Raw genomic sequence first — 57,671 nt, 5'->3', positions numbered from 1 at the left:
GCGAGTTGTAAACATTTCCCATCCCTAAATTATTATTTTCATAATCTATTACGATGAATACTTTGTAAAGTTTAAACAATTAAATTCCCTTTGTCTATATATTTGAATAATATTATTATAAAATTTACAAATGCAAAAAAAGCCAAAGGGAACCACCCTTTGGCTTTTCATATTTTTTTATGCTGTTTAGAAATCTTTTTCCACTTATCACGCTCTGCTCTCGCAAGAATAGCATCTTGTTTTCTCATAAAATACGCCAGTTCTCTTTGTAATTTTTTATAGCTTTGCAAACGATTTATCGTAATAATTCCGTTATCAATTGCATTATGCACTGCGCACCCTGGCTCATTTTCATGTTTACAATCCCTAAAACGGCACGTTTTTGCTAGTTCTTCAATATCAGAAAATGTTGTTTGAATTGCATCGTTTCCTTCCCAAAGCTGTAGCTCCCTCATACCAGGAGTATCAATAACTAAACTACCACTCGGTAATCGGAACAATTCACGATGGGTTGTCGTATGTCTTCCTTTACTATCTTCCTCACGAATATCACCCGTTTTTGCTACTTCAATACCTATCAGTGCATTTAACAAAGTGGATTTTCCAACCCCAGATGATCCGACTAGAGCAATTGTTTTTCCTGAAGAAACAAATTGCTGCAACGATTCGATACCATTATGTTCTAAACTATCAACGACGAAGATCGGAACACCAATTGCCACAGCTTCCGTTTCAACAATTTTCTGTTCCACATCTTCACATAAGCTACTCTTTGTTAAAACAATAACAGGCATCGCACCACTTTCATACGCTAATAGTAAATAGCGCTCCATTCTTCTTACGTTAAAATCATGGTTAAGTGCATTCACTAAAAATAGATAATCTACATTTGCTGCTATTACTTGTTCTTCCGTTCGAGTACCAGCCTCTTGTCTAGAAAAAGAACTTCTTCTTGGAAAAATACGATGAATAATTGCTTTCTTTTCATTCTCTATTTTCTTTATATACACCCAATCACCTACAGCTGGATAATCTCCCTTCGTTACCGCTTCATGTCGAAACTTTCCAGACAGCTCTGCCATATATTCACCATCATTACAAATAATTCGATATATATGCTTATGCTCAAGTAAAATACGCCCTACTTCAAAGTTCTCTACAGCTTGTTCCTCAAAAAAAGAATCCCAGCCGAACGATTCTAAAATATTTTGATTCAAATTGATATCCTCCCTAGTTTAAGCTAAGCGGAAGGATCGTGCGCTAACTTATACAGTCTCGCCCTTTCCATCCACCTTTGTATTTGGTTTATTAATATAAGTTATTTTCGCCATAATACATCACCCCGTTCTCATTTTAATTACTCTCATTATATGGAATATTCATTTAAAAAGCTACCTTATTTAACGTAATTTTCAAATAATTTATTTTTCATCATTCTAATTTGTCCACGGTGATTAATCTCATCTTCTAGCACATGAAACCACAGATAGTGCTGGTTATACGCTACATCGTTAGGCCACTTTCTTTCTGACATAAGCCATTCATCATCTTGTTCACTCAAATACTTCAACGATTCTTCTCGAACACTTTGTAGAAGTTGTTCATAATACTGTATGTCATGACCACGGATTGTTCTCCCCGCTTCCCCTAAATACAGTGCGTCTTCCCATATTTTTAATTCTTCTTTTGTAAAGTCACGATCTTGAAATGAAATAAGTTGATGAGCTTTTTCTATAGCTGCTATATGCTTTAGTAACGCTCCGATGGAATTTCCTCCACTCGGCATAATGAAATCTAATTGCTCAACTGATAGATCTTGTATTTCCTGTAATGTTACAGACCTCGTATGCTCCAGCATGCTTACTAATTCCCCTATATTTTTTGTATAACCATCCACACTTCTTATTCGATAATCTATATTCATATCACACACCCTTTCTACATTCATATTAAGGAATAACCTCTTCATATAATAGACTGAAATATATCAGATTTTTCTGTTATAATTAATTTGAATACAGTAAAAAACCAAACAAACTTTCTCAATATGCTTCTATGAAATATTAAAAGGAATCAATATAAAATAATCGAATCTTATTCACTAAAAGGAGTGGATTCGATGGAAATGTATCAATGGCTAACTGCAGTTCTTGTTGGTGGCATTACTGGCTTCGTTTCCCATCTAATCAATAACCAAGGTAAGTTATTGCTTCCACGCCGTTTGAAAACTTTTTTTCACTTTGGATTTTTGACTGATATTTTTACTGGTAGTCTAGCTGCACTTCTTGGACTCGTTCTATTCGATGTCACCTTAATAAAAGAAATTATTAAAGTATCCATTGTGACTGCCATTTCCGGTCAGACTTTCTTACTGCACCAAGCGCTTGGTGGTGAACAGGCTAAAAATACACAAATTGGGAAAGCTGATGAGAAGATTCAAGAAATTGACAAATTATTACGACGTTAGTCTATACTTTTTTTAAAAATTATTGCTATAATAAACAATAAATATTTTCTATTGCGTCGTTTGTCAGAAGAAAGGGTGTTTCGTATGACAAAAAAGAAAATAGAAGATTTCTTAACAAACACTGAAAAAGAGGAACTGCTAGAAAACTATAAATGTTTACGAGAAGCCCGCACAAAAAGCGAAGCTAATTATTTTGGAGAAGCAGTCAACCATCTATTAAATACAGCAAAACAACGAATTATTAAAGATGCAGGCATACATGATGAAAATGCAGCAACTGTTCAATCAAAAAGAAAAGCACTGTTTTAGTTACATTAGCTAAAACAGTGCTTTTTATTTAGAATTTTTTCTTCTTGCCATGCTATATTCTCTCTGCCTTTATTCTTCCCATTTTTACAGTTTCAAAAGTCAAATAGGCCTAGAGATCAACTTAATAATATTAGCCCGTGCACACCATTTTAATAATAGGTTTATTAAATCGCTTCTTTTAAATCTGAATGCGGATTTGGTCCGTATTGATTGTCATTTTCTTCACTTTCAATGATAAAAAATACAAGTAAAACAACGCTACCAAACGGTACGAAATTTAATAGTTGCCACCATCCTGTTTTCCCAATATCATGCAATCGTCGTGCACCAACCGAAAAACTTGGTATAATCATTACTAACATAAATAGCAACGCAATAATAGCAACTAACACCTCTGAAAATGATGATAAAAATAACAGTAACCAAAAAATTACGATATTCGATAAACTAAAAGTCCAGTACTCTTTTCGCGTAGCTCTACCACTAAAATTCCCATAATTCTTTAGAGCTTTCAAATACCATTGCATTTAAATCCCTCCCTTTTATCCCCAATAAAATTAAAACATGTAATTATTAACAGATAAGTAGAAATATAACACAGCATTTATGTAAAATCCATATCCTAATCTAAATTATCCTCTATTTAAATAGTTTTTTCTTTCAGCATTTTTCACATTACTTTCACATCTATTTCACAAATATAAGTAGTCCTATATGTTAAACTACATATATCCTTTTCCAAGGAACTATATGCCGATATATAAATCCCTATCTTTGTAGGGATTTTTTATTTTTGAATTCCTCATAACTTTGTTACAATACATTTCTACTACTATTTCTATACTTTTAGTAACCACTGTAATTAATAGCACATTCATGTATTCACACTCTTATTAATTCTGATTTGCAAAATATTTATACAGACTTTATGATGCAATTCCTGTTTCACTATCTTCATTAAGCTTTTCACTTTTTCTAAACAAAAATAAAGCTCCTATATATAGTAACGCAGTAAAACTACCTATGAGTATAAAATTGTGAGATGCTGCAAATAGCAGTCCTGCTATTGCAGCTCCAATCATTTGACCAATATACATAGAAGCATTAGCAAGCGCGGCTCCTGTTCCTCTTGCTACACTAGATATGTTTTGTAAGTGCCTCATCATTAATACAAACAAAATTCCTGTCACAAAAAACAAAACAAAGAACAATAACTCCATCAATACGATGTTCTTTACATGAGGAAGTAATACATATAGCACTGCTGTAAATATAATTCCACCATAGAAAGAAAGGTTATAACCAATTTTATTTACGATTCTAGGGCCAAAAATATTACCAGTTAAATTTCCTAGTCCTAATACGAGCATAGCTGTACCTACTTCATGAACTTGTAAGCCAAATTGAATGGAAAGCCATACACCCAAAAATGAAAATGCAGCAAAATTACCAGTTTGAAAAACAAAATATGCAAAATAAGAAATTGAAACCTTTGAATCTGTAAGTAATTGTTTATAGCGCTTTAAGATGTTTGTTTTACTTCCACCTATATGAACCGGTTTTATTTCTGGTAATACTACATAGATAAGAATTACAAGTAGTGCTGATAATATACCAATGATGAAGAATGGTGTTGTATAGTGTATCATTGCCAAATACGATCCAACTGGCAACCCTAAAATTTGAGAGATTGCTAACCCTGCTGTTGCAATTCCAATTGCCTTTACAATTCCCTCCTTCTCTATAAGGAGCGGAATAGATGCCCACACTTGTGGAGATACAAAAGCTGCACTTACACCTGCTAAAAATCTAAATGCTAGCATCCATAGAAAACTCGGTGCCATTCCACATAAAAACGTACTTAACGCAAAAAAACTCATTCCTATTACCATTACTTTTTTTCTGTTTAAGCCATCTGATATAGGACCAGCAATAAGCGCAAATCCAGCGTATCCTAAAGCATATGAGCTCACCATCCACCCTGACAGCTCAGTTGAAACATGATACACCTGTTGTAATATCGGTAAAAGTGGTGAAATTAAGAAAGTATCCGTACCGATCATAAACATGGTTGTAAAGAATACAGCTAGTACTCTTTTCATCTAAACCTTCTCCTTTTATATAAAGTGAAACTTTAATCAGTGGGGGTTTTGTTCATCGCCCACTGATTATCAGCCCTCACCAATCGGGCTTTTACGGGCAGTTGATTCCCCACCTAACTTCTTTGCTCCCGCTAAATTTTGAGGTGGGGGCCTTACTGCACGTTAATGCGGGATAAAAAGAGGGAACACCCCTCTTCTCAATTAAGCTTCTAAAATAGCTTCAATCTCTTTCATCACCTTCTCATTCAATGAAACTTCCACAGCTCTTACACTTTCTCTTATTTGCTCCGCTCGTTTCCCACCAGGAATAACAGTATCAATTCCTTTTTTATTTAATAGCCATGCTAAAGCTAAATGTGATACTTCAAGATTCATTTCTTTAGCTAAACCTTTTAACTTCTCAACTTTTTTAAAGTTACTCTTATATGTATTTTCTTCAAATAGATTTACACTTTGACGCCAATCGCCTTCGTTTAATTTAAAATCTTCTGTATATTTTCCACCTAGTATCCCAAAAGCAAGAGGCCCGTATGGTATAAATGAAATACCTGATTCTATACAATACGGCAAAAGTTCTTCTCCAGCAGTACGATCCAACATATTATACGGTGATTGTACAACATCTATCTGTCCATGCTGATTCGCTTCTTTTAATTGCTCTACGTTAATGTTTGATATTCCTATTGAACGAATTCTCCCTTCTTCTTTTAGACGAGCAAGCTCACCAATTGAATCTATGTAACTTATTTCTGGATTTGTAAAATGTAAATAATATAAATCAATATAATCAGTTTGTAATCTTCTTAAGCTATTTTCCACAGCATTTCTTAAATAGCTTCGTTCATTATTAATATAAACCTCTCCATTTAATAATGGTTGTATGCCACCTTTTGTAGCAAGTACAACTTCTTGGCGTTTTCTTTTCAATACTTCTCCTACCAATTCCTCTGATCTACCGAAACCGTATGAATCTGCTGTATCAAAAAATGTAATCCCTTGCTGGATAGCTTCTTCTATTAATCGTTTTCCTTCTTCCTCATTCACATCAGCATATAAATTATGCCCCCCTACAGCGTTTGTTCCTAACCCCAACTTTGAAATATGTAGTCCTGCCTTTTGTAATTTTGTATACTTCATTTTTTCTCCCCCTATATTTCTATTGTTCGAATATATTCGAACGATAGAAATATACCACTTTATATGTTATAGTGCAAACTATATTAACTGATACAAGTAGGTGAAAAAAATGCGTACTCTTTATCATCCAAACCGTGAAGAAATTCAATTCTCTTCAGTCTTATACGCACTTAGCGATCAAATTCGTTTACAAATTGTAACAATGCTACTAGAAAAACATGAACAATCTTGTGGTGCGTTAAACATTCCCATTGCGAAATCAACTTTATCTCACCATTTCAAGGTTTTACGTGAATCCGGTGTTATGTATACACGCCTTGAAGGAACACAGCGTTTCATTTCAATTCGTGAAGATGACTTGCATGCTAGATTCCCCGGTTTATTAGACGTCGTATTACATGCAACAGAACCATACTAAAAAACATCTCATATTCTTATGAGATGTTTTTTATTTTTGCTATTCTTTTAGCAACTTGAATCAATCGGGAATTTGTTCATCACACACTAAGAAGATATGCGTGTCATTCTTTCTTACTTTATTTTTGTAATGGATCCTTTGGACACTTTAATTATTTGATTACATTTTATACACATCATTAATATAGGGCCGCCTATCTGTTTCAATTCCTGTAGTTGCTTATGCTCACACTTCCCCATCTAATTACCTCCCCTATCATATAATTAGGTCATTTTGTAATCAATAACACTACTAAGTCCATTCCTAATGTAAGGTCTGAATAAAACGTTTAAACGCCGATATCCCTTCGTCATCTCGTTTAAAAACGCCAGCATCTTCAAGCGCCTGTATAAATTTCTTTCCTAATTCTGCTCTTACTATCTCCTGTACATTTTGTTCATGTATCCGATTGTCATATTTGATTTTTAATTGTTCTGCCCATCGTATATGAAGCGTTGGAATATCACTTGGAATGTTAAGTAAGAATTTTTCCACTTCCTGAAGTTCTGTTTTTAAACGCGCCGGAAGTACAGCTAACCCCATTACTTCAATTAGACCGATATTTTCCTTTTTAATATGTTGTATTTCCGCATGAGGGTGGAAAATACCTAGCGGATGTTCTTCACTTGTACGATTGTTTCGCAAAACAAGGTCCAATTCATACATACCATTCCGGTAACGGGCAATCGGCGTAATCGTATTATGTGGAACAACATTCGTAAATGCAAATATATTAACAGACGGATCACTATATTCCTTCCACCTATCTAATATGTACTCCCCTGCATTTACTATTTGTTCTATGTCTTTACTTCTTAAGCGAATAACTGACATAGGCCATTTAATAATAGAACATTGCATTTCTGGAAAGTTAGTTAGTTCAAAAATTAGGTCGTTTGATGCATTTGCCATAGCAAATTCATAGTTTCCACCTTGATAGTGGTCATGTGTTAGAATAGACCCTCCTACAATTGGCAAATCTGCATTGGACCCAAGGAAATAATGTGGGAATTTTCCTACAAATTTTAACAAACGTAAAAATGTTTGACGGTCAATTTTCATATCTCGATGTTCTGAGGACAATACAATGCAGTGTTCATTGAAGTATATATACGGAGAATACTGTAGAAACCAGCTTTCATCTGTAAGATTCATCCGGATCATACGATGATTCGATCGTGCTGGATGTCCAGTTCTGCCTCTATATCCTTCATTCTCAATACAAAGTAAACATTTTGGATAATTTGTACTTTCCAGTACTCTCTCTCTAGCAATTTGTTTCGGGTCTTTTTCCGGTTTTGATAAATTAATTGTTATATCAATGGCACCATATTCCGTATTTACTTTATAATTTATATTTTTGGCAATTTGCTTCATTTGTATATAGTTGCTGTTTTTACTTAATTCATAGAAGTAATTTGTCGCAGCCTTCGGATTTTGTTCGAATTTTTTATAAAATAGAGTATTAATAACAGTCGGTTTGGACATAAAAACATCCATAATTGCACTTGCTAAGATTTCCCTCTCGTCCATTACTGACTCAATGACTTTATGCATACAAGCATATTCAATTAACTCTTCCAATAACTCTGAAATTGCTTTCTTTGCAGGTGCGGGCGCTGACGCTTCCACTATAAAGTCATCTAAACGAAGTAAGGAAAGGATTTGATTCCTTGTATATATTTCATCTTCTTTTTCAATTAATTGAACTTCAATAGCACGATCAATTAACTGCTGAATAGCTTGATATATCATCAGTATATACCTCCTCTAACCTTATAGCGGTTTACGTTGTTACGATGCAAGTTCTATGTACCTTTTATCATTTTATGAACAGACGTATAGGATAACCACCATTCTAATTTACGTTTTGCTTTCTCCGAAGAAACTATTAGCATACTTGAATCGCCCGTTTAGTAAGCTATTTTGTTACATTATACGTATGTAAAAACACTTCTACAATCAACATCTTGTCGTATTTTTTATACATCTTGCTTTTCACTTTTAACATCTCACTAAAAACATAAAAAGGTACATTTTTTGAAGAACAATTTCTGACGATTTAATAAACGCAATAATACACAGAATATAAAACTACCTTTATCTTAAACCCTAATCTGTATCTCTGTGTCCCTCTCCTGAATGTAGCTTTTCAATAATAAACGCATCTGCTCCAGTATCGCCGCCGTTTAATTTTTAATGAGCTTCTCAAATAAAATAATCCTATCTTTATAAGCCAGAATTATTTTTTATTTATCTTATTTTCAACATTACAAAAAACAATATTTCTAAAAAACAGAGCAATATCTCTCTTGTGTAAGCGCTTCACAAAAAGTAATCTATGGGTACAGATAGATACTAGAAACTACTTCTGGTTTTAATAGATTCTCAACTACTATACAAGCTTTACATTCTATCAAAATATTAAGTTTAAAAGGCCAAAAAGTGATCTATACCTGTGAAGAACCATCAATATCAAAAGTGCCAAAATCGAAAACGAGGGGGTACATATGAAAAAATCAAAAAAGAAATTCAGGAGGACGATCGCAACACTTGTATCGGGTTGTGTCGTAGGTTCTACTTGTTTTACAAATGGTTACCTAATCCAAGCTGAGAGCACCACGGATACTATACAAGCTGAAAATCAAATTATTTCTCAAAGTCCAAATGCGGTTATTTCATCTAATCAAATGAACGTTCTTGTTGATGTGAATTTTCCAAGAGTCATTCAATACGATTTAAAATCTGGAAATGATGCAGGAAAGACTTTTTACGGACAGACTGAGGCATTAGATACAATCCTTATTAATGACGTAGCAGTAAAACCAAAAGTCAAAGCAAAAGTTTTATCAGATAAAGTTGTATATGAAATGACGGTAATAGACACTAATAACAATATTTCTGCGGTTATTACTGCTGAGTTCGTTGTTAAAGAAAATATATTAGAATTCAATATTACAAAGATCGTCGACAACAAAATTGTAAAAACTATTGAAATTCCAAATCATAATTTAATTTCTGTAAATAACAGTCAAAAAGATGCAGTGCTAGACGGTGTACAGATGTCAACAAATACACATATCAATGGTGACAGACAAGTAAAGGTTGATGAAAATTTAAATACGAAAGATGAAGAGCAAGAAGGATATATGTATACTTTTCTTTCTACTGATGAATTGAGTGCAAGTATATGGTCTAATACGGAGAATAGTTTAGTAAAAAAATTAGCTCCAGATTCTTATGCTGCAAAGACTGATGCTCAAAGAATTACGGCAAATGCTACGACTAATAGTGCAGGAAAAAAAACAATTGGTCTAAGTAGTACATTCTGGACGTATCAAAAGTCAGAAGAACATCGTAAAGAAGATGGCACTCTAGAGCTAAAGAACGGGACAGTTAATAAGGTAGATGAAATGCCGTCTGTGAAGGTTATCATTACTGCTGACGCTAATGATGATAAAAAAATAAACTGGCAAGACGGAGCAATTGCTTATAGGAAAATTATGAACGAACCTCTAGGAGCAGAAAAAGTTCCAGACCTAGTTGGTTACCGTGTGAACATGAACTTTGGCAGTCAAGCCCAAAACCCTTTCTTAATGGCTTTAGACGGAGTGAAAAAATTTCACCTAAATACTGATGGACTAGGGCAATCTATTCTACTAAAAGGTTATGGTAGTGAAGGGCATGATTCTGGTCATTTAAATTATGCTGACATTGGAACCCGAATTGGCGGTGCAAAGGACATGAAAACATTGCTAACGAGGGGTAAAGAATATGGGGCAACTTTTGGTGTTCATGTGAATGCAAGTGAAACGTATCCAGAGTCAAAATACTTCCAAGAAGATCGTTTATTAAAAAATCCAGATGGAACTTATAAGTATGGTTGGAACTGGATCGATCAAGGAATAAACATTAATGCTGATTATGATTTAAGAAATGGCCGAGCACAACGATTCAAAGATTTATATGATGCTCTTGGTGGCAAGAAGAATGAATTAGATTTTATTTATGTAGACGTTTGGGGTAATGGACAGTCAGGTGATAATAGTACATGGCCGAGCCGTCAATTAAGTAAAGAAATAAACAGTTTAGGTTGGCGCTTAGGCAGTGAGTGGGGATATGCGAACGAGTACGATTCCACATTCCAACACTGGGCAGCCGATTTGACTTACGGCGGGTATACCTTAAAAGGTATCAATAGTACTATCACTCGTTTCATTAAAAACCATCAAAAAGATGCATGGATTGGTAACTATCCTAAGTATGGAGGCGACGCAGATGCTCCATTATTAGGTGGATACAGTATGAAAGACTTTGAAGGTTGGCAAGGTAGAAGTGACTACAAAGCGTATATTGATAACTTATTTGCGGTGAATGTTCCAAGCAAATTCATTCAACATTATAAAGTAACACAGTGGGAAAATGGAAAAGCAGTTGAAATGATAGATGATAAACAACAAACTTACAACTGGGTACCAGGTATGAAGACAGTATTAAAAGACGAATCTAGTGAAAATACACTTACAATTGAAAGAAAATCAAATGATTTTGCAAATGATAAAGATGGCTATCGAACGAGAACTATGACATTAAATGGCAAGCAAATATTTGAAGGTAAACCTGGTGACGAAAAGTATTTATTCCCATGGTCTTGGGATCAAAATGGTAAAAAATTATCAGCAGATAATGAAAAATTATATCATTGGAACACAAACGGTGGAAAAACAACGTGGACTGTCCCTACTGGTTGGCAAGGTACCGTTAAAGTGTATGAGTTAACAGAATTAGGTAAAGAGAAAATGAAAAATGTTAAAATTGAAAATGGAAAAATCACATTAGATGCAAAAAAATCTACTGCATATGTAATTTATAAAGGGCCAAAATCCAATAAAGATGTTAAATGGAGTGAAGGAATGCATCTTATAGATACTGGCTTTAACAGTAATTCCCTAAAAGATTGGAAAATCAAAGGAGACTCAAAAGCAGTTCAGATTACGAAGAGTGAAGGTAATAATAATATGCTAACAATCTCCAACAATAAAAAGAAAGTAAATGTTACCCAAAAATTAACAGACCTAAAACCTAATACAAAGTATGCTGCATATGTTGGTATAGACAACCGAAGTGAAGCACAAGCAAGCATCACAATTACTTCTAACAACAAACAGTATACGAATAGTACTGGTAAATCTATCGCTAAAAACTATGTAAGAGCATACGCACATAATACATTAGGCTCAGAGCAAGCAAAAGCTGATGGTCAAATGACTTCAACTGTGGATGGAACAAGTTACTTCCAAAACATGTATGTATTTTTTGAAACTGGTAAAAAAACATCCGATGTAACAATTGATTTATCTAGAGATGCTGGAAATGGTGCAAGTTACTTTGATGATATTCGCATCGTGGAAAGTAATGCTGAAAACCAAGTAAGCAATAATAAATTCGTACAAGACTTTGAAAATGTTGTACAAGGCATCTATCCGTTTGTAATTGGTAATATTGAAGGCGTAGAAGATAATAGAACCCACCTGTCTGAATTACATGCACCGTATACGCAAAGAGGTTGGAATCAAAAAATAGTAAATGATGTTATCGCAGGTAAATGGTCACTTAAAACGAATGGATTAACGGAAGGTGATGCTCTTGTGTACCAAACTATCCCTCAGAACTTCACATTTAAACCAGGAGTAACGTATAAAATTACTTTTGATTATGAGGTAGGTAGTGATGGAACGTATGCAGTTGTGACAGGTAATGCTCCATTTGAAGAAAAAGGAGTATTAACTAAGGAGGAATTAAAATCAACCGCAAGTAGTGATAAGAATGCAAAAGCTGGCACATATTCCTTTACTTTAACAGGAGATGGATCGGGGCAAAGCTGGTTTGGGATTTATTCCACTAATAAAGCAGCTAATACTAACGGTGTGAAAGGCTCACAAGCTAACTTTAACGGTTATAAAGATATTATGCTTGATAATCTAGTTATTGAAGTAGTTTCAAATAAATAGAATCCGTTGCTTTATATTGAAAGAAGTTGTCCCAAAAGGTCCTTAAAAATGATCTTTTGGAGACAACTTCTTTTTTTATACTCTATAAATATAAGAGGATTGTTCCTTTCTGTCCGTAATTTGGTTGTGGTGACATACTTATATCAAAAAGAGGTTAACCCATATAGCTACTCAGCTACTTTTAGGTTACCCTCTTTTCATTCGCAATATTACTCGAACGATAAAACTACTTTTAACTTAATAGAGATTTTTACCTCTCTGTCCCTCCCCCTGAAATCACCTTTTCAATACGTAAATTATCTAAAATAAACGTACCTGCTCCGGTATCCCCGTTTAAATTCGTTCCATCACTGAAAATCCCAACATAAGTTTGACCGTTCTCAGAACCTGTCACAGTAAACTCTGCTGTTTTTGTGTCAGTAGATGCAGTAAGAGTGTTATTCACACTCAATCCCTTTGCACTCGCAATGTCTCGAACATCAATTTCTTGATCCCCTGAAATAAAGCGGAATGCATTTGCTGTCGTTTGATAGTCAAATAATACTTTATAAGTTACGCCAGGTTCGAAACGATAATTTTGAGGAATAGTACGGTACAGCAAACCTTTGTTTCCAGTGTTCACTTTAACAGACCAATTCCCACCTAATACATCATCGACTAATTTTTTGCCTGCCCATCCTTTTTGCGTATATGGAGCATGCAATTCAGACAAATGAATTCTGTTGTCTTCTACCCCTTCTGTGTTACCAATAACGAATGGGTAAATTCCTTGTACCACCGTTTCAAAATCTTGTTTAAATTCTGTCGGTGAGACATAATTTTTTAAGGACTTTTGAACGATCCGAATATCATCAAATTTTGTGTCTCCTTTTCCAGAATCACGGCTGAGAGTTAATTTAGCTTTATTCGTTACAGCTGTAAAGCTCACTTGCATGATTTGCATTTTGCTATTGTATCCATCATTTGAGGCATGTGAATCTGCCTTAACATAGTTCTTTTGCAGGCTTCGAAGTGTGTAATTGTTAACGTCTTCTTTCCCACCTGTTACTGTAATTCCGGCCTTTACATCACTATTGTTTTCAACATATACCTCTGCTACATAATCTTTACCTGGTTCCAAACCAGTAAGGACACGGGAAACAGTTGTATCTTTTGACGGACTATCAATATTCAAGTAGTAATCTCCACTACTTACATTGCGGTTGCTTCCAGTTTGATTCGTTCTAACGGCGCTTATAGCTTTGTTATCCCCCTCAATAGTTGTATATGCACTTACTTTTCCTGTATTGAATCCCGCGTCATATATATGAGCACCCTTGCTCCAATCATAATCAAGAATTTCCAAACCTTTATCTCTTTTTGGTACAACAACATAAGGTGTTGCCGCACTAACTGTCAAAGTTACCTTATTATTTACGACCTTGACTTCTTTCATATCTGCTCTACCACGATCTGTCAGTTTGTATACATATACACTAGATGCATCTTTATATTCATCTGGAAGTGTCCAAGTAGTTGTACCACCTTCCAAATTCCAATGATATAGTTTTTCAGAATTAGAAGTTGGATTTTTAAAGTCTTGTTTCACCCAAGGAATTAAATAAGTGTGTCCATCAAGTACAACGTTTCCATTCAGTGTAATCACACGTTCCCTAGAATTGTCTTTTCTAGTTACATCGACAACATCCCCATTACTTGGGTCTTTCAATTTTATTTCCTTTTCTAAGTTTGTCTTGCTTTTATCCCCTTCTACAGCTGTCCAATTCGTTACATAATATTTTTGTAAGAATTTAGTAGGTAGATTCGTATCAAATGTCATGCGAATAAAATTATCAAAATTCTTATCAGATTGCCACCCTTCGAAACCAGCTAATTCAAATCCACCAAGCAATGGATGATCAGCGGTTCCTCCTACTTCAGGCCAATTCAACACCCAAGAATCTCTTTGGTGATTGCTAATAAAGCGTAGTACTTCTGAGTTGATACCTTTGCTTTCCGGTCCACCGTAGTTTTTATCGGTAGCCCAGTGTTGCCACGTTGAATAATTGGCCATAGAACCACCAAATTCCGTTGTTAGTCTCCAGCCCCTATCTTTAAATTGATCTGCTATTCTATTTGATTCCCATTGATTTTGATACCATACATCTAAATAAATAAAGTCAAGATCTGAAACAGCAGCTTTCAATTCATCTAGTCTTTTCGCACGAGCTCCAGTATACAAATCTTTTAATTTATTAATTGTATAAGATTGATCTAGCCATCCCCATCCTAAAGAATTTGGACGATCAATAAAATCATTTTTGAAAGCTTTCGCTTCAGGATAAACTTCCTGCGCATTGATATGGACACCAAATTGGGTATTATACTTATGCCCCTCTTTAATAAGCGTATCCAAATCTTTCACGCCACCCATACGCTCACCTACATTACCATAATCCGGATGACCACTGTCATGTCCTTCGTTTGCATATCCTTTTAATAAAACAGCTTGCCCCAATTCATCTGTAGCAAGAGCAACCTTTTTAATATTATCTGCTGTTTTTAAGAATGGTTGTTGTGCTTGTGATCCGAAATTCATTGCAATACGCATTCCAACATTATTGTTTACATCTTGATATCCTTTAATGTCTTGCATAATATCACGGTATGCAATCGCCGCATCTTGCCAATCTGTCTTATTATCAGTATTCAAATCTTTAGCTATAGCTATTTTAATAGTTGGTTTATTTTTTTGTGGTTCTGGCATAAAATCTCTTTGGTAATAGAGTGCACTAGAACCTATCCCCATTGCCTTAGAACCATTCTTATTTACATATCGATTTGCAACTAAGTTTTTATAACCATCCACTTCTGAACTGGACCATACACCCGCACTCAATTCGTCAGTTGACAAAAATGCAGTATAATTTTTAGTAGATGTACCTATTTCTCCCATGGAAGAATCTATGCTTACATCCACATCTCCTGATTTCCTAACATCAGTACTAATATTCGTTAATTTAGCTTTTGCACCTTTTTGCTCCGAATTTACTGAGATAACGTTCATATCTGCAAACTCAACTGTTTCAATTTTTGCACTACCATTATTTTTAATTTCATCGAAACTATAAATAACTTTATTATCATTTACTTTCAAAGATACTTTAAATACAGCATCAAGGTTTTTCATTTCATCCACAACTTTTAATGTATATAGCACTTCACTATCGCTTAACTTTTCAAAGCTTACTTTAGGATAGTATAAGGAACCATTTACTTTCAATCCGTACACAGGTGATTCTTGCCCATTCATTACTTTATTGCCAACTTTGTATTTCACAACCCGTGGAAATACTTGATCAATTGTAACATCCATATACTTTGACTTTAATGTATCTTCTACTGGTGGAGTATCTGGAGGTTTTGGCGCACTATATTCTTTGATTTTGATATTAGAAATCGTAATATCAGCAGCACCTCGGCTTTTTTCAAACCCTAGTCCCCCCGCTTGATCTACACCACCAGTTAAAGTCCAAGAGTCTACCTTTTTATCATCAATGTATAACGTCGCAACATCGTCCATGAATACTAAACGTAAATGGTATGTTTGTTTTGCTTTTAACGGCACGTTTGAAGTCATCGACGTCCAATTGTTTATAGGTCCAAATGTTTCACCAAAATACTGGTCGTTCGTATCCCCTGTTCCCACATAAGTGTATGCAGATGCATTTTGAACACGATAAATGAATCCAAAGCGATTCATCTTATCAGTATTAGTAGTAACATCCGCTTCAAAAACACCATTTTTAATTCCTTTCATTTGGTTGTAGACAATTCGATTTTTTTGGGTAGATGTAACACCAAAAGTTGCTGAACCATCTGCATTATAAGTAACTTTTCCGTCGCCAGAGATAATTTTCAAGTCGCCTTCTTCTAGTTTATTATCCGTAATGTCGACAAGTTTTTCATCTCCTGGATTCGTGCCTCCATCCTCAGGTGCATCTCCTAATTCAATGAGGACTTGACTTTTTTTATCTCCAAAAGCACCAAGTTTAACTGCTTCCTTACCTGTAAGGAGGTTCTTTACATCATTAGGCAACGTAACCGGTCCAAATAAATCTTTTCCATCTAATGTAATATTCAAAGTGGTTGCGTTATAATCAATTTTTATGGAATGTGAGGTCCCAGCCTCTGGAAGTGAAACATTCGGTCTCGTTTTTAACCAATCACCTTTTCCTTGATATTTGTATTCATAGAACCATCCAAGTGAGTCGTAGCCTACAAAAACGAAGTTATTATTGTCAATATAGTGAGGATAGAAACCGAATCTAGTATCTTCTCCACTGGTTTCTGGAGTAAAGGTATACGCCATCGTTCCCGATTCTTTAGCGATTTTATTTTGTTCTTGAAAAATTGCAGCTTTAGCCCCATTATCATTTCCGGCACCTGCTCCAAGCCTTACATAGGACTTCCCATTTTGTTCTATTATTGCATTGATTTCGTTTCCTCCAGATGAAATTGTAACCCATGGATTAGACACATTTGCTCCTACATGTAATGGCACCATCATGCTCACTAAAAATGTCGGCACAATTAGCACAAGTGCAAGAAGGATATTAAAAACTCTCTTGAAATGCTTACTCTCCAATTCTTCTCCCCCTTTGAAATTTAAATTTCAGTTAAAAACAATACCTGCACATTCATTTTTAAAAATATACCAAAACCTGAAAGGTACCGCTTTCACTTATGTTTAGAATAGTTTTTTTCAAGCGCCCACTCAATAAAGATATTGTTTCTTTTTTTAGTTATATTGTCTTTTTAAAACGCTTACAAAATAAGGATATTATCACCTTTTCAAGGATGTTTTTATTAAATTTCATACGATAATTAACAATCTTTCGTTTATTCACATGTAAAGGTTACTCTCCCTTTTTTAGTCATGATCACAACTCACTTAACTGTTCTGCGCTTTCATCTTAGCATTTGTGGCCATACTGGACGCAACTAGAAAATGAGCAGACGAATGTCTACTCATTTTTCTTCATTCCATTTAAACATGGAAGAAAAGATATTGTACTAACTTTGCAGCTCAGCTGTTACTTTCACTTTAGCAAACCATGAATTAGCCGTCTCTTTCAACACGAGATTCAATTCTTCAATATTCCTTTTACCAATATCTTTTAACCAATGACGACCTGCTTGTTCACCGCCTATAGCAAACGGCATGACACCGTCTTTCCAAGTTGCCCGACCACATAATACTCCATTAAAGGTAGAACCGGATTCTTTAGCAAATTTTAATGTTTCTTGAAATAATTTTGCGCTTACTCCTGCACTAAGGAAAATAAATGGAAGCTTCGTTGCTTCACTTTGTTCTTTGAAATAAGAAGCTGCTTTTTCTTTACTGTAAACAAATTCACCTTCTGTATATCCTTCCACATAGTTCATATCTACTGGAACTTCTACTTTTAATACATCTACTTTATATTGCGGCTTTGAGAACTCCTTCATGGACTCAATCACTTTATAAGGTTTTATTTTTGCGTATGCTTTATTTTTCACATTATCACTTTCAGCATCATAAGTAACGATCTCTAAGAAAAATGGTATGTCTTCAGCTGCACATTCAGATCCGATACGTTCCATATAAACATGTTTATAGTTATTAATTTTTTCATCTTCATCGATATCATAGTAGAGTAAGAATTTAATTGCATCGGCACCTGCATCTTTTAATCGTTTCACTGACCATTCTGTTAATAAATCTGGTAGCCGTCCTACTTCTGACGCATCGTATCCAGTTTTTTCATACGCTACGATTAAGCCTGATTCTTTATCTCGGACTTTAGCCGCTGGCAAACCGTATTCCGGGTCCAAAAGAATCGCTGTTGTAAATGGTGTTAATTCCTCAGAAACTACTTCTTTAAAACGGGTAATGCCCTCATCTCCAACTTGACTCACACCGCCAGACGCAATCATTTTTTTCAATGATCCACGCTGGTCAATAGCCAATGCACCAATTATTCCATTTTCTGCAGATAAACGTTTTAGAGCTTCCAATTTATTTTTGGTTAGTTCTAACATCAACATTCTCCTCTATCAATCTATTTGTTCAACTTTAACGAGATCAAAATATTGTTTAAACTTATTCACATTAATATAACCAGTTTCAGCTTCCATCGTATTTAACATTCCTGTAGTCATCGCCGTTTTAAGAACAGTCTCCACTGTTTGATGTTGATGTAGTGCAACAGCTAATCCTGCAACTGTTGCATCACCAGCCCCTACAGGATTGACCACTTCTATTTTTGGGACCATAACTCTATAATAGTCCTTGCTATGTTTAACAAATGCACCTTCACTACCCATCGATACGATAATCCACTCAATTCCAGTAAATAATTCATTGTTTAATGCTTGCTTTAGTTCTATGATTCCCGCCTCCATGTCAATGCCCAACAGTTGTGATAATTCCGCTTTATTCGGTTTGATGGCGAATGGTTTTTCTTTATGAAGCATCGCTTGTTTCAAAGATTCCCCTGACGAATCCATAATTACTGGAATTCCATTTTCATGACAGATTTCTAACATTTGATAATAGTAGTTAGTCGGTAATCCTTTCGGTAAACTGCCCGAAATTGTCACAAGTGAAGCTGTTGTAAGTAGATATTCGAATTTTTTTAGAAAATCAGTTCCCTCTTCTTTAGATAATGTCGGCCCAGATTCTAAAATCTCTGTTTGCATCCCTTCATGAAGAATAGCAATACAATTTCTTGATTCTTTTTTGATTTTTAAAAATTCATTTGGAATATTGACATTATTCAATTCTTGAATAATGTATTCACCAATCGTACCACCAAGCACACCTGTCGCTAGAACAACTTCATCCATTTGAGCAATTACTCGTGCAACATTCAAACCTTTTCCACCAGCAGTTTTATGAACGGCTTCCACACGGTTAACAGCATCTAACTTTAATTCATGAATCGGATAGGAAATGTCGACCGATGGATTCATGGTGACAGATAGTATCATTGGTAATCCCTCTTTCAGAAATTTGTTTAAGCTTGAAAACGGCATACACCGTCAAGATAGGTAGCAGTTACATCCATCTCCGGTGTCATCACAATAAAGTCAGCAGCATATCCCTCAGCAATCTTCCCGCATTCGCCATCGAGCTGCATACTTTTTGCTGGTGCAGTACTCGCCATGTAAATTGCTTCCTCAGGTGTAGCAATTCCCCACTCGACGACATTTTTGACAGCATCTTTTAATTGCAAAATGCTCCCGGCTAAACTTCCGCTTTCCAAACGAGCCATCCCATCTTTTACTTTCACCGGAAACTCTCCTAGTTGATAAATCCCTTCAGGCATACCTCCAGCCATCATACAATCAGACACCATTACAACCCTTTCTCTGCCGCGGATATTCATTAAAATATTTGATGCAACGGGATGTACATGATGTCCATCACATATGATTTCGGCAAAAACATCTTTTAGATTCATGGCCGCTCCGACCATCCCCGGCTCACGATGATGCAATGGACTCATTCCATTGAAAGTATGAATAAAAATGGAAGCTCCTTTTTCAACCGCTTGCTTTGCTTCTTCATAAGTTGCGTCACTGTGAGCCAACGCCACTGCAATCCCTTCTCCTACAGCATATTCAATACATTCCGCCGCCCCTTTCCTTTCAGGTGCAATCGCAATTTTTTTAATAGCATTATTTGATAATTCCTGCCAAACTTTCAACATTTCAACTGATGGGTCACAAAAATATTTCGTGTTCTGTGCTCCTTTATGCTTTTCAGTAAAAAATGGTCCTTCTAAAAAGATACCTTTAATTTTTGCACCTTGTACTCTCTTGTAATTGGCACCAATCATTTCAACGACGTTATTTAACGATTCTTTTGAGGATGTTAAAGTTGTCGGTAAAAAAGATGTAACGCCGCATGACAGGAGTCCTATCGAAATTTGGTTCAATCCTTCAAAACTATTGTCCATAATGTCGTGATTTCTAAATCCATGAATATGTGTATCTACTAGACCAGGAGCGATCCAATGTCCTCTATACTCAATAATTTTTGCCGTTTCCTTCGGCCTATCCTCTAAGAAAACACCGAATTTTCCGTCTTTTACCTCTAAAAATCCAGGCCCTATGACCATCTCTTCAAGAAAAAACTTATCTGCAAAAATAAAAATAGTCATGTATATTTCCCCAATCCTAGTTACTCATATTCGTAGATAGTAACACCTTTAACGACTCGGTTCACTGTTCCTGTCGGTGAAGGGGTATCCGGTGTATTGCCTACTTTTACTGAAGCTAACAGAGAGACTGTTTGCCCAATGATGACAAAAGGTAACGCTAAGTAAGCATCTGGTATAGACTGAGCCTCTCTGCTGAATACAAACCTATTGCCAGTATAATTAGTTTCTCCATCAACCTCGATGGCACAAATATAACTGGCAATGTTGTCCTGCTGCATTTCTTTTAACATATCTAAATCATATTGACGTGTATACGGATGGTTAGAAACAAACACAAAAACCAATGATTTTTCGTTTAGAAATGATTTTGGACCGTGTCGGAAGCCAAGCGGTGAATCAAATGCGGTTACAATTTTCCCAGCTGTCAGTTCTAATATTTTTAATTGCGATTCTTTTGCTAAACCTTCTAAACTACCAGAACCTAAGTAAATAATTCGGTCAAAATCAAAATCTACTATCTTTTGGATAATGTCTTCTCTTTGAATGACACTTTCACCCATTTGATGGATTTTTTTCACTATCTTCGATTTTTCTTCTGTTGATATAGAATCAAAAACGAGTAATGCCGTTAACGCCATGCAAGTATAACTCCCTGTCATTGCAAATCCTTGATCATTTGATTTTTCAGGCATCAATAGCAATAAATTTTTTTCATTATTCACGGCCCGTTTGGCTAATTTACCGTTTTTCGCACAAGTAATCGTCATTTGATACAAATCCGTTACTATTTGCTCAGCTAATTGTACAGCAGCAACACTTTCCGGACTGTTTCCGCTTCTAGCAAATGAAACGAGTAAAGTCGGAAAATCCTTTTTGAAAAATTGGTAAGGATTTGAAACTAACGTAGTTGTCGGAATGCTTAGTACTTCCCACTGTTGTTCATCGACTTTTTCTATTAAATAAGGAGTGACTGTATCACCGACATAGGCAGACGTTCCAGCGCCTGTAAAAATAACTCGAACCCGGTTGTGTTTCGTTACAATTTTTTGAAAAAACTCTTCAATCCCCTCGCTTTTCTTCATATACAGAGCAAAGGTTTCAGCCCATAAATCAGGCTGCCGTCTTATTTCCGCTGTTGTTATCGATGCACCTAACGAAACTAATTTGTCTTGACTTAATGTAAACATATTCGTCCACTCCTCTACCTATTTGCCATCATTCTCTCCATAAAAGAAGACCGGCGCCGCCTCATTACATACCTTCAAATACTCGTAAGCCTGCACCAGTAACTCCATTATTTTGCGCCAATGTACTGATACTCATCTGCTCCAAAAGATGTTGTTGCTCAGGAAGCTGATACATTTTCAGCTTCGCTTTAATCAACTCCAGTAGAAATGGATTTTTCACAATGACACTGCCACCAAAAACCATTCTGTGTGGATCTAATAAGGAGGAAATCGTATAAATACCTTGAGCTACATAATCAGTTACCTCATTGATGATGGACTGATATTCTGGTACCCCATTTATATAACGAGCAAAAACATCCTTTGTTGAAATCGTATCTACCTGTAAGTCCCTTTCTGCTATTCTCTGAATCCCTGGCCCAGCAGCAATTTTTTCTAATCGTTCATTGCCCCCTCTCGTGAGGACAGGAATCAAACCCAGTTCTCCAGCAAATCCCGCCCCCCTAAAAAATGAGCCTTTATGAATGATAGAACAAGATATTCCCGTACTTATAGTCACGTAGACAAAGGTTTCATCCTCTTTTACATGTGCTGCTCTCCATTCGGCATAAGCAGCCATATAGACATCATTGTCAATCGTGACCCGCTGAATACCAAATTGCTCTTGCAAACGGACTGAAATAGGAAACTGCCTCCAAGGTAAATTGTTTTGAAAAACGGCAATTCCCTTCTCGAAATCCACTTTTCCTGGTATCCCAACGCCAATACCCTCAATATCAGCGTTGGAAATCGATGATTTTCTGAGAACTTGTTCCACAGCTTCTACAACTTTACCAAACATTTTTTCCCGGTCTGAAGGATCACTTTTTATTTCCGAACGTTCAAGCAGTTCGCCTGTATCCGAAATGACTCCCGCTGCAATCTTCGTTCCCCCAATATCAATGCCGACTGCCTTTTTCATTTGTCCGCACCCCTAGGTTTATATTTGATATTTTGAATATTTTTCTATAATTGTTATCGTTGAACATATATGTGCGATTCCTTGATCGATTCACTTGTCCTGGTTGATTTATACGTATTTCCGATTGTAGTCATAAAGTAGCCCTAAGAGACCAGCTAATCCAATCAACATCATACCTAATTCGAATTTACCAGCTGTCTTTTGGTAGATGATAATTAAAGACAGGCATACGATAAACACAACAATTTTAATAATGAATAAAATATTAGTCTTCATTCGGAAAATCCTCCCATCTGATTTCACTAGGTGCCAATGTCACTTCTTTTCTGTTTCCTTGTCCATCGTATACAACTGTCTTTTGTTCGATCATTGAATTGTTAACAATCGCCATTTTTTGAATGGATGGATATGCATGGACTTCACAATAAATGTTGCTCGCATGATATTTTTGAAATTCTCCTTCTTTATTGGCAGCATAGTATAACGCGCGCATCAGTAGACGTGTATTTTCTTCGCTATATGGCAGCCCTGCTATATACACAGCTCTACCTTCTCCAAACGGATGACTAGAAAGATGGACTTCACCATTTGAATATTCAATTATTTCGGTTTTATCTGATAACGCATAAATGTTTTTCATTCCTTCACCAAAATCAAATTTGGTGCTGTCAGCAGAAATAAAATGATGTTCGACAGGATTAATAAAATATTTATCTGTGGATAAGCTAAATCCTAGTTCTTTGTCAACACCTAAGACGTTTGCCAATTGAAAATAATGTCCTTCATGCTGATAGGCTGTCGGTTCGCCAATACCTATGAAGCCTCCGCCATTATACATCCAGGCCCTGATTGTAGTGACTAACTTTTCATTAATCCAATTAGCCCCTCCTGAAAAAGCTGTGCCTACATCGCCAGCATTAATGATAACGTCAATATCCGCTGGTATCCCATCGTTAATGACATCATCAAAACTAATGAACGAAACTTCCACGGCTGCCCCACTCAAGGATTCTAAAACACCTAAATAAGAATAAATTTGTTTATACCATAGAGCATGAGCAACCATATGTGTTTGCCAAGTTCTCAACTTGCCCCAAGAGTTCAAAATTGCAACTTTAAGACCGCTATATGGTTGAACGCCTTTGATCGTGTCATGAATTTCACGAAACTCCTCCGTAACTTTTTCAATATAAGAGATAAATTCTGGGAATTGATAAGCTAGACTTAAATAACCGCCATAGCCGATACGATCAACAGGGTTCCGTAGTAAAGCTCTTCGCGCCGTTAACCAGTTTTCATTCGCTTCAATCGTCGGGTTATTACCTTCGTAAAAAGTATCTGGGAAGAAATAAGGTAAGAATCGCCCTTCTGTGTAACGAACATGTGGTATATCTGCAATCATACGTAACGTGGCTCCACCGCCCACACTGCCTACAACTGCGTCCAATCCGATATTTTCAAAGTATTTCCCATATGGTTCTGTACCAATCCAGTTATCACCAAGGAACATCATTGCTTCTTTTCCACTTTCATGGACAATATCCACAAGTTTCTTTGCTTCTTCAGCAACGAACTTGTGAACAAAATCTATATAATCTAAAAAAGCAGGAGTTGGAATTCGAAATGCAGTATTATAATAGCCTTGATCAACAATGTCCTCTGGCCTTAAGCGATAGCCCTTTTCTTTTTGAAAAGCATCCAAAGCAGCAACTGAAACACTAGCACCATAACCGAACCAATCGACAAATTTCTCTTTGCCAAGATTATTAAACACAAGGGTAAAATGATAGAAAAACGTTGTAAACCTAACCACATCTGTATCTGGATTTTCTGTCAGCCATTGTTTTAAATAGGTTTTCATAAATTCATTGGAATGTGGCTGCCTGACATCAAAAGGAATATCATGCGGCTTATCTCCCCAATTATTAGTAATATGATTGTACATTTGGGTTGGATCCCAAATCGCATAGACTAGGAATGAAACCGTATATTCATGCCAAGGAATCGCCTTCGTAATCAAAACACGATTTTGCTCTTCATTTACTTCCCAATCATTCACATCAACAACTTCTCCGGTTGTCCGGTCAATAACCTCCCAGTATTTTTTAGGGTTGTGAACGTAATCCGGCTTTAACTGTTCCTCAAAGTAGCCTTTCATAAAATCAATTTCAAGGGTGTCAGTAAGCGCAGTATTGAATAAGCTCATTAAATAAAGTTGCTGGCATTCATCCATGTGCTTCTCTGCGAACTCATTGTGAGCTCGAGCAACAAAATAAGTCGTATAAATTTTTGCATCCAATTGCTTAATATCATCATCTAGTTTCGTTCCATCACTATCGCGAATCGCATCCGCACCCCATCGTTCCATCAATTCTTTTGTTTCCTTAAGAAAATTTTCTTCACTCGGTAAAGTAACACGGCCTTTTTTCTTTTTCATGTAAATCCTCCTTTAATCCTTTAAACCACCAAGGGACATTCCTTGTGTTAATTTTTTTTGAACAATGATGTATAAAATCAAAGTTGGCAGCATGACAAGAACCATGCCTGCATACATTTGACCATAGTTCGCAGCAGATTTCTGAGCTGCCATCAAGTTCATTAACCCAACAGGTAACGTTTTATTCGGTCCTGGGATTAATGTTAAGGCAATAATGTATTCGTTCCAAAAGGCAAGAAAATTAAATAAAATGACGGCAATAATACTTGGACGAGCTATCGGAATCATGACTGAAATCATTGTTTTAAAATATCCGGCACCATCGACCAACGCCGCTTCCTCATACGTGGATGGAAGTGATTGAAAAAAACTAGTCAGCAAGTAAATGGTAAATGGTAACGCCGTCGCCGCATATACCACAGCTAAAATAAATAAATTGTCTAGTAAAAATCCATCACCTAGTTGGCCTCGCAAAAAGGTATCTCCGTCCAATAACATTAAGAAAATTGGAACAACAATGTAGTTCACATTGATGAATAATCCAGCTTTAAAAAAAGTATTTATTAATTTACTTCCTCTAAAGGTATATCTTGCCAACACATAGGCTGCTGGTAAGGCCACAATCAATAAAATAAGCAGAGCCAACGCAGTTACCATGACTGAATTCAACATGTAGGTACCCATGTTTGCTTTTTGGAAAGCATCGATAAAGTTTTGAAAATACAAGCTTTTCGGCATGGCCCAAGGACTTCCGTAAAATTCTGAATTTTTCTTTATTGAGGCTAAGAAAACCCATGCAACAGGAATAATAATAGAAATTGCTAACGTAATCAGTGCTACATATATAAAACAACGATATATTGCTTCTGTAGTCATACCTTTTTGGGGCTTAACTTTTTTTGGGGCTTTATAAGCTGCTTCTACAATCATTTCTTTTTCGGTTTCCATCATTTTTGGATCTCGATAAGCTGTTTCTGTTGTCATTCGTTTTTGTGTTTCCATCGTTTTGGACCTCCTTAATACTCCAACACTTCCCTTTTAGTGACACCGCTTATAATTGCAGATAATGCGAATGAGAATAGGAAAATGACCACCCCAATAGCCATACCGTAACCGTAAGAAGAATTCGTGTAAGCCTGCTTATACATGTAGCTTAAAAACACTTCCGTCGATCCGTCAGGTCCCCCACCAGTCATCGCTTGAACGAGTAGAAAACTTAAATTAATCGTACTAATAACGAAGAAAGTTAACGTCGTCCGAATGTTATTCCAAATTAACGGTAACGTAATACTGAAAAATTGTCTGACCCGTCCAGCACCTTCCAAAGCAGATGCTTCATAAAAACTTTCCGGAATGCTTGCCATTGCCGCCATATACATGACCATATAATAACCAATCGCTTGCCAAATGAGTGCCCCGCCAATGCTGTATATGGCAATCTTTTGATTGCCGAGCCACATCTTTTGAAGATTTTCAAGGTTAAATAAAGCAAGTATATTATTTAACAATCCTGTAGTCGGATCATAAACTGCAGAAAATATTCCCGCGATAACTACAACGGATAAAATATTAGGGAGATAAAAAATAATTTGAAAGAAACTTTTACCTTTTATTTTTTCTCTCGTTAACAAAGTGGCAAACAAGATCGCCATCACCATCGTGATAAGTGTAACAATAACAATTAATACGATACTGTTTTGGAGAGATCGAAAGAAATTCATATCATTCCATAAAATCTTGAAGTTTTCTAATCCAACAAATACCTTATTATTAGAAAATCCTCCCCACTTATATAAGGACATCCTGAATACCTCAATTGTAGGAACAATCATAAAAATGGCTAACAGTAGTAGTGCCGGTGCAGTGCAAACAAAAATAAAAATTCTTTTTTCTGTTGTCTTATTCATGCCATCACCTCAGTTAATAAGTACAATGGTGAGACTAGCTGCTCACCATTGTACATAGTGAAAACTAATTTATTTTAATGCAGACCGTAATTGGTCACTCACTTTTTCAACAGAGCTTTGCCAATCTTTCACCTTTTTATCACCAGAAATAACACTGTCAATCGTTCTAAATAATGTATCTGGCATACTTACGCCTTCAACGGCTTTCGTTGCAGCAAATCCACCTATTCCCACTTTCACTCCATTATCATAGATACTATAGAATGATTTATTTTCACCTGTCAGTTTACTAGAAAGACCTTTGATAGGCTGAATCGCACTCGATTCAGCAAAAATTCCAGCTGCCTTATCCGAATAAACAAACGTCATGAAATCTTTAGCAAGTTGTTTATTTTTAGCTGCTGAAGGAATCCACATTTGTTCAAAGAAAGTAAATGCATAACGGTCGCTATTGGCATCAATTGTTGGTAAAGGCATCATGCCCCATTCAAACCCTTTAGATCGAGGAGCTTCTTTCATTTCACCAACTACCCATGTACCATTTGGCATAAACAAAGCTTTGTTATCGAGAACCAATTGTTGATTTTTCTTGTAGTCTTTATCATTTGCATTCGCAACAGTAGTTGGTTCTGTATATTTTCCTAATTTTCCGATAATTTCAAACGATTTCGTTGCTTCAGAACTTTCCCAAACACCATCTGTATATTTCATAGCTTTATTAAATAACTCAGGTCCACCCACCCCTAGTAATAAAGAGTAGAAGAATGTATCAAAGTAGCCTGTTGTAGGATAAGTAAATAATGAAATTCCTTCTGCTTTCGCTTTATCTCCCAAAGCCCACATCTCATCCCAAGTCTTCGGCACTTCCCAACCTTTTTCTTTTAATAAGCTAGCATTATAGAATAATCCAGTTGGACTATAGAACATCGGTGCCATATAAATTTTACCGTCATTATAAGGATTAGTCGCAGGTGTACCAGTAAGCCCTGGTACTAACTTATCTTTGACTTTAACATCTTCACCATAAACATTTTTATCAAAAACATCAGTAATGTCTTCTAATGCTTTATCTTTAATTAAAGTTTCTGTTAGTGCCTGTTTTCTCCCAGTTGCCAACAACACAACATCCGGATACTTTCCTGCTTTCATATTTGAGCCTATGACATCCTCAAGATTTTTGTCCACTGTCAATTTCACATCAACTTTTGGATTAGCAGATTCATATGCGTCAATTACTTTGCTCCACATCTCTTTACCATAAGCCGATTCAAGTGTTGCCACATGAAGGGTTTGTTTTTCACTGGAGCCTTTACCATCCTTAGAGTTATCAACTTTTGAAGTATTACCTTGGCAAGCTATTAAACTAAAAGATAACAAAGCTGTCATCCCAGACAACAATAACTTTTTTTTCATCTTTATTTACCCCCATCTCCTAATCTTCCTTTCATAATTAAAGAATACAAAATAGATAACGCTTTCACAATAAACATCTTGTTCTGTTTTTTAGATATCTTGCTTTTTACTGCATATCCCACTAAAATCTTTATAACATAGATAAAAAATCTATGAAGGAGGGATTCATTTGTCCAATGAAGTATATGAGATTCCACAAATTCAACGAAACCATCTTCCAGTAAAACTTCTTTATATAACAAAATCAAAATACGATAAAGATTGGCATAGTACCATTCATGCGCATCACTTTACAGAGCTATTATATATTACCAAGGGCAAAGGAACTTTTATCTTTTACAAAGAAGAAATCCCAGTCCAAGAGCACAACTTGATTATCATCAATCCAAATATCGAGCACACAGAAAAATCTGATACGAATCATCCACTCGAATACATCGCACTTGGTATTCAAGGTTTGTCCTTTTCATCCATAGAAAATCCTAGTCAAGTAACTATTCACAACTATAAACAGGATCAAAAGAACTTCCTCTTTTACCTTCAGCAATTGATCGAGGAAGTGGAAAACCATCAAGAAGATTACGATTTAATTATACAAAATATTCTGGAAATTTTACTACTTAAAATGATGAGAAAAAAATCCTTTAATGTAGAAAAAACATCTACTCAAAAAATCAATAAAGATATTGAATTTATTAAAAACTATATTAAGCAGCATTTTCACGAAAATATTAGCCTGGATACATTAGCTCGAATTAGTCATATAAACAAATATTACCTATCCCATTCTTTCAGGAAGTTCGTCGGCGTTTCGCCTATTGAATACTTAATTCAAACTCGTATTAGAGAAAGTAAAATATTATTAGAAACTACCAATTATTCGATTTCTAACATTTCAACTATTACCGGGTTTTCTTCCCAATCATTCTTTGCACAATCATTTAAACGAGAAACGAATCTATCTCCCTCACAATACAGAAACGCTATCAATTCTAGCAAAAACATACCAGATTCTAGTGCAAAAATTTAAAGATAATTGCACTGAATCTATACTTATTTACAATATTGTTACTATTATTTTTGAAGGGGGAGTGTTCCTATGATTCAACAATTAAAAACATATTATGGTGAGGATATAAAAATCAATGAAGCTGTGTTGTCAGAAGATTATAGCTGGTTTTTAGTTGAAGGAAACAAAGTCGGGATTCGAAAAATCCGATTACATCAAAGGGAGCATCAATTGCTTTCATCCATCTTAACGCCCATTCATACTGATACATTTTATAAAACAGAAAAAGAAAAATCATGGTATGAAGCATTATACAAAAATAATAACATTTCTATACTATCAGTTCGTTTTTTACACTTTTTCACAACACAACCCATAATAGAGAGAGAAGAATTTCAAGATGCTTTACAGTCCATGTTTTCTTTTACTACTACAATGATATGGGAAACTTCGCAAGCTGGTGTCCTCATATTAGAAGAAAATGTACCTGAGTCTATATTGCGAGCAGCCCTTGATACACTAGAAACAGATTTTTTTATATCCCTATCCTTCTTTATTGGCAGACGCTATACGCAAACAACTGAATTTGCTTATCTGTATGAATGGGAGCGAAAATTATTTTCTGTTCTTTCTCCCTATTTATCCAAAAAAATTACACACATTGAACAACTGCTCCCTTATCAATTAATGATCTCATTATCAAAAGAAGAAAGAAAAAAGTACACGAATCAATTATTGGCACACATTTCGAATGACAAAGAACTTATAGATAGCGTTAAAGTATTCTTCCAATGTAACTTAAATGTATCTCTTGCAGCGAAACAATTATATTTACATCGTAATACTTTGCAGTATCGAATTGATAAATTCATTGAAAAAACAGGAATTAATATAAAAACTTTTGAAGGTGCAGTAGCAGTTTATATGGCATTTCTTTCTTTAGATATCTCGTGAAGCTCTCATGAAAGACGATAAAATATTCATTTTCTCATACCATCATTGTTTTATGACTTGGAAACTCTTTTTACATATTTTTCTACGAAAAAGTAATACTTTCATCCCATATCTATAGATGAAAGTACATCCTACAGGTGCTTTCCCGTTTCTTAAATCTGTAAACTTGTATAAAACCCTCTCATTCTTTTGTGCACAATGCCGATTTACTTACGGTTATAAAAATCTTATAATTCAATCAATTATGAAAAGGAGTGAATATTTATGACCGAACTAGTATTAGATCATATTTTTAAAGTTTATGATAATAAAACTACTGCTGTTTCTGACTTTAATTTACATATTGAAGATAAAGAGTTTATCGTATTTGTCGGTCCTTCTGGATGCGGAAAATCAACAACTCTACGTATGATTGCAGGTCTAGAAGACATTTCTGATGGTTCGTTTTATATTGATGGAGAGCGTATGAATGATGTCGCTCCAAAAGATCGCAACATTGCGATGGTATTTCAAAATTACGCACTATACCCGCATATGACTGTTTATGATAATATCGCGTTTGGCTTAAAACTACGCAAACTTCCAAAAGATGAAATTAATCGCCGAGTAACGGAGGCAGCGAAAATCTTAGGGCTTGAAGATTACTTACAACGAAAACCGAAGGCATTATCAGGTGGGCAACGCCAACGGGTTGCGCTAGGAAGAGCTATCGTCCGTGACGCAAAAGTATTTTTAATGGACGAGCCTCTATCGAATTTAGACGCAAAATTACGCGTCAGTATGCGTTCAGAAATCTCCAAACTGCATCGTCGTTTAAATACGACCACTATATATGTAACACATGATCAAACAGAAGCTATGACAATGGCATCACGCCTTGTTGTTATGAAAGATGGGCTCATCCAGCAAGTTGGTACTCCAAAAGAAGTATATGATACTCCTGAAAACATATTTGTTGGTGGATTCATTGGTTCTCCAGCTATGAATTTCTTTACCGGGACATTACAAGAGAACTATTTCTATATAGAAAATATTCGCTTCAAAGTACCAGATGGCCAACTAAAAACATTAAAGCAAAAAGGATATAATGGACAAAAAATCATACTCGGCATTCGTCCTGAAGACATTCATGATGAACCAATTGTTCTTCAATCTTCGCCTGAATCAACAGTCGAAATTACAGTAGAAATTGCTGAATTATTAGGTGCTGAAACGATGATTCATGGAAAACTTTCGAATCAAAACTTTGTTGCGCGAATTAATGCTCGTTCCGAAGTTAAAGCTAACGATACACTTCTATTAGCTTTTAGTTTAGCGAAAGCACACTTTTTCGATATCGCTACCGAACAACGTATTCGTAATATTTAATGGATGCATAGCTTCTATTTCAAAAAAATAGATATAGTTGTGTCAACCATTTCGTAAAAAAGAATTAAATACTAGATTCCCCTGTATATGCGACAGAACCATACGAAAAACATCTCATATTCATATGAGATGTTTTTTCGTATTTGCTATTCTTTTAATAAATCTATTAATCCATTCCCTTCAGATGTACGTTCATACCCTAAAGGTACAGTTCTTTTAATAAGTTGTGCATATATTTCTGGCTCTGATAACTTTCTACCATATTCTCTCTCACACTGCTTAATGAGCAATGCCAGCGCTCCAGCGACATGCGGTGTCGCCATAGAAGTTCCACTTAATACCGCATATTTCCCTTCAGGATACGTAGATAATATTTCATCACCTGGCGCCACTAAATCAATTTCTTGATTCGAATTACTAAAACATGCGATTTTCCGTTCTAAATTGATAGCGCCGACTTCAATTACTTCGGAATAAGCACCTGGGAAATCTAGTTCCTCTGTATTATCATTACAATCTCCATTATTCCCAGCAGCACATACGACGAGAACATCTTGCTTTACTGCATTTTGAATCGCTTCATGTAATTCTGGAACGTCCTGCGGGCCACCAAGTGACATTGAAATAACTCTAACTCTTTCTTTATTAGGCCCTCTCCAATTTACAGCATAATGAATCGCCTCAATAATTTGCTCATAACTTCCAGAACCATCTCCCGCTAAAACCTTTAACACTAACATTTTAGCAAGTGGTGCGACTCCTAAAACACCGACACCATTTTCAGTCGCTGCAATTGTCCCCGCTACATGAGTACCGTGTCCGTTATTATCAAGATAAATATTTGGATCCCCTTCGTAATCTTTCGTGAAATTTCTTCCACCGATAATGCGTTCCTTTAAATCTATATGATTCACATCACAACCTGTATCTAATACGGCAACAACAATATCATTTCCTTTCGCACTCTTCTCCCATACTTGTGGAGCATGAATGAGTTGTACACCTGGTGGAATTTCATTTACTTGTTCAACCACCTTATCTACTGTAAAAGGAATCAATTGTATACCTTTTTGTTTATTCGCTGTACTACTATTCATCGTAATCCCTCCTGAAAATATATTATTTTCATTTCAGACCACTTTTGAAAAGGTTTAAATGTAACATTCGTTTTATTCGTTTCGTTTTCCTTCCTTAAAAATATTTCTCAATATAGCTTACTAATTTTATACTACTCTTTTTATTTATCTCGTAATTTTTATTCACCAAAAATTCGATTGGTACAACCAATAACCAAAATAAAAGGACCAATTTAATGGTCCTTTCATAGTTTTAAAGAATGATATGAAATTTTAAAAATAAAATAAATTAAGACTACGCCTCACTCTTATTTAAAAACTTCTCTATTTCTTTTATTAAATGTTTCGCTCCATCTATACTAACAGTAATGTTTCCATTTGCTAATGATATGTTTTGATTTGAAACATCACCTGTTATTTGACAAGCATTGTAAGGTTGATATTTTTGTAAAATGACTTTATCTTCTTCTACGAAAATTTCAAGTGGTGATTTGATTTGTATTCCTAATACTTCTCGTAACTCTTTAGGAATAACAATTCGTCCTAATTCGTCTACTTTTCGAATAATTCCTGTTGCTTTCATATTACTCCCCCCTTACTTTTTATTAATTTTTCCACCTCGCTCTTTCCATTTTATCACTTTTTGGTAATACTTGTCTCTTTTTAGAAATTTTTGTACTCAAGTTAAAATAACACAATTAATGCATACGTAATCTCTCTTTCAATTGTTTTAAATAACGAGATCTTATCAGTAAGAAATATACAACTTGAATTCCTACGAAAATACTTAATACAATCGCATTTTCTTTAAATAGTGAGTACTCAAACATCTGTCCCAGTGCAGTTAACGCTACTGCCCCATGTAATGTTGCAACACCTATTGGAACGAAGAATAAAAGTGCCAATCGGATTGTAACTATTTTCGATAACTCTCCACTCGTTAAGCCTACTTTTCGAATCATTTCAAACAAACGAGTATCATCCTCCAAATCAGAAAACAAACGGAAGTAAAGGAAACTTCCTGCACATACGAAAAATACTATACCAATAAAGAAACCTACAAATAGAATTGGTCCTGCGATTTGTAAACTTTGGTTTTGTTCATACTCTTCTGCACTAAACATTGCATATTCTTCATAAGTCTTCATTTGATGAGTAAGTTCTTTACCAACTTCAATTTCATCTTTCGTTCCTTCTGTTTTGTACACATAATCTTTTTCCTCTTTAAATCCATCTTGTAATGCATCATATTGATTTTTAGAGATTACATAAACGTTACCTCTTAGTATTTTACTTAATGAAGAAGTATTAACTTTTTTCACTTTTAAAGATTCATTCAAAAGTGGTAAAGTAATTTCTTTTCTTTCTTTCATCGGTGGGCCTGGTATATCGACTGATAAAAATAAAGCTTCTTTATTTGCTACAGTTTGAAATGGTTCTCCTGTTAACTTCGCATATTTTTCATAATCTGATTCTTTTATGAAAACGGCACTTCTTAACGACTGCTCCTCCGCCTTTTTCGTTGAAATATTCGTTTTAGAAGCTGCTATACTATGTTTCTTTAATCCTTCATCAATCATCTGCAAATGCTGTGATTCATTACTATTTCCTTGCTTAGAATGATACTGAAACGCAATTGGTCTCTCCATAATCCCTTTCGTCATGGACGTGAAACCTACTAATGTACCTATTGCTGAAAATGCTACAGTTGAAATAATAGTTACAATAAAGAACATTCTGGCGTTGTCTCTCATACGGTAAGCTAAATCTGATAACGTAACAATATTTGTCTGTGTCCAATAGAAACGTTTACTTTTTTTACACAGTCTAATAATAAAGACACTCAACTGCTTGTACAGCAAATACGTACCAATAATGACTACCGTTGTAACAGGAATCATCATGACAAATACCATTGCCCCGTGTGACATAAGTGCTCCTGCATATCCCGCACTAAGCAATATAACCGCTAATATAGAAGAAATAATCGATGCTTTCGGTTCCGGCTTCGCTTCTGCGGATCCTCTAAACAATTTCATAATTTTATTTTTTCGAATCATTCCTGCACTAAACAATGAAATAATCATAAATAATACGAAAAACATAATACTCGTTACAACAATGGCTTTCATTGGAATGTAATAAGCTAAAGAAATATCTAATTTTAATATCATCGGAGCTACAAATAGTAATATTCCGGAAAATAACATTCCAGCAAGTATTCCAAAAATAATGGCCCCTATCCCAATCATAATATTTTCAAAGAAGATAAGACGCTTTAATTGATATTTCGTCATACCTAACATCATTAAAATTCCTAATTCACGCTTTCTCGTTTTTAAAAACATTCCCATCGAATATAAAATAAAGAAAAACGTAAATAAGTAAATAATGGACTGCGCAAAAGACATACTTACGAATACGTATCGTCCCAATTCTCCAGCACTTAATGCGGGATGAAACGCAAAAAATGAATAAACAAAAAAGGCCATAATGGCAAATGCACTACTTAAAAAATATGCTGAATATGTTCGTCTATTTCTCGTTACATTCCGATAAGCAAGTTCTCTAATGTTCATATTCCTTCTCCGCCCTTCTACTAACTATGTTCTTATATTAGTAAAGTCCGGAAATACCTTCCATCGATTCAAATGACAAAAACCTTACATTATTGAAAGGTTTCAAAAAAATTGCTTAAACGAAACAGTTTCATTATAATGACTACATTCATATTCATACACGCATCCTATTGTATATTCGTTAGTTTTGCGAAATAATAAAGGATAGAAGTATGTACCAATATACATATAAACTTAATTACCGCTTTAATATGAATAGGAGGAAACATAATGACATTACAAGAACAGATTATGAAAGCATTACATGTTCAGCCTGTAATTGATCCGAAAGCAGAAATCCGTAAACGTGTAGATTTCTTAAAAGATTATGTAAAAAAAACAGGTGCAAAAGGATTTGTACTTGGCATTAGTGGCGGACAAGACTCTACATTAGCTGGACGTTTAGCTCAGCTCGCAGTGGAGGAAATTCGTAATGAAGGTGGTAACGCAACATTTATCGCCGTGCGCCTTCCTTATAAAGTGCAAAAAGATGAAGATGATGCGCAATTAGCATTACAATTTATTCAAGCTGATCAATCTGTTGCATTTGATATCGCGTCAACAGTTGATACTTTCTCAAATCAATACGAAAACGTATTAGGTGAATCATTAACAGATTTCAATAAAGGTAACGTGAAAGCACGTATCCGTATGGTTACGCAGTACGCAATCGGTGGTCAACAAGGGCTACTTGTAATTGGAACTGATCACGCTGCAGAAGCTGTTACAGGGTTCTTTACAAAATTCGGAGATGGTGGTGCAGACCTATTACCATTAACGGGTTTAACGAAACGTCAAGGACGTGCTCTTTTACAAGAATTAGGTGCGGATGAGCGACTTTACTTAAAAATGCCAACTGCTGATTTATTGGATGAAAAACCAGGTCAAGCTGATGAAACGGAGTTAGGTATTTCGTATGATCAACTAGATGATTATTTAGAAGGTAAAGCAGTTCCAACTGACGTTGCAGAAAAAATTGAAAAACGTTACACAGTGAGCGAACATAAAAGACAAGTTCCAGCATCAATGTTTGATAATTGGTGGAAATAAATAAAACATAAAAAAGAAGCTAATCTCATTAGCTTCTTTTTTATGTTAACGATACACCCCTACTCTTTTCTCTAGTAAGTCCTGTAAACAATCCTCATGTTGTTGATTAAACAATGGCGGCATTTTGTTTAGCGGGAAAAACTTCAATTCCAACGTTTCATCACCGTCTACTTTTTGCTCTCCACCGGCAATTGAGCATGAAAAGAATAGTAAAATTGACTGGGCATTATCTCCATTTGGATATGCTTGAAAATATTTTGTATACACCCCGATAAGCTCATTTATTTCCACGTCATAACCTGTTTCTTCTTTTATTTCTCGAATCGCGGTTTCTGCGGCAGATTCTCCAATTTCCATTGCACCGCCAGGAAATCCCCAAGCGTTAAAATCACCTCTTTTTTGCAGTAATACTTCTCCATGTTCATTCAACACACAACCACCCGCAAAGTTTATGAGAACACAGTCGTGACCTACTTTTTCACGTAATTCTTTTATATAATTAGCCATCCTCTTCTCCTTTTCATACATCTTCTATCACTATTTCTTATCTTTTTCAAGCAATTCAATAATTCGGTCTAGCTTCTCGTTCATATGCATCACTTGTTGTTTCTTTGCAACACTGTTTTGAAATACTCTTCTAATAAACAAAGTAAATGATAGGAAAAACAAAACGATAAGTCCGATTACTAAACAAGTATATATCAATGTAAATATGTTATTTTCGAACAAATTCATTCAGATTCCACATTCTTCCTTTTTGATTTTATCACATAATTCTGTTTTTTAAAGTGATACATAATAAAAAGAGCACCCTTTACAGATGCTCTTCTTCATTAATTAATACGTAAATGTAATTGTCGCTAATGAATAATCTGCCATTGCACTATATGGTGCTACTTCATAAGATACACGTTTTGCACCTTTTGGCCAATTTATTTCATTTAACACTTTCTTTATATCTTGCATTGTTCCATCCATCGATTGCTTATATCGTACTTCTACCTTTTCAGGCTTAGAAGCGAATTGTTGCTGTAATTTTTTCTTAAATTCACTATAATTATCTGCCCCGTATTGTGCAGACAAATATTTTAAATTTGTTTCGTTTAACATTTGTTCATACGCAGCAGTCTTTGAACTACCCGCTTTTATTTTGTTTGTTAATTCATTAAAGTAACTTGTAGTTGCCGCTGGATATTTACTGCGATCCCAGTCGTGATCTTTACTTAATTGCTCATCAGACATATTAAAATATGAATATGTTACGCGTCCAGCTTTATCGGGTACTGGATCATCGAATGTAGTATCAAGATGATACCATTTGTTTTCAATGTTCACTAAATTCCATGCGTGAGCTTGTCCATTTCCTGTACCTGTTACAATATGGTTTTGGATACCTGCTTCTTTTAGCAATTCATATGTTAATAACGTATATCCTTGGCAAACGGCAGAACGATTTGCTAATGCTTCATATGCTGTATACGCTTTATAAGACGTATCATACGATACATGCTTTACAACGTAATCATGAATAACTTTTACTTTCTCATGCTCATCCATTCCAGGTTTTACAATTGAACCGATAATTGCTTTTGCCTGGGATTTTACATATTGTGTTTGCTCTTTTGATTCACGGTATTTCACTTGCAATGTAAACGTATAGTTTCCTGGTAACCCTTTAATAGAATATTTAGTAGACGCTACATTATATTTTACATACTCATCTGCATCTACAATTTTATTAAACTCGCCATACAATTGGTCCATAACATTTCTAGCATTTCTATCTTTCGTTTTATATGTGATTGTAATATTTTCTTCTCGATTATCAACCTGTTTTTTTAATTCTTTTCGGAAATCATCTAATAGCTTTGCATCTGATTGTGTTGTCGCTACAGACGGATTCGTAGCTGCATAAGATACCGTTGACGCGTGTAAGCCTCCCATTACTATAGTTGAACAAAGCAGGGTAGCTGTCACATACTTACTTGTCTTTCTCATCTTTTCACTCCTTACATTCTATAACTATACGAAAAAGTATCGTATAGTTTCAGAGTATACAATACTTTTCCGTATAGGTCATATGAGATTATGCATATTTAACATTGTAAAAAGGTTGTTCTTTTTACAAGAACAACCTTTTTCATTAACAAGTTTGTAATACACAACACGCATTTTCAAAACGTCGATTTTTTAAGTCTTCATTTCCAATACAGAAATAAAGCATTCCTAAATCTCCCCACATCATATTACAATTTTTAGTATCTGAATCGATTTGGAATAAAAGCGTCATTTGCTGCGGGTCTATCCCCATATATTCTCCTGTCTCATATAATACTTCCTCTTGTACAGAGAATGGCTCACCAAACATTTGATGGTTATCATAGTTGTCTGGGATTAGTTCTTCAAGCAATTGTAAGAAACGATCTGAATCAGCCTCATCTTCAATGAAAAGCTCTGGCAATTTATATGTCAGTTCAAAAGTAGTTGCACACTGGTTATAATTTGTTTGCAATTCATCTGCTCTTCGTAATTGCTCTACAGGAACATCATAATAAAGTACACGCCCCGCTTCAGTTGGATTCACATCTTCTTCAAAGTAATTTTCAATGCTAAAGAAATATAACATCCCTGTCTTAGGAAGATTGTGACCCATACCAACATTTTGTAAATCATTTAAATTAAATTGAGCGATAAATTGTAATGGATTTCCTTTGTGCATTGGGTATTCCAATGTAGCTGGCAAGTCAGGAACTCCTCCCATTTTCGAACTACCTACCGCAACTGTTTCCTCCTGCTTTGGCACAACTTTTACACAAGGAAATACAGTGTGAATAAGTTCCTCTTTTAAATGTGTCAGCCCATATTTATCAATTAATACTTCAATTTGTTTATTCATAAATTCTCCTTATATTTACATACTTATTTGTATCATCGCACAAAAATTATACTCCATTCTTTGTAAAAACAACAAGCCTCCAAAAAAACGGGCTCTTCCTCCATACGCGAACAAGTTAAAAAAAGCATAGTATACATTGTTCCTACAAACACGATAGTTCATTATTTCTTCCAGTACATTTTCCCCTCGTTCATTTTTATTTTTAATTTAAGGAGGAATTCCACATGGGTTACGGATATAGTTGCGGCGGTTACGGTTACGGCGGTTACGGCGGTAGTTGTGGTGGATGTGGTTATGGAGGTTTCGCTTTATTAATCGTTTTATTTATCCTTCTAATCATCATCGGAGCTAGCTGTTGGGGCGGCTTTGTAGGCTGCTAGTAAATTTAAAAACTATTACAAAAAAGCACGTACAATACGTGCTTTTTTGCCATTTTCAAATCTTTTATTCGAAAGGAAGTATGATTGATGAAGATTGATGGTGTTTTTGAAGGAGGCGGTGTACGCGGAATTGCGCATGTAGGAGCAATTTGCGCGTTAGCTGAAAAAGGCTATGAATGGGAGCGTGTAGCTGGAACATCAGCTGGTTCCATTATCGCTGCGCTCCTAGCAGCAGGATATTCTTGTTCAGAGTTAAAAACGATTATAACTGATATCGATTATAATAAATTTACGAAGAGAACCTTTATTGACAGAATCCCGTTTATCGGAAAAGGATTAAGCGCATGGACTACTCTTGGTATTTACTCTAATATTTTTATAGAAGAATGGATTGAAGAATTACTTCGCAAAAAAGGAGTTCACTTATTTACAGATTTACCTGATTTAAATAAGCTTAAAATTATCGCTTCTGATATAAGTAATGGCAAAATGGTTATCTTTCCCGATGACTTACCGAACTACGGATTTTTAAATTATCGCTTCTCTATTGCTAAAGCTGTAAGAATGAGTAGTACAATCCCTTTCTTCTTTGAACCGGTAAAATGGAGAACCCCTAAATGGAAGCAACCTTGTTATATGGTTGATGGAGGGATTTTAAGCAATTACCCAATTTGGATTTTCGACTCACCTTCCTCTCCTCGCTGGCCAACATTTGGATTTCATTTCGTAAAAGATGAGATTCAAGCTGATCCTGCCCATTATAACGAGCCTATCTCCATGTTCAAAGGACTTTTTAAAACGATGATGCAAGCCCATGATTTACGTCATTTAGATAAGGAATCAAAAGCAAGAACGATTACAATTCCAACAGGATCCATTACAAGTACCAACTTTGAGTTAACAAAGGAAGAAAAAGAGTGGCTTTACAATTCTGGTTATAACGCCGCAAATAAGTTTTTACAATCTTGGAACTTCAGACAATATATTGATGACTATAGAAACGGAAATCAGGACCGAAAAACAAATCGGTATTTCCGTCAACTTGACTCATAATACTATTATTTTTCATACGAGAACACGTAACGCTTTCAAAAAAATAAGCCTAGTAATATCATAGATTACGAGGCTTATTTACTTCCTGCATAAATTATTATACGTCTCTTAAGGATACGTTAACCCTTTAGCTTCTTCCGCAGTAATAACGGTATATCGATTTCCCGTTCGTAACCCTAACAATTCTGCTTTTTCAATTGCATCCTGCTTCGTCTCCGCATAAGCAGCTAAATATTTTTCTCCATTAATAATTTGGCAAATTACGTATTGTTTCATTACTTTCTCCTCTTACTTTTTCATTAGTTGTGCAAGTTTTTTGATACCTATTTCAATTTCTTCTAACGTTGCGTATGAATAGGATAGACGCAAAAATTGGTTTGCACTTCTATCATACAAAGTACCTGGATTTAATAAAATCTTTTCTTTCAAAGCTTTGTCAAATAAGCTACGGTTCGAAACGGGTACATTCATATGTAACCAAATATAAAAACCACCTGTCGGTTCATACCATGTTGCTATATCACGACAATATTTCTCTAACATTTGCAACATAAAATCTCTACGTTTTTTCAACTTAGTTCTTACAAACTGTAAATGTTCATCATACAATCCATCTGCAAACCATTCCGCTGCAATTTGCTGGGATATAGAACTTGAACCATAATCTGTTTGCATTTTTATGTCTGCCAATCTTTGAATGACTGGCTCAGATCCAACAATCCATCCAATTCTTAATCCTGGACTAATGACTTTAGACATACTCCCAATATGCAGTACAATTCCGTTTTTATCATATGCTTTTAAAGGCTTTGAAATAGGCTCATCAAACCATAAGTCTTGGTACACCGCGTCTTCTATAATAGGCAAACCAATTTCGTTACATATTTCCATCACTTCTATTCGTTTCTTCGCATTCATACTAAAGTTCGTCGGATTATGAAAAGACGGAATTGTATATAAAATAGATGCATTAAATTGCTTCTTATATTTCGTAATATATGATGCATGTAAACCGTTCTCATCCATTGGTATACCAATTAAACGCATTCCTGCAGATTGAAAAACATTAAGCGAATATAAATAAGATGGTTTTTCTAATAAGATGGATGCCCCTTTTGGAAGAAGCCCCATAGAAATAAGTTGCAACGCTTGAATTGCTCCTGAAACAATTAATATAGAATCAGGAGTTACATCTATACCATGTCCTTTTAAATAGTCAGCAATTTTCTTCCTTAAATAGAAATTCCCTTTTGGTTCTTCATACCCAAGTATCATGCTCGACTTTAAAAGCTTATTCATAATATCTTTCATCTTTTTTTCAGGTAAAAGACTCGGCGCGAGCTCACCTGTTCCTAAACGAATTACATGCGGATAAAATTCAGCTTGATTAATCTCTTGAATAGCAGGCAGATTTGGGTAATGAAGTCCTGTTTCTACATAAGACTGCCAATTAGGCGGGGGTGCGTACGTTGAAGCATTCTCATTATTATTTACAACAATTGTTCCTTTCCTGCCATTTCCTTCAATGTATCCCTTTGCCACTAGCTCATCGAAAGCCATTACAATTGTACTCCGGTTCACACCGAATGTATGTGCCAAATCTCTTTGTGAAGGTAATTTCGTTCCAACAGTCCATTCTCCATTAACGATTCTTTCTTTTATATACGTTTCTATTTGTTTATACAGAGGAGTCGCTAGAGACATATTCGGTTTCCAAACGAATCTTTCCATCATATCACCTTATATTCTTTTTGGTTGGTAACCTCTCCAACCATATGGATGGATACAAATTTTCATTTCTTCTATACAATATACACTATCATACTGAATTAAAATAGGAGGTAATATGATGAGTGAAGCAATTATTCATGGTATCATTCTTGCATTTGGTCTTATCATTCCATTAGGCGTCCAAAATGTTTTCGTCTTTAATCAAGGTGCGAGCCAACCAAACATTTGGAGGGCAGCCCCTGTCGTATTAACTGCCTCTATATGTGATACGTTACTCATATTGATTGCGGTGCAGGGTGTCTCCCTTGTACTCCTTACTTTTTCTTGGCTAACTAACACGTTATATATAATTGGATTTTTCTTTCTCCTATATATGGGCTTTGTTATTTGGAGAAGTAACCCTTCCAACGATATAAACACAGAAAACAGTATGCCATTAAAAAAGCAAATCCTTTTCGCTGCATCGGTTTCGTTATTAAATCCACATGCAATTTTAGATACAATCGGTGTAATCGGAACAAATTCTATTCAATACATAGGAAGTGAAAAATGGGCTTTCACACTTGCAACTATTATCGTTTCTTGGATTTGGTTTATAAGCTTAGCCTTAGCGGGGAAATTTCTAAAAAGAATAGACTCAACCGGAAAAACAATCGTATTATTAAATAAGTTTTCGGGTATCATCATTTGGGGTGTCGCGCTTTATATGTTAAAACAAGTTATGTATTCTTAATGAACGAAAGAGAATTGCATGTTACTGAAAACATCATGCAATTCTCTTTCAAATTATGAAGTAGGTTCCGGTTTCTGTTTTACGTTCTTTGCATCTTTTGCTGGTTTAATCCAAATCATTGCTATAACGGCACCAATACCAGCGAAAATACTTGTTACATAAAACACTTCATGGTCAGCACCTTTCATGAAAAAAGAATATAGAGGTGGGCCAGCTGCTACACCGATAAATCGCATGGAACTATAAAAAGATGTAACCGTTCCCCTTTGCTCCTTTTCAATTCCTTGTGTAATTAGGGAGTCTAAACATGGGAGTGCCATACCAATTCCTATCCCCATGATAACGAGACAAAGAAGTAGTAAATAAATCCCTTTTATAAATAAAGGAATGATGACTGATGCAGCTGCCATTAAAAAACCAATATAAATACACTTCTTCATAACATTTTGATTATCTCCAATTTTTTTACCGGCCATATATGAACTAAGTGACAGTACAAGTAGCGGGATAGCAAGTACACACCCTTTCCATACACCATGAATGTCATACTTTGATTCCAGTATCGTCGACAAATAAAAGAGAATTCCGAATAAAATAAGCATAATAATTGCACCTAATGCAAAAATGGCAATTAACCATCTTCCCTTTTCTCGAAACGTAGAAATAATCGATTTTATAAACTCTTTAAGTGGTGGTACTTCTCCTTCTTGTTTCTTTGCCTTTACTAGAACAAGTAACAAAACAATTGATACTACGCATAAAACTGGAATCGCCCAAAATGGTAAGAACCATACAATGGCAGCAAGAGCAGATCCTAAAATAGGGCTCAGCACTTTTCCAAATGTATTGGATGTTTCAATGATTCCTAAACCTGTACTAACTTGTTTTTCATCTTTATATAAATCACCAACACAAGGTATAACAACTGGCATTGCACCAGCTGCACCAATACCTTGAATCGCTCTACCAATCAGTATCCAAGTGTAGGGATTATCAACTTTCCATGATACCCAACCTGTTACCGCTCCGCCTATAGCCGCAATCAGCAAACTCGGAACCATTATCATCTTTCGTCCCCATCTATCTGATAAATAACCAGCAATCGGTATAAGTAAAATGGCTACAATAGAGTAAATTGTAATAATCATGGATACTTGAAACGATGAAATATGTAATTTCTTTTCGATAGTCGGTAGGATTGGAATAAGCATTGAATTCCCTAATGTCATAACAAGTGGAACTGATGCAAGCGCAATTAAACAACAGTTTTCTTTTTTTAACATGTTGGCTTCGGAACCCTTTCATCGTATATTTCTGACCATATAATAGCCCTGCTGGAACGTAATTTTTCATTCCACCAGGGCTATTACATCTTTACTACTTCCCATTCACAACAAAAGAAATTGGGGAAAATATAGTATTATTCCTATTCTTTGAATCCAGTTCGCAATATATTCATACCAATTAATTGAAAAAAAAAAGAAAGGAAGAATCCTTCCTTTCTCCTATAACCTTCTACAATTAGCGAGTATATCCGCCACCAAGTTGTTGTTCTGCCATCGCTACTAGACGTTTTGTAATTTCACCGCCTACAGAACCGTTTGCACGTGAAGAAGTATCAGCGCCAAGTTGTACACCAAATTCTTGTGCAATTTCATATTTCATTTGATCTAAAGCTGCTTGTGCTCCATGTGATGCTAATTGATTAGAGTTACGATTTCTAGCCATTACCAATCACCTCCTTATTTATATATAAATTGTGTTAAATTTTAATTTAAATACATGGTAATTTTTGGTTATTTATATTTTTAAAAAAAGAGTCTCTACAATGAGAGACTCTTACATCATTTTATATTAAGAAGTTACTACTTCTAAATTTCTATTTGTTAATACTTTCATTTCTTCTTTTAATATATCCTTCGCATTATGTCCAAACCATTCGAGTGAAGCAAAATGGTCAGTATTTCTCACTTCCTGAATAATCTCATCATAATTTACCACACCTTCAAATAATGGAACCATACCAATTCGACTTCCCGCTGCTGCATATACATTATTTGGTTCAAACACATGCAAATAATCTGCTGACGATATATTCTTAAAATGGTAATGTTGTATCCACGGCTTTAGTCGATGGAAGCTGTCTATTGAATCTGCACCAGACTCCCATATATGAAGAAAATCAAGGTTTATTTTCAAATTCGGATGATCTACTTCTCCTAATAATTCCAAAGTAGAAGGCAGCGTATCCGTTAACGTATTTGGATGTGTTTCTAAAAGTACATACATATTATGCTGAGCAAATACTTCACAAATCATGCGAATACGATTCACATACTCTTTTCTCTCCTGTTCCGAGAAATCTTCGCTACCTTTTTGTCCAGCAAACGTACGAATTTTGTTTGTTTTAAACCAATTAGCTAATATTGCAAGTTGTTCACATTTCTCTATTGTTTTTTCAAAATCTGCCGATAATGATATGTCTAAGTAATCACTTATCATCGTAATTTCCAAGCTTTTATCCTTTAAACAATTCAATTCTCGTTCTGTCGTTTCATACTCTTGCATATACAAATTTTGTGCATGAGTCCCCCACAATTCAATTCCTTCAAAACCGTTTTCATATGCAAATTGAACAATATCAGTAAATGAAATTAATTGATGACGAAAGGAAATAGTACATAATGAATATTTCATAGGTTTGAACTCCCTTATCTTAAATTCAGTTAGGTTTTTAAAACGCTAAGACAGACTCGTTTGTTTTCATTTCTTTCCATGATAAAAACTGTCTCTCTAATTCAGCCTTAATTTGCAGTTCAATTACATTCATTTCATCCAACTTTTCAACAATTGATAATAACATGCCTTTATTATTCGTCATCGCCATTTTAATTGCTCGATACTGTACATTTGTAAATCCTTGTACAGTATCCTCTACCCGATCACACCAATAATCAAACTCTTGCTCCGAATATTGCAACGTTTCACGGAAGTATGCAAAGGCATGTTCATAACTATATTTACGAATTGCAAGTACTGGTATTTGCTTCACTGCCGCTACAAGACCAGAAAGCGAATAACCTTCTTCTTCATTTGCCATTTTTATAATTAAATTTTTCAATTCCATAGTCAGTTCATTGTCATTTCTTTTGAAAGTTTCTATGAAATAACTCGCTACCATTTCTTCTGTTGGCTCGTGAATTTCTTCTACATCAATGAAATACCCTCCACCAAATGGGTTATCTTGAACAGAGTGAAGCACTTTTTCTCTTTCCATATTCCCTTCCCAGCGAAAATCAGGATCTAGCATGAACCATTCTTCATCTTTCTCTGTCTTCGATATCATTAAATAATGCGGAAACGGTTTTTGATGAAATTTATTTTCCCTCTCTGGCAATAGAGACATATCAACCATTACAATGACATAGCGATTTTCTGGCTTGTTTTCTACTAATTGTAAAAACGTTTCTACATTGCTATCTTTACCTTTTGCATGATCATACCATTCGTTCACTTTCATACCATACAATTTTTCATACCATAATAAATAATTATCATGGTTAATATTTTCGGAGTGATACGAGATAATGCCGCCTTCTGTTATATCAAAATCTCCGTCCCATAATCCAAAATAAAATGGACGGAAATCTATATCGCTACGCCTTTTTATAATTTCACAAAAACAACTCACTAAACAGTGAACTTTAATTGAAGTCATATTCTCATCCACTTTCCTAAAGGTTAATTATTCACATTTACTACTTATACCGGCTGTAACTCCTCCATAAAATCAAGCAAAGATCCTACAGTAAGAAATGCTTTTGGGTCTACCTCATCCTCTGGAACGGATAGCTTTACATCCATTTCTATGTAGACTATGAGTTGTAACATCATTACCGAATCTATATATAAATCTTGGTTTAAACGCATCGTTTCTTCTAAATGCGTTACATTTTTTAGCTCCATTTTTTCTGTCATAATTTTCAACACTTCATTTTTTAATGTTTCACGTCTCATGTTGTAACCTCTCCCATCTCTAGTAATTTTCTACTTACTTTTCCAGTTTTATTTTTCGGAATTTCAGTTACACTTTCAATCTCATACGGAACTTTATAAGATGGTAAATGCTGCATACACCATTCTCTTATTCGCACTGGATCAACATGAGAGATTACTTTCGCTTTAACAACTTCGCCCATCACAGGATGTTTTCCCCGATATACAATTGCCTCTTGAACGCCTTCTAGTCGAAGCATTGTTTCTTCTACCTCTATCGGAAAGACTTTTAATCCTGAAACGTTAATCACATCATCCATGCGCCCCATAAAATGAAGACCATGCTCAGATTTATACCCCAAATCTTTAGTGAAAATTTCCTTATCTTTCATTTTCACTACGATTTCTTCGGGCATATTTTCATCTGAACCTATACTTATACTCGCATGAGGTAGTGGATTACCTAAATCTAAATGGCTTTTCATATTATGACATATACTAATACAACCTGCTTCAGAACAACCGTATTGCTGCATCATATATGTTGTCATTTCTTTTAGTTTATAAAATAATGCTTCTGGTAAAGGTGCTCCGGATGTCATAATTTTATGAAACTGAAACGTTCCTTGCGGGAAACTCCCCATAATATGTAACATAAGCGGTACTGCATAAATGATATGTTTTTCTGTATTGCGAACTATATTTAATGCGAATTTAGGGTTTTTATTCGTAATGATGATAGGTTTGCTTCCTCGCGTAATTGCAGATAACGTACCACATATTAGTCCGTATGAATGTGAAACAGGAGCCATAACGATCGGCACTTCATCTACTTCACAGTTTAAAGCTTCATTATAAGCAGTAATTTCTGTATCCACTTCCGCCCATGCTCTACGAATCAGTTTTGGTTCTCCTGTTGTTCCAGAACTATATTGCAATAAAGAAGGCTCTTCTAGTAAAGCGTTCACTACTTCTAATTTCGTAAAATCGGGATATTCTCCATATAATATCCCGATACAATTTGCACGCTTTGCCATTTCAATAGCCGTTTCTTTTGGCGTATCTTCATGTATAAGCAATACTGATGATTTCTTTTCTTTTAAGAAAAACACAAGCGTAATAATATCGAATGGATCTTTCAGACAAAGCGCGAATCTATTTCCTGCTGCTTTTTGAAATTGTTCCATTTCCTCATAAATTTGTAATCTCAAATCAAAATCACTTTTGCTATACTCTTGTTTATTAACGATTAGCATAATTTCCCCCTGTAACAACTGATTTTTGTTTGATAAGTTGTCTTGCTCTATACAATGGATTTGGAACTTCATGAACAAGCGAGTCCACATCCATATATAATCGTCGCTTCGTTAATTGCTCAGCATAGAATGTAGGAGTGTATAGCTGAATACTTTCAAATCTATCTTTCAAGTGTGGATATTTTCTAAAATGATTTTCAATTTCTTCGACAACTATCATCCAAAAAATTTCTTCTTTCCAATCATATTCGTCTGCAAGTACGAAAGCTAATTCTCCTACATTAAATAAGAACAGTGCATCTAATACCATCTCTTGTAAACATTCAATACGATCCATTTCAAAGAAATCATTCATTTTCCCATTCGCATACGTTTTATGCATTTTAGTAAAGTCTGGACATTTATTCATTTCTTTTAAGAATGGACGATAAAACTCAAGTCCTTCATGGAAATCCTTTAATGCAATACGGAAAGGTAGCCCTTCTTTATGAACTAAAATCATATTTTGTCCGTGTGATTCTAATGCGATTCCATACTCTACAACAAGATGTATAACTGGTGTGATCGCTTTTTGAATCAGTAATCGTAGCCAATTTTCTATCCCATATTTGTTTAACCATGCATCAATAACTGGTGTCCCGTCTTTCTCCTTTGCATATAAGCCGTTAAAGGGAACCGCATCCTCTTGCTCATCTAAATATTTATGAACGCTTTCACGCCAAATGCACCCTAATGAACCATATGTGGCTTTCTTATTCGTATCATACGTTACACTCGAAAATTCCTTTAACAAAATAATGCGCGATTCATCCCTTAAATAAGAATCCTGACTTACGACATCACTTAACCAATTCGATATAGCTGGTGCACTCACAACTGAATATGGTTTCAGCGTACGGAGTGTTGAAGTGTTAAGTATGTTCAGCGATAACTTTACATATGGTCTCTTTGGATTCGTAACATTTCTTAACGTCCTCATCGATTGTTGCGCGCAATAATCATCCGCTGATTGTCCTAAATAAATTATATTTTTATCCTGTATATGATCAGCGTAATTTGGAATGATGAAATTCTCCCACTGCCAAGGATGAACAGGTATAAACACGTACTGTTTTGGATTACATCCCGCACTGTGAATTCGTTCCATATACGTTTCTAATGTATGCTCGCCTATCTCACCTTTTAAAATATTGTCATAGATCATTTCATTTTCATAACCTACAGTCGCATACTTCTTATGAGATGCAATCCATATAATTTTTATTGGTCTCATAAATTCATATCCATATTGAAAATTGTCACGATATTGAAACCCAATGCGTGCTTTATAGCTAGGATGATATGGATGACCGTCTATTAAATGGCTTTCAAATTCATCGTACGATTTTTGGGTATATTTCACCTTATTATGTCTTTCATATTGTACAATCGTGTCTTTAAATATCGTTTGTTCTAATTCATGAATAAAAGAATCTAATTTCGTTTGTTCTACGTTAACAATTCGAAAAACTTCTTCCAAAAATTGCGAAACTGATTGTATTTCTTGTTTTTCCTCTTGAACTCTTATTACTAATGAATCTATAGAGATACGTCCAAATGTCATTCGTTCTCTTCCGTAACATTCATACGTGACACTTTTGTTGTCCTCATCAAGTCCTTGTATAAGAAAAAGAATTTGTTCTTCGTTTTCTATGCGAATTGGCGTAATAATCCCCTCATAAATTAACGACTCTACTAATTGACGTAACACTCTTCTTCGTACTGAAATATAATCTTTTGATTCAAGCGCTTTCAATATTCTCGTATGATACATGTCCATTCTCATAACTCCTCCACCTTATGAAAAATACCATTATTTGTATTACGTGAAATTTTAACGTTATTTATGAACGGACAGCTACTTCTCTAACGAGCGGATTCTGTACCTGTACGTAAATTGCTTGTTCTAAAGGATTACTTAACTCATCGACATCGAAAAATCTCGTTAATAAATTTGCTTTACATGCCAACTTATCCTCTTCTAACAATTCTCTTAAAAAGGTAGAAGGTTCACGGTTATACGAAAGGAACGCTTCAAGTACAGATCTTAATTCAGAGAGAAGAATTTCCTCCTTAATTAATCCTGCTGTGCCAAAACCGTTAATGAGACCAAACATATGATTGAAAATTAAGTAGTAACGAAATCTCTCATCTACAATATAATCGTCATATAGATTTCCAGTACGTTCTCCAATGCCAGCCAACTCATTATTAAGCGTCTCTTTCATTGAATTACAGAAATAAAACCCTTGATTATCACGGAAATAATATTTGACCGGATACCCATCCTTTAGCTGAACAACACTATTTTGCTGATGCGCTTCTACTGCAACACCATAACGTAAGTACATCCATACCATCGGCTTTAAAGAAATATTCATATATCGTCTAAACCAATCTAAACTTACTTCTTCACAGCTTCTACTTTCTACATCTGCTAGTCGATGAATAATATTCGATAAACGAGTACGTTCCCCAGGTATTGCATCTTGAACTAGTCCAGCAATTAAAGTAGCGTCATTTGCATGTTCACCATAAAAAGGGTTCTCTCGTATAATTACTTCAAATCCAGATTCTTTTGCCCCGTAATTTAATGTAATAAATGCTGGATCACAAATAAAATCAAAACCTGGAAACTTATCTAACACTTCACCAATTGCTGTATTTAGCATTTCCTTTCCTTCAAGACCACTCTCTAGTTCCTTCAATTTATTAATACGCATTGAATTTGTTACTTTTACTGGGAATGAAAACTTAAGCATATATTTTGATTGGGGATGATATAACGTCCTAAGTGATGATGTTGCCATATAATACTTACCGACAGGACCGATATATTCAAGTACTCCTTGATCTATCCAATCCTGTACGTATGATTGGTGTAATAGCCATTCTGCCTGAAGCGGATGAATTGGAAGTAATGAATATTCATCTTCATTACAATACTTCGATATAAATTCTTTACAAACCATCTCATCATTACGTAACTCTTCTTTTAGAATTACTGTTGTAGAATCTAACAATAATGATTTTTCATTTACTATATTTTTATGTGCCCTAAAATAATGAAGCTGACATTCTCCTTTTAATTCTGGAGAATACATTGCGCTTTTCCATTCCAAAATACCTTGTCTACTCTTTGGGGTTGGATGCGTTAAATGTCCAAATAATAAAGATTGCTCCGCTTCTATAAAGGATGTATGGAAACCGTATAATGCAGATGTATCTTCTATTCTCTCCTTTGTAAATTCTTCAATATTTTGACAACTACAAATAACTCGAAGCATAAGTTCAGCAGGATTCGTCCCTTCTCCGTAGTTGATAGACATCTCTTTTATTAAGAATGTAATAACAGTAACGTAATCTGCTTTTATAACATTCTTATTTTCTCCCATTTGATAATAAAATTGTTCTCCAAACAAATGGCGATCTGTTGCTGATTTATATATAACTTCTCCATACAAAGTAATGTTTTGTGCCGATAACCGACAACATAAATAAGTAGAGCCAGTATCTCTTTGAAATGAATTGTAGAAAATATCCTCTATCCTTTTATCCGCTGTAATCCATTCTCCACTTCCTGTTTCTCTTAAATAACAATTTAAAAAACTTTGTATTGTTGCATGTTCCGCGATATGTTTCGCACGCTGCATACTTGTCCTCCTCTTTATATGAACACTATCGGAATTTCATATTACAATCGATAATTGAATATCGTTATCAATTAAAATTTTAATTGATTATCATTATCAATTCAATAGTTTATTTCAGAATTTTTAAATCCGAATAAATATTTCTTTTTTTCAGCGTTTCTTTAATCTAATTAAAAATACACAAGAAAAATTCTCACTTTCAAACTACATACTTATTTATTTCATTAGTAATCCCCTTCAAAATAGTTAAACAAAAGAGGTATACATTAATTCGTATACCTCTTTCAAACATAAAGTTTACATAATAATATTATTTATATTCCTCCAACAATAGGCTGTCTCTTCTACCTGTACTCTCTCTAAAAATTTCGTATCAATTTTTTCTGGATTAAATTTTTCATAAAAATTTTTAGAAGGATTATTCGTAACAACCCATACTAAAAGTGATTGCATATCATTGTTTATACATTCCGATAATAAAGCTTGAAATAACTTTTGTCCTATTTTCATTCCTTGATACTCTTGTAAAAGGTAGATTGCATATAATTCCCCATCACAATTATATGTACCACTTCTTTCCACTCCCCCGTCAATGAATCCGATTATTGTTTCATCTGACGTCTCTGCTACAAATCTATATTGGTATTTATCTTCTTGTTGAAAAATGTTTTCCCATTGTTTTTCTCGTTGCTCATATGTTATATTTTCTAAAAATTTGTCAGCAAATATCCCTTTATATGTTGTTTTCCAGCTATCAACATGCACCTTGGCTATACCTCTTATATCATCTTTTATCGCTCTTCTAATATGTATTTCCATCATCTCTCCCCCTTGTTATTCATCATTATATCAATTTATTTCCTTAAAAATCCAAATAAAAAAAGAGCGAATGCACTTCACTCTTTTTTATCACAATTATCTACTTTCCACTTCAACTGAAACAACACGATCAATCTCTTTCAAGGAACTATATAACTCTGTTGTATATAAATCTTCTGGAGCTAAAATAACCATTTCCAGTTGCTGAAATGCTCCACTATCTATATCTTTAATTTTCACTCGTTTCACATGCATACCTAAATTTTTAATTTGCTTAAATATACCATCTAACTCATGATGCTCTTTTACAGTAATTTTTATAGATAAATCCTTTTGTCTTAATGAATACGGACCTGCAATTTTCACAAGTTGTGGAAGTACATTAATTGCTAAAATAATTAAAATCATAGCAACCGTCGCTTGTAAATAAAAGCCCGCCCCAATTGCTATACCTAAAGCTGAAGCAGCCCACACCATAGAAGCTGTCGTTAATCCAGAAATAACATCATTACTTCTTCGTAAAATAACACCTGCCCCAAGAAAACCAATCCCACTCACAATTTGAGCAGCTAGACGCATTGGATCCATATTTGTATGCCCTGGAACAGAATATACATGTACGGCTTCAATTGAAACCATCGTAATTAAACAACTTGCTACAGAAATAACCATACTTGTTTTCACACCAAGCGGTTTATTCTTTAGCTGCCTATCTATCCCGATGAATAATCCTAAAAAGAGTGCTAAACCTAATTTGAGTAAAAATTCATATGACATATTTCCATTCTCCTTACTTTACAATGTTTCCCTTGGAATAATTCACTATAACTCTTTTATGATATCAATTCCAGTCTTTTCTATTCATTTAACGTAAAAAGCCGAAAAAACATTTGTAACGATGTTTCTCCGGCTTTTTATTATGCTTAAGATTCTTCTTTATTTCTGATCTTTAATCTTAATCTCTGCATCTTTGTAGAATGCTAATTTACTGTCATTATACTCTTTTGTAAAATTGTTAAATTGCTCTTTTGATTTTTGTGCTTCCACAGTTAATTCATTAACAGCCTTAACTTTTTCACCAATCTCTTTTAATTTCGTTTCTTTTACTTTTAATTTTTCATACAGTTCTTTTTCAGTCGCTAACGCCTTCGTATAATTTTCATTCATCTTTTGGAATGCATCATAACGGTTTTTATACGACTCTTCTACTGCTTTCACTTGTTTTTGTAACTTCTTATCTTCAAGCTTCTCTATATTTCCTTGAACAGATTTTGTTTCTTTCTGAGCTTTTTCTAACATTTCTTTCTCAGTTTTTAATACTTTTTCACGGTCATCTACATTTGCAGTAGCTTGCTCTATCTTCTTCATAACAGCGTCATTATGATCTTTACCTTCTTGTAAAATTTGAGAATATAGTTCTTGACCTTCATTCTCTAATTTCTCTAACTTCTTCGCTTCATCAACTAATAATTTTTCTTGTGTCGCTGCTGTTTCAAAAGCTGTATATAGATTTTCTTCTGGTTTTTCACCGAAACAACCTGTTAATAGTCCTACTGATAGTGCTCCAACTACTGCTACTTTTCCATACTTCAACGTTCATTCCTCCATTACATACGGTTATCATGCCAGAAATTCACTGGGAAGTGACTCTCTTCATGATAAGCTTCAAACTCATAACCCTTTTCTTTTAACCCTTTTAAAATTGCTGGCACAGCAGCAACTGATTGTGGGTGAATGTCATGCATTAAAATAACTTCCTGTGGTTTTGTTGCATTTGTTATTACGTTTTGAGCAATTTGTGCTGCCGCTGCATCAACTTGTATTTTGTTATATTTCCAATCTAATGAATCAATTGTCCAATCCCATACTTTAAAACCGCCCTCTACCACTTTATTTCGAAGACCTTCATTTAATCCAGGCATCGAACCGTATGGTGGACGTGTTAATTTAGGTGATTTTCCAATAATATTTGCGATTAAGCTTTGATCTTCTTTCATTTCATTTACATACTCGCCATTTTTATATAACTTCGCAAAATTATGTGTCATACTATGCATACCTACATAATGACCCTCTGCATTTTCACGTTTCACTAAATCCGGAAATTCTTTTACATTCGCTCCAATTAAAAAGAACGTCGCCTTCGCATCATGCTGTTTTAACATATTTAACAATTCAGCCGTATATTTCCCTGGGCCATCATCAAATGTAAGATAAGCAACTTTTCTTTCTTTTCCATTAAAACGACTTGGTGCCGTTTTATTCATTTCTACATTCGGTTGTTCACTTGCAAGCTGTACTACATTTTCTTGTTTTGCAACAGCCTTTGCTGGTGAAGTAATGGATTGAAACATGAAATACCCAATAGCTACTGCTGCAATCGCTATTAAAACGACTACTACTCGTTTAATTTTAAAAGCTTTTTCCATTCTATCGAATTCCTCTCCCTATTAATCTTATATATAAATCACCCAATATAATTATACATCTATTTATTTTATTACACTATATAAACAGACTTTATATGTATTATAATGGGAGTTTTATTAAAATGGTTGTTCCTATTCCTTCTTTACTTATAATACTAAGTGTACCTCCATGAAGCTCCACCATTTTTTTAACGATAGCTAAACCGAGACCAGCACCTGTAGCATGGTTATTAATCTGGTAAAATGACTGTTCTATATATGGTAAATGCTCTTTAGCAATTCCAATCCCTTCGTCTTTCACCTTGATCACTGCTTGTCCTTCATTGTTAGTCGCTTCAATGTGTATTGTACCTTTATCATGTGAATATTTAATAGCATTTTGAACAATATTCAAGAAAATTTGCTTTAGCCTATTTCGATCTCCCCTCAATTCAATTCCTTCTATCGTATTAATAAATTGAATTTCTTTCTCTTCAGCGTTAGGAGTTAATTGCCAAATCGTCTCCTCTAGTATATCGTATATTTGCACCTTTTGTTTATATAAATTGAAATGATTTGATTGTAATCTTGAAAAATCTAGCAATTCTTCTACTAAATGAATCAATCGGTCTGTCTCACCTGATATAATTCCCATACCTTGCTTTATCTCTTCTTCTGTTAAATGATCTACCATTTTTAACGTCTCACTCCAACCTTTAATTCCAGTTAAAGGCGTTCGTATTTCATGAGAAATAGAAGCAATGAATTCATTTTTCATCTGTTCCGCTTTTTCTATTTTATTAGACATATGATTTAAACTATGTGCCAACTCACCTAATTCACCTGGATAATCCTCTTTAATTTTCTTCTTTAATGTACCTTCTGCAATTTGTGAAGAAGCATGAATAATAGATTCGATAGGTTTAACAAACGAATTCGCTAATCGTCTACTGATTAAGAATACGATACCAGAAATGACAATTCCAACTGAAATAGTAAACATAATAATTTCAATAATCTTTGCATTTACATTCGTTAAAACAGTTGTATATTTCAAAGCACCGATCGTTTGTCCTTGATGAATAAGTGGACTAATCACTTCCAATTGTTTCACATTGTCTTTCGTAGCAGTCACTTGATGATACATTTCTCCTTCTAGTAACGAATATGGAATAACTACTTTACCTTCTACCTTTTGTCCACTTGACGATTGTATAATCGTACCATGCCGATCAATTAATTGTAATTCGGTTCCTTCTAACTGAAAGCTCTCAATTATATCCCCGCTGTATTCTTGCAATCGAATAAAGTATAGTGAATTGTATTCAGAGAAAAATCGCGTACTTGTCTTCGCATGAGATTCTATATATTGCACAATACCATTATAATAATATCGATAAATTGAGACTGAAAATACGACTTCAAATAATACAAGCATAAGTATAATGACCGTCATAAAATATAAAGTCACTTTTCTTTTCATCTTATACTTTCCTTCCACACATATCCTTTTCCCCACACAGTAAGAATAAATTCAGGTTCTGATGGATTACATTCTATTTTTTGGCGTAACCGCCTCATATTTACATCTACTACTTTCGTCTCACCTACATAATTCGTTCCCCAAATCATATTTAAAATTTCATCACGTGAAACCGGCTTTGAAGCCTGATTCATCAAATACTGTAATATCATATACTCTGTAGGGGTTAAATCGACTAATTGTCCACCTTTATATAGTCTTTCCTCTATTACATTTAACGAAAATGGGCCAGATATGATGATATTCCCTTTTTCATGATGTACTTCTATTCTCCTTAGTAACGATTGTATACGTGCAGTTAATTCCACTGGACTAAACGGCTTTGCGATATAATCATCTGCACCAATTCCTAGTCCTTGTACTTTATCTTCATTTTGTACGCGTGCGGTTAACATAATAATACCTATTTTTTTATTTTCTTCCCGGATGGATTTACAAACTTGAAAACCATCAATTCCTGGTAACATTACATCAAGTAATGCTACATCAACAGTATGTTCACATAAAATCTG

At 34.9% G+C, this 57,671-nt stretch carries 51 protein-coding genes and 1 pseudogene (1 of these 52 only partly in view); 11 read left to right on the top strand and 41 right to left on the bottom strand.

From position 1 onward, the window contains the following. Positions 1-167: 167 nt before the first annotated feature. Positions 168-1,217: a ribosome small subunit-dependent GTPase A gene (gene rsgA, locus ABH961_RS05245; RefSeq protein WP_098049210.1), complete on the bottom strand. Its 1,050-nt coding sequence runs from the start codon at positions 1,215-1,217 to the stop codon at positions 168-170. 179 nt (positions 1,218-1,396) lie between these two features. Then, positions 1,397-1,924 (bottom strand): DinB family protein, encoded by a 528-nt coding sequence (locus ABH961_RS05240; protein WP_048543587.1) that lies wholly within the window; start codon positions 1,922-1,924, stop codon positions 1,397-1,399. A gap of 195 nt (positions 1,925-2,119) precedes the next feature. On the opposite strand from ABH961_RS05240, the gene ABH961_RS05235 reads away from it, so the two are divergent. Next, on the top strand, positions 2,120-2,467 hold the full coding sequence (locus tag ABH961_RS05235) for a DUF4257 domain-containing protein (RefSeq protein WP_000426320.1): 348 nt from the start codon (positions 2,120-2,122) through the stop codon (positions 2,465-2,467). 84 nt (positions 2,468-2,551) lie between these two features. Then, positions 2,552-2,776 carry a hypothetical protein gene (locus tag ABH961_RS05230; RefSeq protein ID WP_048543166.1) on the top strand — a complete coding sequence of 75 codons (225 nt, stop codon included), beginning with the start codon at positions 2,552-2,554 and terminating at the stop codon, positions 2,774-2,776. A gap of 164 nt (positions 2,777-2,940) precedes the next feature. Here ABH961_RS05230 and ABH961_RS05225 read toward each other — a convergent pair whose 3' ends face one another. The 4 genes and pseudogenes from ABH961_RS05225 to ABH961_RS05210 form a co-directional block, all read right to left on the bottom strand. Next, the gene (locus ABH961_RS05225) at positions 2,941-3,303 is read right to left on the bottom strand and encodes a DUF805 domain-containing protein (RefSeq protein ID WP_001198797.1); all 363 of its coding nucleotides are present in this window, start codon (positions 3,301-3,303) and stop codon (positions 2,941-2,943) included. Between the two features lie 143 nt (positions 3,304-3,446). Further along, positions 3,447-3,654, bottom strand: a pseudogene (locus ABH961_RS05220) (hypothetical protein). A 48-nt stretch (positions 3,655-3,702) separates the two neighbouring features. Continuing rightward, positions 3,703-4,878: an MFS transporter gene (locus tag ABH961_RS05215; RefSeq protein WP_098079487.1), complete on the bottom strand. Its 1,176-nt coding sequence runs from the start codon at positions 4,876-4,878 to the stop codon at positions 3,703-3,705. A 201-nt stretch (positions 4,879-5,079) separates the two neighbouring features. Continuing rightward, positions 5,080-6,015, bottom strand: coding sequence for an aldo/keto reductase (locus tag ABH961_RS05210; RefSeq protein WP_098079485.1), 936 nt, complete (start codon positions 6,013-6,015; stop codon positions 5,080-5,082). Between the two features lie 109 nt (positions 6,016-6,124). Here ABH961_RS05210 and ABH961_RS05205 point away from each other — a divergent pair, with 109 nt between their 5' ends. Further along, a complete protein-coding gene (locus ABH961_RS05205) occupies positions 6,125-6,433 on the top strand; it encodes an ArsR/SmtB family transcription factor (RefSeq protein WP_001259913.1) in 309 nt (102 codons plus the stop codon). A 303-nt stretch (positions 6,434-6,736) separates the two neighbouring features. Here ABH961_RS05205 and galT read toward each other — a convergent pair whose 3' ends face one another. Beyond that, a complete protein-coding gene (gene galT, locus ABH961_RS05200; RefSeq protein WP_098847335.1) occupies positions 6,737-8,227 on the bottom strand; it encodes a UDP-glucose--hexose-1-phosphate uridylyltransferase in 1,491 nt (496 codons plus the stop codon). 755 nt (positions 8,228-8,982) lie between these two features. Here galT and ABH961_RS05195 point away from each other — a divergent pair. Further along, the gene (locus ABH961_RS05195) at positions 8,983-12,483 is read left to right on the top strand and encodes an endo-alpha-N-acetylgalactosaminidase family protein (protein ID WP_404518996.1); all 3,501 of its coding nucleotides are present in this window, start codon (positions 8,983-8,985) and stop codon (positions 12,481-12,483) included. Positions 12,484-12,733: 250 nt separating this feature from the next. Here ABH961_RS05195 and ABH961_RS05190 read toward each other — a convergent pair whose 3' ends face one another. The 11 genes from ABH961_RS05190 to ABH961_RS05140 form a co-directional block, all read right to left on the bottom strand. Beyond that, a complete protein-coding gene (locus ABH961_RS05190; RefSeq protein WP_404518994.1) occupies positions 12,734-17,110 on the bottom strand; it encodes an endo-alpha-N-acetylgalactosaminidase family protein in 4,377 nt (1,458 codons plus the stop codon). Between the two features lie 428 nt (positions 17,111-17,538). Continuing rightward, complete coding sequence (gene lacD, locus ABH961_RS05185; protein ID WP_098069232.1) at positions 17,539-18,546, bottom strand: tagatose-bisphosphate aldolase; 1,008 nt, start codon at positions 18,544-18,546, stop codon at positions 17,539-17,541. Positions 18,547-18,561: 15 nt separating this feature from the next. Continuing rightward, positions 18,562-19,497 carry a tagatose-6-phosphate kinase gene (lacC, locus tag ABH961_RS05180; RefSeq protein WP_098642818.1) on the bottom strand — a complete coding sequence of 312 codons (936 nt, stop codon included), beginning with the start codon at positions 19,495-19,497 and terminating at the stop codon, positions 18,562-18,564. Positions 19,498-19,523: 26 nt separating this feature from the next. Then, positions 19,524-20,672 carry an N-acetylglucosamine-6-phosphate deacetylase gene (nagA, locus tag ABH961_RS05175; protein WP_098069234.1) on the bottom strand — a complete coding sequence of 383 codons (1,149 nt, stop codon included), beginning with the start codon at positions 20,670-20,672 and terminating at the stop codon, positions 19,524-19,526. A gap of 20 nt (positions 20,673-20,692) precedes the next feature. Further along, the gene (locus ABH961_RS05170; protein ID WP_098069235.1) at positions 20,693-21,859 is read right to left on the bottom strand and encodes an SIS domain-containing protein; all 1,167 of its coding nucleotides are present in this window, start codon (positions 21,857-21,859) and stop codon (positions 20,693-20,695) included. Positions 21,860-21,923: 64 nt separating this feature from the next. Beyond that, positions 21,924-22,820 (bottom strand): ROK family protein, encoded by an 897-nt coding sequence (locus ABH961_RS05165; protein ID WP_098069236.1) that lies wholly within the window; start codon positions 22,818-22,820, stop codon positions 21,924-21,926. A gap of 108 nt (positions 22,821-22,928) precedes the next feature. Next, the gene (locus ABH961_RS05160) at positions 22,929-23,096 is read right to left on the bottom strand and encodes a DUF6903 family protein (RefSeq protein WP_170956859.1); all 168 of its coding nucleotides are present in this window, start codon (positions 23,094-23,096) and stop codon (positions 22,929-22,931) included. Beyond that, positions 23,086-25,257, bottom strand: coding sequence for a 1,3-beta-galactosyl-N-acetylhexosamine phosphorylase (gene gnpA, locus ABH961_RS05155; protein ID WP_098642820.1), 2,172 nt, complete (start codon positions 25,255-25,257; stop codon positions 23,086-23,088). Before gnpA ends, ABH961_RS05160 begins: the two co-directional genes overlap by 11 nt. 12 nt (positions 25,258-25,269) lie before the next feature. Next, a complete protein-coding gene (locus ABH961_RS05150) occupies positions 25,270-26,259 on the bottom strand; it encodes a carbohydrate ABC transporter permease (protein WP_098069238.1) in 990 nt (329 codons plus the stop codon). Positions 26,260-26,273: 14 nt separating this feature from the next. Continuing rightward, entirely contained in the window at positions 26,274-27,164 is an 891-nt protein-coding gene (locus ABH961_RS05145) for a carbohydrate ABC transporter permease (protein ID WP_061676478.1), read from the bottom strand. A gap of 69 nt (positions 27,165-27,233) precedes the next feature. Beyond that, entirely contained in the window at positions 27,234-28,550 is a 1,317-nt protein-coding gene (locus ABH961_RS05140) for a carbohydrate ABC transporter substrate-binding protein (protein ID WP_257132074.1), read from the bottom strand. A 196-nt stretch (positions 28,551-28,746) separates the two neighbouring features. On the opposite strand from ABH961_RS05140, the gene ABH961_RS05135 reads away from it, so the two are divergent. From ABH961_RS05135 to ABH961_RS05125, 3 genes are all read left to right on the top strand, one after another. Next, the gene (locus tag ABH961_RS05135; protein WP_098069240.1) at positions 28,747-29,607 is read left to right on the top strand and encodes an AraC family transcriptional regulator; all 861 of its coding nucleotides are present in this window, start codon (positions 28,747-28,749) and stop codon (positions 29,605-29,607) included. A gap of 69 nt (positions 29,608-29,676) precedes the next feature. Next, a complete protein-coding gene (locus ABH961_RS05130; RefSeq protein ID WP_098069241.1) occupies positions 29,677-30,540 on the top strand; it encodes a PucR family transcriptional regulator in 864 nt (287 codons plus the stop codon). Between the two features lie 264 nt (positions 30,541-30,804). Further along, the gene (locus ABH961_RS05125; RefSeq protein ID WP_404518989.1) at positions 30,805-31,908 is read left to right on the top strand and encodes an ABC transporter ATP-binding protein; all 1,104 of its coding nucleotides are present in this window, start codon (positions 30,805-30,807) and stop codon (positions 31,906-31,908) included. A gap of 146 nt (positions 31,909-32,054) precedes the next feature. Here ABH961_RS05125 and ABH961_RS05120 read toward each other — a convergent pair whose 3' ends face one another. The 3 genes from ABH961_RS05120 to ABH961_RS05110 form a co-directional block, all read right to left on the bottom strand. After that, entirely contained in the window at positions 32,055-33,005 is a 951-nt protein-coding gene (locus tag ABH961_RS05120; RefSeq protein ID WP_048543173.1) for a serine protease, read from the bottom strand. 274 nt (positions 33,006-33,279) lie between these two features. Continuing rightward, complete coding sequence (locus tag ABH961_RS05115; RefSeq protein WP_048543174.1) at positions 33,280-33,567, bottom strand: AbrB/MazE/SpoVT family DNA-binding domain-containing protein; 288 nt, start codon at positions 33,565-33,567, stop codon at positions 33,280-33,282. 115 nt (positions 33,568-33,682) lie between these two features. Continuing rightward, positions 33,683-35,563 (bottom strand): ABC transporter permease, encoded by a 1,881-nt coding sequence (locus ABH961_RS05110; protein ID WP_048543175.1) that lies wholly within the window; start codon positions 35,561-35,563, stop codon positions 33,683-33,685. 270 nt (positions 35,564-35,833) lie between these two features. Between ABH961_RS05110 and nadE the strand changes: the two genes are divergently transcribed. Then, positions 35,834-36,652 carry an ammonia-dependent NAD(+) synthetase gene (gene nadE / locus ABH961_RS05105; protein ID WP_098049215.1) on the top strand — a complete coding sequence of 273 codons (819 nt, stop codon included), beginning with the start codon at positions 35,834-35,836 and terminating at the stop codon, positions 36,650-36,652. Between the two features lie 45 nt (positions 36,653-36,697). Here nadE and ABH961_RS05100 read toward each other — a convergent pair whose 3' ends face one another. From ABH961_RS05100 to ABH961_RS05085, 4 genes are all read right to left on the bottom strand, one after another. Beyond that, the gene (locus ABH961_RS05100; protein WP_048543177.1) at positions 36,698-37,159 is read right to left on the bottom strand and encodes an NUDIX hydrolase; all 462 of its coding nucleotides are present in this window, start codon (positions 37,157-37,159) and stop codon (positions 36,698-36,700) included. 30 nt (positions 37,160-37,189) lie between these two features. Next, entirely contained in the window at positions 37,190-37,387 is a 198-nt protein-coding gene (locus ABH961_RS05095; RefSeq protein ID WP_001048060.1) for a DUF4083 domain-containing protein, read from the bottom strand. A gap of 102 nt (positions 37,388-37,489) precedes the next feature. Next, a complete protein-coding gene (locus ABH961_RS05090; RefSeq protein ID WP_098079483.1) occupies positions 37,490-38,650 on the bottom strand; it encodes a transglutaminase domain-containing protein in 1,161 nt (386 codons plus the stop codon). A gap of 145 nt (positions 38,651-38,795) precedes the next feature. Beyond that, positions 38,796-39,548: a YwqG family protein gene (locus ABH961_RS05085; RefSeq protein WP_088063091.1), complete on the bottom strand. Its 753-nt coding sequence runs from the start codon at positions 39,546-39,548 to the stop codon at positions 38,796-38,798. Between the two features lie 224 nt (positions 39,549-39,772). Here ABH961_RS05085 and ABH961_RS05080 point away from each other — a divergent pair, with 224 nt between their 5' ends. Further along, positions 39,773-39,928 (top strand): YjcZ family sporulation protein, encoded by a 156-nt coding sequence (locus ABH961_RS05080; RefSeq protein WP_000540426.1) that lies wholly within the window; start codon positions 39,773-39,775, stop codon positions 39,926-39,928. An 87-nt stretch (positions 39,929-40,015) separates the two neighbouring features. Beyond that, on the top strand, positions 40,016-40,981 hold the full coding sequence (locus ABH961_RS05075; RefSeq protein ID WP_000686805.1) for a patatin-like phospholipase family protein: 966 nt from the start codon (positions 40,016-40,018) through the stop codon (positions 40,979-40,981). Between the two features lie 108 nt (positions 40,982-41,089). Here the strand turns inward: ABH961_RS05075 and ABH961_RS05070 are convergent, their stop codons facing one another. Together ABH961_RS05070 and ABH961_RS05065 are read right to left on the bottom strand one after the other, a co-directional pair. Further along, positions 41,090-41,257 carry a DUF3933 family protein gene (locus ABH961_RS05070; RefSeq protein WP_087982849.1) on the bottom strand — a complete coding sequence of 56 codons (168 nt, stop codon included), beginning with the start codon at positions 41,255-41,257 and terminating at the stop codon, positions 41,090-41,092. A 12-nt stretch (positions 41,258-41,269) separates the two neighbouring features. Then, positions 41,270-42,712: an aminotransferase-like domain-containing protein gene (locus ABH961_RS05065; RefSeq protein WP_098642824.1), complete on the bottom strand. Its 1,443-nt coding sequence runs from the start codon at positions 42,710-42,712 to the stop codon at positions 41,270-41,272. Positions 42,713-42,830: 118 nt separating this feature from the next. Between ABH961_RS05065 and ABH961_RS05060 the strand changes: the two genes are divergently transcribed. Further along, on the top strand, positions 42,831-43,445 hold the full coding sequence (locus tag ABH961_RS05060) for a LysE/ArgO family amino acid transporter (protein WP_098079479.1): 615 nt from the start codon (positions 42,831-42,833) through the stop codon (positions 43,443-43,445). A gap of 53 nt (positions 43,446-43,498) precedes the next feature. On the opposite strand, the gene bcbE is transcribed toward ABH961_RS05060, so the two are convergent. The 14 genes from bcbE to ABH961_RS04990 form a co-directional block, all read right to left on the bottom strand. Further along, positions 43,499-44,728, bottom strand: coding sequence for a bacillibactin exporter BcbE (gene bcbE, locus ABH961_RS05055; protein WP_097858789.1), 1,230 nt, complete (start codon positions 44,726-44,728; stop codon positions 43,499-43,501). A gap of 238 nt (positions 44,729-44,966) precedes the next feature. After that, complete coding sequence (locus tag ABH961_RS05050; protein ID WP_000113545.1) at positions 44,967-45,173, bottom strand: alpha/beta-type small acid-soluble spore protein; 207 nt, start codon at positions 45,171-45,173, stop codon at positions 44,967-44,969. A gap of 126 nt (positions 45,174-45,299) precedes the next feature. Beyond that, entirely contained in the window at positions 45,300-46,142 is an 843-nt protein-coding gene (asbF, locus tag ABH961_RS05045; RefSeq protein ID WP_098642825.1) for a petrobactin biosynthesis 3-dehydroshikimate dehydratase AsbF, read from the bottom strand. A gap of 37 nt (positions 46,143-46,179) precedes the next feature. After that, the gene (gene asbE / locus ABH961_RS05040; protein WP_404518985.1) at positions 46,180-47,163 is read right to left on the bottom strand and encodes a petrobactin biosynthesis protein AsbE; all 984 of its coding nucleotides are present in this window, start codon (positions 47,161-47,163) and stop codon (positions 46,180-46,182) included. Between the two features lie 44 nt (positions 47,164-47,207). Further along, on the bottom strand, positions 47,208-47,462 hold the full coding sequence (asbD, locus tag ABH961_RS05035; protein ID WP_048543185.1) for a petrobactin biosynthesis protein AsbD: 255 nt from the start codon (positions 47,460-47,462) through the stop codon (positions 47,208-47,210). Continuing rightward, positions 47,459-48,697, bottom strand: coding sequence for an AMP-binding protein (locus tag ABH961_RS05030; protein ID WP_098079475.1), 1,239 nt, complete (start codon positions 48,695-48,697; stop codon positions 47,459-47,461). The genes asbD and ABH961_RS05030 overlap by 4 nt, the downstream gene beginning before the upstream one ends. Beyond that, a complete protein-coding gene (locus tag ABH961_RS05025; RefSeq protein WP_141520035.1) occupies positions 48,684-50,522 on the bottom strand; it encodes an IucA/IucC family protein in 1,839 nt (612 codons plus the stop codon). The genes ABH961_RS05030 and ABH961_RS05025 overlap by 14 nt, the downstream gene beginning before the upstream one ends. 58 nt (positions 50,523-50,580) lie before the next feature. Next, positions 50,581-52,389: an IucA/IucC family protein gene (locus ABH961_RS05020; protein ID WP_048543188.1), complete on the bottom strand. Its 1,809-nt coding sequence runs from the start codon at positions 52,387-52,389 to the stop codon at positions 50,581-50,583. 297 nt (positions 52,390-52,686) lie between these two features. Next, positions 52,687-53,208 (bottom strand): GNAT family N-acetyltransferase, encoded by a 522-nt coding sequence (locus ABH961_RS05015; RefSeq protein WP_053078512.1) that lies wholly within the window; start codon positions 53,206-53,208, stop codon positions 52,687-52,689. 96 nt (positions 53,209-53,304) lie between these two features. After that, the gene (locus ABH961_RS05010) at positions 53,305-53,985 is read right to left on the bottom strand and encodes an MgtC/SapB family protein (protein WP_000119503.1); all 681 of its coding nucleotides are present in this window, start codon (positions 53,983-53,985) and stop codon (positions 53,305-53,307) included. A gap of 159 nt (positions 53,986-54,144) precedes the next feature. Then, positions 54,145-54,801, bottom strand: a complete 657-nt coding sequence (locus ABH961_RS05005; RefSeq protein ID WP_048543190.1) for a YkyA family protein — start codon at positions 54,799-54,801, stop codon at positions 54,145-54,147. A 14-nt stretch (positions 54,802-54,815) separates the two neighbouring features. Then, positions 54,816-55,637, bottom strand: coding sequence for a peptidoglycan-N-acetylglucosamine deacetylase (locus tag ABH961_RS05000; protein ID WP_404518984.1), 822 nt, complete (start codon positions 55,635-55,637; stop codon positions 54,816-54,818). A 100-nt stretch (positions 55,638-55,737) separates the two neighbouring features. Then, on the bottom strand, positions 55,738-57,099 hold the full coding sequence (locus ABH961_RS04995; RefSeq protein WP_098079469.1) for a sensor histidine kinase: 1,362 nt from the start codon (positions 57,097-57,099) through the stop codon (positions 55,738-55,740). Then, positions 57,096-57,671 carry the 3' portion of a response regulator transcription factor gene (locus tag ABH961_RS04990; RefSeq protein ID WP_098079467.1) on the bottom strand. 114 nt of this gene lie beyond the right edge of the window, so the window shows 576 of its 690 coding nt (coding positions 115-690); its start codon lies beyond the right edge, outside the window — the gene reads right to left on this strand; the stop codon is at positions 57,096-57,098. The genes ABH961_RS04995 and ABH961_RS04990 overlap by 4 nt, the downstream gene beginning before the upstream one ends.

Source organism: Bacillus sp. RC251 (assembly GCF_044908765.1).
Classification (GTDB): Bacteria; Bacillota; Bacilli; order Bacillales; family Bacillaceae_G; genus Bacillus_A; species Bacillus_A wiedmannii.
This window is presented reverse-complemented; position numbering and strand designations above follow the sequence as displayed.

Excerpts from the sequence above, each read along its gene's own strand:
- ABH961_RS05065 (WP_098642824.1), bottom strand. The coding sequence starts at position 42,712 with ATGGAAAGATTCGTTTGGAAACCGAATATGTCTCTAGCGACTCCTCTG.
- ABH961_RS05195 (WP_404518996.1), top strand. The coding sequence starts at position 8,983 with ATGAAAAAATCAAAAAAGAAATTCAGGAGGACGATCGCAACACTTGTA.
- galT (WP_098847335.1), bottom strand. The coding sequence starts at position 8,227 with ATGATATATCAAGCTATTCAGCAGTTAATTGATCGTGCTATTGAAGTT.
- ABH961_RS05205 (WP_001259913.1), top strand. The coding sequence starts at position 6,125 with ATGCGTACTCTTTATCATCCAAACCGTGAAGAAATTCAATTCTCTTCA.
- ABH961_RS05230 (WP_048543166.1), top strand. The coding sequence starts at position 2,552 with ATGACAAAAAAGAAAATAGAAGATTTCTTAACAAACACTGAAAAAGAG.
- ABH961_RS05160 (WP_170956859.1), bottom strand. The coding sequence starts at position 23,096 with ATGAAGACTAATATTTTATTCATTATTAAAATTGTTGTGTTTATCGTA.
- ABH961_RS05130 (WP_098069241.1), top strand. The coding sequence starts at position 29,677 with ATGATTCAACAATTAAAAACATATTATGGTGAGGATATAAAAATCAAT.
- ABH961_RS05110 (WP_048543175.1), bottom strand. The coding sequence starts at position 35,563 with ATGAACATTAGAGAACTTGCTTATCGGAATGTAACGAGAAATAGACGA.
- ABH961_RS05090 (WP_098079483.1), bottom strand. The coding sequence starts at position 38,650 with ATGAGAAAGACAAGTAAGTATGTGACAGCTACCCTGCTTTGTTCAACT.
- ABH961_RS05050 (WP_000113545.1), bottom strand. The coding sequence starts at position 45,173 with ATGGCTAGAAATCGTAACTCTAATCAATTAGCATCACATGGAGCACAA.
- asbD (WP_048543185.1), bottom strand. The coding sequence starts at position 47,462 with ATGAGACGTGAAACATTAAAAAATGAAGTGTTGAAAATTATGACAGAA.
- ABH961_RS05210 (WP_098079485.1), bottom strand. The coding sequence starts at position 6,015 with ATGAAGTATACAAAATTACAAAAGGCAGGACTACATATTTCAAAGTTG.
- asbE (WP_404518985.1), bottom strand. The coding sequence starts at position 47,163 with ATGACTTCAATTAAAGTTCACTGTTTAGTGAGTTGTTTTTGTGAAATT.
- lacD (WP_098069232.1), bottom strand. The coding sequence starts at position 18,546 with ATGTTAGAACTAACCAAAAATAAATTGGAAGCTCTAAAACGTTTATCT.
- ABH961_RS05015 (WP_053078512.1), bottom strand. The coding sequence starts at position 53,208 with ATGGAAATACATATTAGAAGAGCGATAAAAGATGATATAAGAGGTATA.
- ABH961_RS05000 (WP_404518984.1), bottom strand. The coding sequence starts at position 55,637 with ATGGAAAAAGCTTTTAAAATTAAACGAGTAGTAGTCGTTTTAATAGCG.
- gnpA (WP_098642820.1), bottom strand. The coding sequence starts at position 25,257 with ATGAAAAAGAAAAAAGGCCGTGTTACTTTACCGAGTGAAGAAAATTTT.
- ABH961_RS05070 (WP_087982849.1), bottom strand. The coding sequence starts at position 41,257 with ATGAAACAATACGTAATTTGCCAAATTATTAATGGAGAAAAATATTTA.
- ABH961_RS05100 (WP_048543177.1), bottom strand. The coding sequence starts at position 37,159 with ATGGCTAATTATATAAAAGAATTACGTGAAAAAGTAGGTCACGACTGT.
- nadE (WP_098049215.1), top strand. The coding sequence starts at position 35,834 with ATGACATTACAAGAACAGATTATGAAAGCATTACATGTTCAGCCTGTA.
- ABH961_RS05120 (WP_048543173.1), bottom strand. The coding sequence starts at position 33,005 with ATGAATAGTAGTACAGCGAATAAACAAAAAGGTATACAATTGATTCCT.
- bcbE (WP_097858789.1), bottom strand. The coding sequence starts at position 44,728 with ATGTTAAAAAAAGAAAACTGTTGTTTAATTGCGCTTGCATCAGTTCCA.
- lacC (WP_098642818.1), bottom strand. The coding sequence starts at position 19,497 with ATGATACTATCTGTCACCATGAATCCATCGGTCGACATTTCCTATCCG.
- ABH961_RS05215 (WP_098079487.1), bottom strand. The coding sequence starts at position 4,878 with ATGAAAAGAGTACTAGCTGTATTCTTTACAACCATGTTTATGATCGGT.
- ABH961_RS05225 (WP_001198797.1), bottom strand. The coding sequence starts at position 3,303 with ATGCAATGGTATTTGAAAGCTCTAAAGAATTATGGGAATTTTAGTGGT.
- nagA (WP_098069234.1), bottom strand. The coding sequence starts at position 20,672 with ATGACTATTTTTATTTTTGCAGATAAGTTTTTTCTTGAAGAGATGGTC.
- ABH961_RS05010 (WP_000119503.1), bottom strand. The coding sequence starts at position 53,985 with ATGTCATATGAATTTTTACTCAAATTAGGTTTAGCACTCTTTTTAGGA.
- ABH961_RS05140 (WP_257132074.1), bottom strand. The coding sequence starts at position 28,550 with ATGACAGCTTTGTTATCTTTTAGTTTAATAGCTTGCCAAGGTAATACT.
- ABH961_RS05025 (WP_141520035.1), bottom strand. The coding sequence starts at position 50,522 with ATGAGAATGGACATGTATCATACGAGAATATTGAAAGCGCTTGAATCA.
- ABH961_RS05170 (WP_098069235.1), bottom strand. The coding sequence starts at position 21,859 with ATGTTTACATTAAGTCAAGACAAATTAGTTTCGTTAGGTGCATCGATA.
- ABH961_RS05080 (WP_000540426.1), top strand. The coding sequence starts at position 39,773 with ATGGGTTACGGATATAGTTGCGGCGGTTACGGTTACGGCGGTTACGGC.
- ABH961_RS05020 (WP_048543188.1), bottom strand. The coding sequence starts at position 52,389 with ATGCAGCGTGCGAAACATATCGCGGAACATGCAACAATACAAAGTTTT.
- ABH961_RS05145 (WP_061676478.1), bottom strand. The coding sequence starts at position 27,164 with ATGAATAAGACAACAGAAAAAAGAATTTTTATTTTTGTTTGCACTGCA.
- ABH961_RS05150 (WP_098069238.1), bottom strand. The coding sequence starts at position 26,259 with ATGGAAACACAAAAACGAATGACAACAGAAACAGCTTATCGAGATCCA.
- ABH961_RS05030 (WP_098079475.1), bottom strand. The coding sequence starts at position 48,697 with ATGCTAATCGTTAATAAACAAGAGTATAGCAAAAGTGATTTTGATTTG.
- ABH961_RS05125 (WP_404518989.1), top strand. The coding sequence starts at position 30,805 with ATGACCGAACTAGTATTAGATCATATTTTTAAAGTTTATGATAATAAA.
- ABH961_RS05240 (WP_048543587.1), bottom strand. The coding sequence starts at position 1,924 with ATGAATATAGATTATCGAATAAGAAGTGTGGATGGTTATACAAAAAAT.
- ABH961_RS05095 (WP_001048060.1), bottom strand. The coding sequence starts at position 37,387 with ATGAATTTGTTCGAAAATAACATATTTACATTGATATATACTTGTTTA.
- ABH961_RS05075 (WP_000686805.1), top strand. The coding sequence starts at position 40,016 with ATGAAGATTGATGGTGTTTTTGAAGGAGGCGGTGTACGCGGAATTGCG.
- ABH961_RS04995 (WP_098079469.1), bottom strand. The coding sequence starts at position 57,099 with ATGAAAAGAAAAGTGACTTTATATTTTATGACGGTCATTATACTTATG.
- asbF (WP_098642825.1), bottom strand. The coding sequence starts at position 46,142 with ATGAAATATTCATTATGTACTATTTCCTTTCGTCATCAATTAATTTCA.
- ABH961_RS05060 (WP_098079479.1), top strand. The coding sequence starts at position 42,831 with ATGAGTGAAGCAATTATTCATGGTATCATTCTTGCATTTGGTCTTATC.
- ABH961_RS05235 (WP_000426320.1), top strand. The coding sequence starts at position 2,120 with ATGGAAATGTATCAATGGCTAACTGCAGTTCTTGTTGGTGGCATTACT.
- ABH961_RS05115 (WP_048543174.1), bottom strand. The coding sequence starts at position 33,567 with ATGAAAGCAACAGGAATTATTCGAAAAGTAGACGAATTAGGACGAATT.
- ABH961_RS05085 (WP_088063091.1), bottom strand. The coding sequence starts at position 39,548 with ATGAATAAACAAATTGAAGTATTAATTGATAAATATGGGCTGACACAT.
- ABH961_RS05165 (WP_098069236.1), bottom strand. The coding sequence starts at position 22,820 with ATGAAAAAGGCAGTCGGCATTGATATTGGGGGAACGAAGATTGCAGCG.